Here is a 56,341-nt window from a genome sequence, read left to right on the forward strand (position 1 = left end):
CCAGACTGTGGTCGGCCTCAGGTCGACCTCCAGGAATACTTCGTGTTCCGGTTCTCTGGCGCTGGCAATTTGCTGCAATACGAAGCATCTTGCTTTCCAGTCAGGCAGGGTGCCGCTCCAGCAATGCTGTTCGGGATGCATATTCCATATGCGAAACGATGAGCCTAAAGGCAGGCTATCGCGCTCTGGCCAGCGCTGATCGGGCTCGGCTGCATTGAACAGCCGAGGGTCCATATCGTGGAAGAATGCGTTCATGTCGGTTTGCATCCATTCCTGGCTGAACGTACCTACCTGCGAGTAACGACGCGGGCGAGTCAAAAGGACCGGACCGAAAGAGGCAGGAAGTATTGCCTGGTCCGGCCGCTGCATGGTGCTGGTGGGCACTTCCACATTGGGCAGGCGGCGCACCCAGCTGCCATTGATCCACTCGCGATCGCGCCCCTTGCCGCCCGGGTTTTCGGCAAAATCCGCACCCCCATATGCATGGTTCCAGCTAACAGGCATTTCATCGAATGTCTGCGGTGCGGTCATGGTACCGTCCAGCCAGTAGCGCTCGCCGGAAACCAGCAAACTTTTTTCCAGCTTGTCTACCTGTACCCGTACCGCGCAGCGCGTTTTGTCCTGCTGATGTGCGGTGTAGGCCTTGCCGCTGACCAGAAATTCCGGTACAGGTTTTGGCAGGACGAGATCCAGAATACCTTCGCAATCCATATCATGCAAAAGGTGGGTGGTCAGTTCGGCATCGGGCACGAGTTTCGGAGATTCGCCGTTGAAATCCACCAGCGCATACACGACCACACCCAGGTAGCTTTTTTCTTGCAACCCGAATGGGCGGGTCAAGACACCCAGTCGCAGAGGTTTGACTGTTTTCATTATTGCTTATCGAACCACGTACATGGGGATCAACTCATGTGAATCTGATCGCCGTTGATTTTCATGACTTCCTGTGCGGTCAGGGTGGTATAGCCACCATGTACCCGGGTCAGTTTCTCTGCTTCGTAATCGATGGTTTGTGCCCTTACGTGATCGACTTCCTTGACATGTCGGAAACAAAGGCGTGCCACGCTTTTGAAGCTGTCCGACATCAGTCCGATCACATTCGAGAAAAAGTCTGTGCTACCGACGACGGCGTCGAGTTTCTTTCCCAGATAGCTCATCTGGCCGATCTTCATGATGGCCGAATCGTTTTCCTGCTCATGGCTTGGGGCTGTCAGCTTGACCGCCTGATTGCTGTGGATATGGGTCAGCCTGGCTGAATGCACGCTCACGGCGCCCGCTTCGCTGCGGATCGCCATATCTCCGGTGACCGAGAGCGTGACGGTCGTGTTTTCAGGGCGAGCGATGATGGCGAGCAGAAAAACGCGATCGCGATCCGGGCCGCTGATCAGGACTTCATCTCCGATTTGCGGCTCTACCAGACAACTCAGCGCCCGGGCGCAATGCCAGTTGGCACCGTCGCACTGTACCGTACAAATGCCGTTATCAATACTGAGGACCTGGCCCACGAGCTGTATCGGATCATAGGCCGGTAGTTGGGGGCGGGTCACCAGCATTAATTGACTCCTGTTCGGGTAAATGGGTAATGCCGTCTATTGTCGCAAAGCATTACGACACCGATATGACAATTTGATTTCAACCTGCTTGTTGTTGTTCTTCACGAATGAATCGGGATAAAAAGCCCCAGTCCTGTTGCGAGGACTGCGGATCCAGTCCCAGTCGTAATTCGCGTCCGTCGTCCAGAAATAGCACCGGCACCGCCTTGCCCTCCTGCAGGTGACGCAATTGGACCGCGGAAACGGGTTCGGTGATTTTGTATTGTCGATGCGGCGCTTGCGGGTCGGAAAAGATCAGGCGCAATACCGGCTTGCTGTTAATGACATGATGCGTGTCCTGTATGCTGACCAGCAGCAAGTTGCGCATTTCGCTATTTTTCAGTATCCGAGTGTTGCGCGCATTGTTCAGCTGCAGGGCGCGTTGCGATGCGCGCAATCCCAGACAAAACAAAAGCGCGGCCAGGACAAGCGGCGCGCACAGGAGCAGAATGGCCGCGTAAACGGATTCCCCCGGCTTGACAAGGACCGGATACATGCTTAACAGGGAAAAAGGGATCGCTGCGATACCCAGCCAGATCATCCTGCTGGCGCGGTGCTGTAAATATTCGATATGCGATTTTTCGTCTGTCATATTCATTTGCGGGTCAGCCGATCCTCGGGTGAGGTCTCTTGCGTATGTAACGGCGCTGTTTTTCAGTGTAGAAATAACCCGCCAAAATGACATCATGAAGACAATACCGATTTTTTACATTTTGCAAAATCTCAGGAGTCAGCTGGTCGGGGGACGACGTGTCCATGCATGACTCACGCCGGGTTATGACACCTGTACCACGGCATGCCGGACGCTATGACGTATTTTACCCCGGAACTTGACGTATCAACCTATACCGAATCCCGCGGTTTTTGTTCATACTATGCACGTAGACAGGCCGAGTCGGTCGATCACACTTTTACGGAGATTACACATGAAATATGTCGATGGTTTTGTGGCGGCGGTGCCGACTGCCAATCGTGAAGCGTACATCAAGCATGCGTCCGAGGCAGCGGTTATTTTCAAGGAACTGGGCGCACTCAGTGTGGTCGAGTGCTGGGGGGATGAAGTGCCGGAGGGTAAAGTGACCTCTTTTCCGATGGCCGTGCAGTGCAAGCCGGATGAGACGGTGGTGTTTGCCTGGATTACCTGGCCGTCCAAAGAAGTACATGATGAAGGCATGAAGAAAATGATGGAGGATCCGCGCATGCAGCCCGACGTCAATCCCATGCCCTTCGATGGAAAACGCATGATCTATGGCGGCTTTGTGCCGGTCGTCAACGAGTGATATCTGTATCGATCATTTGTATCATTCATTTCGCGGGTCGTTGTCTCTCGGGCAGGCCCGCGTGATTTTTCTGCCTGCTGGCGGGCCCGTTATGTGACACGACAGTCGTCAGCCGATAAAATACCAGATACTTAATCCTTGCTCGCGCCTCCCGCAATGCTGTCACACGGCAGACATTGCAAAGCTTTCGGGCAATCTGTCTGGATATTGCATCATGAGAAAATTACTGTTTATGCTGGTCGGTACAGGTGCGCTGCTGGCCGCTTGCGCGAAACCGCCAGTTGCGCCACCGCTCACCGAATCGCAATTGCAGGCCTTGAACTGCAAGCAGATCGGTCGTGAAACCGATAAATTGAATTTGCAGGTCAACCAATTGCGCGGCAACGATGCGTTGTTCGGGCCCGATGAGCGCGATAAGCAGGCCGCCATTTCTGCAGCGGAGTTCCGCCTGCAGCAATTACGAACACAAAGCGTCAGAAAGCTTTGCGTGTTTGGCTGAAATAAGGACCAGGATGATATATAAAACAGCAGGATATATGGTGTCGGCAGCGGCGCTTGTTTTGATGACGGCATGTTCCACCGGCACCGATCATTCAAAAAGCGCCGAATGTGGTCGTATCAATTCACGCGTCATGATGGCCCCGGCGCCCGGTGCAAACGATAATTTCCTGTCCCGTAACAGCGCCGATCAGCGCGCTGATGCGCAACGCGAACGGGCGCGTCGCATGGGGTGTGACTGACCCTAGACGGGTACCTTGTTCTTCCTGACCAGCTCGACGCCCTGATTGGCCAGCTGGTCTGCGCGCTCGTTACCCGGATCGCCTGAATGGCCCTTGACCCATTTCCAGTCGACATCGTGGCGGCCGATTTCTTCGTTCAGCAATAACCATAGGTCAACGTTTTTGACCGGTTTTTTATCGGCGGTCTTCCAGTTGCGTGCCTGCCATCCCCGCATCCATTCGCAGATGCCTTTCTGAACGTATTGTGAGTCTACATGCAGGGTTACCCGACAGCTGCGTTTGAGTGCGCGCAGTCCTTCAATGACGGCTGTCATTTCCATGCGATTGTTGGTGGTTTCGGGTTCGCCGCCGAAAAGCGTTTTTTCGTGCGGGCCCTGGCGCAGCAAAACACCCCAGCCACCGGGGCCGGGGTTGCCCTTGCAGGCGCCATCTGTCCAAATATTGACTTGCGGTTTATCCATGAGGTTCTTTAAAAAGCTGACGTATATCGCGGCGGGAGACGGCTGCTTCGCCGCGAGCGAATTTTTTCTTCTTCTTGCCTTTCCACGATGGCCCGATCAGCGTCATGCCATGGGTGCGCTTGACTGCGGCAAGCAGATAGGCCGCCCCGGCAACGGGCCACCAGCGGTCGCCCGCGCGGTTCATGAAATCCCATCGTTTCAGCCATCGTTCTGTGCGGCAGGCGGGAGTGTAGCAGCCAAAGTATCCCCGGTCCACCTCGAATGACAGCAGTTTCATCCAGTCTTTCAGGCGGGTGACCGATACCTGACGCGTGGCGGCTACCGGCATCCACGAATGACCCCAGGGCATACGGGTGCGTAAGCCCCACAGACTCCACGGGTTGAACCCGGAGATAATCAGGCGGCCCTCGTGAACCAGCACACGCTCGGCCTCACGCAAAACCACATGCGGGTTATCGGCGCATTCCAGGATATGGGGCAGGATCAGCAGATCAACCGAATTGGAGGCCAGGGGCAGGGCGTCAAATTGCGCCTGAACAAAATGGGTATTGGGGTAGTCCGTGCATTTTTTGAAGCTGTCATCGGTCAGAATGATTTTGGTACGCATTCTGTTATGATGCAAAAAATTCCAGTCGGGCAAACCTACTTGGACGGCGTTAAAGCCAAACGAGTCGGCCACGATCTGATCAAATTTTGACGATTCCCATTGTATGACGCGCTGGCCCGGGTCCGTATGGAACCAATCTGCCAGATTGATGATTCGCGAATGTATTTGTTTCACTGATTCCTCGGTATAAATGCGGCGCCCAAGTAGAGAGACTATCTGATGACAATTAAAATCTGGCCGATCAGCGCGTTCAGCGATAATTATATCTGGGCAATTGTACAGTCTGAGCAGGCAGTTGTCGTGGACCCCGGTGACGCAAAACCGGTCCTGGCGTATTTACAAGAATACGGGTTAACCCTTAAAACAATCCTTCTGACCCATCACCACGCGGACCATGTTGGCGGCGTGGCTGAACTGGTGGAAAAAACCGGTGCCACTGTCTATGGGCCTGCTGGTCCGGCGATTCCCTGTCGCAATGTGACCCTTAAGGAAGGTGATCACGTCAATCTGAATTCCCTTGGGCAGTTCTCTGTTCTGGAAGTGCCTGGCCACACACTCGATCATATTGCCTATTTCGGGCAGGTCGATGGCCGTAATGTGCTGTTCTGTGGCGATACGCTGTTTGCCACCGGCTGCGGCAGATTATTTGAAGGAAATTCTAGACAAATGCAACAAAGCCTTGATAAATTTAAAAAAATGCCCCACAATACGTCCGTCTATTGTGCTCACGAATACACCTTGAGCAATATCCGCTGGGCACGTACCGTCGATCCGCACAACCCTGACCTTGAGCAATGGCAGCGCGAAGCAGAAACATTGCGCAACAACAATCAGGCGACTGTTCCAACATCGCTGGAACACGAACTCAAAACCAATCCGTTCATGCGAACGGATGAACCGGTTGTCATTACCGCAGCCGAACAAAACGCCGGTCGTTCTCTGGCCCACCCCGAGAACGTACTTGAAGTATTACGTGAGTGGAAAAACCATTTCTGAGACAGACTATATGAAATTAGTACGATTTTTTCTACTGGGTTGTGTCGTCGCGCTGACCGGCTGCGCCTCTTCCGGCGGGGGCAAATATAGTGATAAGGTCAGTTACCACGGCCCCAACCGGGATGTCTGGGATCGCGTGCGCAAGGGCTTTGACATGCCGACCCTGCAGGATGAAAAAGTCGCCTATTGGACCAATTACTATGCCGCAAGGCCAAGTTCGGTCCAAACGATGGCCGCCCGCTCAGGCAAATACATCTATCACATTACCAAAGAGCTCGAAAAGCGCAATATGCCCACCGAACTGGCACTGCTGCCGTTCGTGGAAAGTGCATACAACGCCCAGGCGCTGTCGCGTTCCCGTGCCGCCGGGCTATGGCAGTTCATTCCCAGTACCGGTACCCATTACAAGCTGAAGCAGGACTGGTGGAAAGATGACCGCCGTGATCCGGTTGAATCAACCCGCGCCGCGCTCGATTACCTGTCTTATCTGTACACATTCCAGGGTAACGATTGGCATCTGGCGCTGGCCTCCTATAACTGGGGCGAAGGCGCCGTGCAGCGCGCCCGTGCGCGTGCAGGCGGTGGTGGTTATCTGGACTTGAGAATGCCGTCCGAGACACGTAACTACGTGCCCAAGCTGATGGCCATTCGCAATATCGTGTCCAATCCCCAGAAATATGGCATTACCCTGCCTGCCATCCCGGACAAGCCTTATTTTGAGCAGATCAAGCGTAGCAAGGATATTGACGTCGCCGTCATGGCACGCCTGGCGGGCATTTCCGTGGCCGATTTCAAGGAGCTGAATCCTTCGTATAACCGGCCGACCCTGCTGGCCTCGCAGGACCCGAATATTCTGCTGCCGGTGTCAGCGGTAAAGACGTACAAAAAGAATCTGGCCAATTACAACGGGCCCCTGGCGACTTACAAAGGCTATGAGCCGTCCCCAGGCGAATCGCTGGCCGCGATTGCCCAGGCGCATGGCATCTCGCTTGCCAAGCTCAAATCCCTGAACGGATACTCATCACGTCAAAGCGTCGCCTTGTCTTCGCGTGCACTCATGATTCCGGTACAGCGCGATTTCAATCCTGATTCCATCGTTCCTCGCGGCCTGCCGCCAACAGCACCGGATGGCAATCTGCGCGAATCCGACAGCATGCTGGCTGACAATACACCGCCTGCCGTGGCACCTGCCGCACCGACGCCTGTTGTCGAGCCGCGTGCTTATGCCGTCAACGCACCTACTTCCTCGTTACGTCAGACCTCCGGTCCCTCAGGTGGTGTCGTTCGTCAGGTCGCCAGCAACACACCTGCGCCGAGCAATACCGTACGACATGCCGTGGTCTGGGATACGGGCGGCAATCAGCCTGCACCACGTAGCGCTCCGCCGGCCAACGATGATCCACTTGCCGCCCTGGTGGCGGAAAACGAGATCCGCAATCCGCCGGTTAACCGTGGATCTGCACAATATGTTGCGCAGTCTGCCGGTTCTGCCAGCCAGGGGGCAGTCCGTCCGGCCAGCGTAACGGCACGAACCGCTGCTCTGGTTCCACCGGCTGCGCCGGCGGTGCGGGCGGCTGCTTACAGCCCGCGTAGCGGCACGGCAGGACGTCCACCCGAGCATTTTGTGTCACAGGGCGAAACCCTGTATTCACTGGCCAAACGCTATGGCACGACAGTGGAGGATCTGAAGGCGTTGAACAACATTGGTGCCGAAGGACTCAAGGCGGGACTGCGCCTGCGCCTGCCTGGAACGGGGTTGCGCGGCTGACACATGGCGGCCGCCGCCTAATTATTCCCGAAACCCTGCGCAATGCCTTTGCATTGCGCATTTTTTTTATAATGTGCCACATTGAATAATAAATAGGACTGCAAATGGGCTTTCTTGCAAATAAACGAATTCTGGTTACCGGCGTTATTTCGAACCGTTCTATTGCTTACGGTATTGCTGCTGCATGCCGGTCGCAGGGTGCAGAACTGGCTTTTACCTACGTGGGCGACCGTTTCAAGGACCGTGTGACTGAATTTGCCGCCGATTTCGGCAGTTCCATTGTGATTCCCTGTGATGTGGCCGAAGATGCACAAATCGATGCCGCGTTCGAGACGTTGGGCCAGCACTGGGACGGGCTGGACGGGCTGGTGCATTCCATCGGCTTTGCGCCACGCGAAGCGATTGCCGGCAATTTCCTGGATGGCCTGTCGCGCGAAGGGTTTCGCATCGCCCACGATATTTCCGTCTACAGCTTTCCGGCCATGACCAAAGCCGCCTTGCCTTTGCTGAAGGCGCGCCAGGGTTCGGTGCTGACACTGACATATCTGGGTGCAGAAAAAGTCGTTCCCAACTACAACACCATGGGACTGGCCAAGGCATCGCTTGAGGCCAGTGTCCGTTATTTGGCGACGGCACTGGGTGCCGAAGGCCTGCGCGCCAACGGTATTTCGGCAGGCCCCATCAAAACGCTGGCGGCCAGCGGAATCAAGGATTTTTCTGCAATCCTCAATTTCGTCTCGGCTCATGCGCCGCTCAAGCGCAATGTCACGATTGAAGACGTAGGCAATACAGCTGCGTTCCTGCTGTCGGACCTGGCGGCGGGTATCACGGGTGAAATCGTCCACGTTGATGCCGGTTTCTCCACCGTTGTACCAGGTATGTCTTAAGTCATCAGGGTTGAATTCATATGCGACAGATTATTCTTGATACCGAAACCACGGGCTTTGACCCGGCCGAGGGTGACCGGATTGTTGAACTGGGTTGCGTCGAGCTGATCGATCGCCAGTTCACCGGCAATAATCTGCATATTTATTTCAATCCCGATCGTGACAGTTCGCCCGGCGCGCTGGAAGTTCACGGGCTGACCACCGAGTTTCTGTCACAGTTCAATCGTTTTGAAGACGAAGCGGCGCGCATTTTCGAGTATCTGAAAGGCACTGAAATTTATATTCACAATGCCGCGTTTGACGTGAAGTTTTTGAATGCGGAATTCGGGCGCCTCGGCATGCCGCAGATCGAGACTGTTGCTGCCATTCATGACACACTGGCGATGGCGCGCGAGCAGTATCCGGGCAAGCGCAATAGTCTGGATATGTTGTGCGAACGCCTGGGTGTGTCCAACGCTCATCGCACATTGCACGGCGCCTTGCTGGATGCCGAATTGCTGGCTGAGGTATGGCTGGCCATGACCCGTGGTCAGTTTGGCCTGGTCATGGAGCACCGCGATCAGCCGAGCCAGCGGGAAGGGCAGACCGAAGTCATCCGTTTTGACGCGTCTGTCTTGCGGGTTGAGGTGGCGAGCGAAACTGAGCTGGCCGAGCACGCAGCCTATCTGGAGGCGCTGGACCAGGCAGCCGGCGGAGTCAGTCTGTGGCGAAAATTGACAGAGCCGGCGCCAGCCGCCTGATCTGATCGGGCATACGCCTGCTGTACATTCTGAGCCGATTTGCCGCGATTGTGCTCATGACACGAAGCATAGCCACGCGCTTTTCCCTGCGGTCTGGGCTGCTCGCCGATTTCACGCAAATTCCACACCCACCGTCGTATATTCTGGTTTTCATTTATATGATCAGACAGGCATGACGACTGTGCACCTTAGTCCCGTAGCCGGGCCTCTCCATTCGCGTAATACTCATATTGACGATGCGTTTGCCGGCGGCGTCCTGGCTGCATCCGGGGCGCTTGCGGGGACCCGGCGCGACGCCCGTACTGCTTCGGTCAGTTGCGTGGTGCCGGCGCTGAATGAAGCGCGCAGTCTGCGCATTCTGCTGCCCATGCTGATTGTATTGCTGCGCGACGTATTCGCCCGTTGGGAGATCATTGTCGTCGATGACGGGAGTACAGACGATACGCCGGTTTTCATGAGCGAGTTCTGCCAGCGTGAAGAGCGCGTCCGCTATCTGCAACTGTCGCGCAATTTCGGCAAGGAGTCGGCCCTGACTGCCGGACTGGAATTGGCGCAGGGAGACGTCGTCATCACGCTGGACGCAGATCTGCAGCATCCGCCGGCACTGATTCCCCGTCTGATTGCACAATGGGAGCAGGGGGCGGATATGGTTTATGCCGTGCGCGAAGCACGCGATGATGAACGTCTGGTCAAGCGCATCGGCGCCCAGCTTTTTTATTTCATGATGAAAGGCACCGGCAAAGTCCGGATCGAGCCTGATGCCTGCGATTTTCGCCTGATGGATAGAAAAGTGGTGGATGCATTGTGTCAACTGCCCGAACGGACGCGTTTTATGAAGGGGCTGTATGCCTGGGTCGGTTTTCGCACAGAAGCGGTCCACTACCAGCCTCACGAACGGCGTTTCGGCAAGTCCAGCTTCAGTCTGTTGCGGCTGGTGACGCATGGTCTGGAAGGGCTGACTTCATTTACCACCTGGCCATTGCGTGTGGCGATGTTTGGCGGCGTGCTGCTGGCCAGCTTGGCGATCCTGTATGGCTTGTATGTCATCTTTGAATATATGATGATCGGCAATCCTGTGCGCGGCTATTCCACCCTGATTGTGGCGCAGGTTTTTCTTGCCGGCATTATTCTGATTGCGCTGGGCATGATTGGCGAGTATGTGGCGCATATTTATGAAGAAGTAAAGCAGCGACCGCTTTTTATTGTGAATCAGACCTATGGAAACGGCCTCGCTCAGGCGGCATCGCCCGCTGATCAGGGGCATCCAGCCGACCTCTCACCCCGGGCCGTCCACGCCGCCCGGCATGTCGGAATGGGTAAATAGTTTTGATGATCGCCGCACTGTCTGTTACGATGCGCCTGTGGGCATGAACCTGTGGGATATGACCCTGGGCAACAGGACGCATTGATGGGACGCAGAAAAAAACATATCGTCATGTGCGCCGATGATTTCGGCATGAATGAGCACGTCAATCGCGCTGTACTGGAACTGGCCACGGTGCGCCGGCTCAGCGCAACCAGTTGCCTGACCCAGGGCGCCGCCTGGCCGTCCGGGGCAGGCCGTTTGCGCGCGCTTGATATCGACGTGGGCCTGCATATCAACTTCACCGAAGCGCTCGATTCGGACAATCATTTTCACCGCCCCCTTTCGCGTCTTATGCTCAAGGCATGGTTGCGCCAGCTTGATGTCGCCATGCTTGTGCGCGAAATCGAACGACAGTGCGATGCGTTCGAGCAGCATATGTTGCGTGAACCTGATTTTTTCGATGGCCATCAGCATGTGCATCAGTTCCCGCAAATTCGCGATGCATTGATCGAGGTGCTGGTGCGTCGCTATGACTGTGATGATGTCTGGGTTCGATCGACGGCCATGCGGCACGCGTCTTTGAAAGGCGGTCTGCAATTGAAGGGACATCTGATCGCGTTGCTGGGCAGCGCTGCCCTGTGCAGACGGTTACGGCGCGAAGGAGTTCCCTTCAATGCGGATTTTGCGGGCGTCTACGATTTCACGGGAGGCGCTGCGCGTTTTGCCCGGAATATGGATGGATGGCTCGCTGCCGTGGAAGATGGTGCGCTCATCATGTGCCATCCCGCACAAACCGGCGACCCGAATGACACACTCGGGGAACAGCGCGTGGCCGAATACGGCTTTCTGAAAGGCGAGGCATTCGGTGCGCTGCTGCAGCGCCATGATTGTCGCGTGACCCGCATGCAAACCTGAGCCAGAGCAAAGGCAATCAGTGTGCGTCGGCGCCGATTGGCTCGACGGAATCGGGCGGGGTGAGGCTGCCGCTGGATAAGGCACGCTGCATCAGGACGGTATCGACCCATTGACCATGCTTGAAACCGGTAGCAGGCAGCGTGCCGATCATATCAAAGCCGGCCTTGCGGTGCACCCCGATAGAGGCCAGATTGCCGCTATTGCCGATCACGGCAATCATCTGCCGCCAGGGCCCCGCCTCGCACAGGCGGATCAGCTCGGCGAGCAGCAGCGACCCGGTTCCCCTGCGCCCCAGATCCTGGCGCAGATAAATGGCATTTTCCACGGTATAGCGATAGGCGACGCGAGGGCGATAGGCAGATACATACGCGTACCCCAGTATCTCGCCTTGTTGTTCAGCGACAATATAGGGATAACCCTGTGTCGTGATGTCATGAAACCGTGCGTGCATCTGTGCACAGTCGGGTACGGTTTCTTCAAAGGTTGCGATGCCATGCAACACATGCCAGGCATAGATTTGCTGGATGGCGTCAATATCCCGCTCAGTGGCAGGCCGAATATGGCAGGGTTCAGTCATTTACTGTTTTAAATCAGATCGTGGTGGAATTACTGATGCTATTTTATAGAGAGTAGGGTAAATTTGTGGCAGATACCGCGTTAAACTGGCATAAAATAATTTTGGGCCATCACGCTGCGGCCCGTCTGGCCGTTTCATATATAAAGTAACGGTGACAGCAGGCGGACGGCGGTGCTGGCAATCATCAATCATGGTGCCCCGGGCATCGAACGGTCGCAGCAGTTTTTCGTTTGCCGTGCGTGAGCACGGACTGCTGGACGGCCTTCAGAGAGGATCTATGTCAACACCCATTACTCCGTTAAGCGATACCCTGGCGGTTGCGCCCCAACTGGGGCCTGAAGACATGGCCGCGCTCAAGGCGGCCGGTTATCGGAGTGTTATTATCAACCGTCCCGACTACGAAGGCGGTGAGTCGCAGCCAACGTCGGCCGACGTCATCAAGGCGGGCGAACAGCTTGGTCTGACTGTTGTCTATCAGCCCGTCGTCAGCGGTGCAATGACACCTGAAGACGTCCGGACCTTTCGTGAACATCTAGACACACTGCCTTCGCCGGTTCTGGCTTATTGCCGCTCCGGCACTCGTTGCACGCATCTGTACAATGCGGCCAAACAGGAATCATCCAAGTCTTAAGGAGTCCCACCATGTTCAATAAAATTCTTCTTCCAATCGACGGTTCGGACATTTCTGCACGTGCGGCCAATTCGGGTATTTGCTTTGCACGCCAGAACAGCGCCGAAGTGATTGCGATCAACGTCACGCAGCCATTTTCCACGCTGATCGGATTTGATGGCATGGCCGCGTCCTACGCGATCTCTGACGGGGATTATGAGGATGCCGCGCGCAAGGAAGCCGAATCTTATCTGAAACCGGTGCTGGATCGTGCCCAGACGGCCAATGTGAAAGCCACCTCGCTGGTTATCTCCAACTACAGCGTGGCGGATGGCATCGTCGAGGCCGCCAAGGAAAACGGCTGCGACCTGATTTACATTGCCAGCCATGGCCGTAGCGGTTTGTCCCGGCTGCTGCTGGGCAGCGTGACAACCAAAGTGCTGTCTCTGGCGTCCACGTCGGTGCTGGTGTATCGTCTGAAAGATCAGACCGCCACTTAAAATCGCGTTCGACAACTGGTCGGGAATTGTTCGGGCGCGGCTGGAAACTGCAGCGCAAATATATCGCCGGCGCTGCAGATGCGTCGGCGCAGTGCCGTCAGGCCACCTGCAGGATGAACCGTGTCATTGATGCGCCAGGCTGGGTGGATGACTCGACCTCTATGCGCCAGTGCTCCAGTTCGCAAATGTGCTTAACAATCGCCAGACCCAGCCCGCGCCTTTTCAATGGCACGTTCGACGGTAGCTGCATAGACCCCTGTGTATCCCGTGTATGGCTGCTGTAATAGCGTTCGAAAATCCGCGGCAGGTCGGCCTGCGGAATCCCTTTGCCATTATCTTCGAAATATAGCCGTTGCCCCGACGAGTAGACCGTCAGGATGGTGGCGCCCGCATGCTCCATGGTATTGCGGATCAGATTACGCATAATCATTTGCATGGCATAACGATTGACAACCAGCACCTCGCCGGGCAATAACTGGTTGACCAGTTGCAGGCTCATGCCTGCGTCGTCGTTGGTGCTGGTCTCCCAGGCATTTTCCAGACACTCCCGCAAATTCACCGGCTCCGGTTCCTGGCGTGCTTCTGTTTTCAGATGCACTGTGCTTTCCAGGGTGTCGGTAATCAGGTCGACATTGCTGATGGTGCGTTTAAGCCGCATGGTGGTGTCGGGGTGCAATGAGGCGTCCTCCAGTGCCAGTTCGGCGTCGGTGCGAATCGTGGTCAGTGGCGTGCGGATTTCATGGTTCAGATTGGCGGAAAATTCCTTTTCCTGGGCAATGGATTTTTCCACCTGGCTCTGCATTCGGTTGAACGCTTCAATCAGTCGGCCGACCTCGTCATTGCGGCTGGCAGACAAATTGGATGCACCTGGCGCCCAGCTCGAGAGCGTCTGGGTCAGGCTTTGTACAGGGTCGGTAATGCGCCGGGATACACTGCGCGCCAGCAGCCAGGACAGACCGATGCACAACAGGCCGGCCATGATGACGATCAGGGCAAAGTCGTGTACGCGCTGTTCATTGACTGTGGCGTCGTACAGCAGGATGGTTTTGGTCGCACCGCGTTCAAAGACCAGAATATGCCAGGTTTCATTGCCGGGGTGCATGAAATAGGCACCTTCACTCAGATTGCGCAATTGCCGGGGCAACATGTTTTCGTCGGCGGGGCTGGCAACGTTCCAGCGCCTGATCGGCTGATTCAGACTCTCCTGGATGTCTACGCCGGTGCGATTTGCGGCGCGGGTATCCAGCGCGATAATGCGGTCTTTTTCAGCCAGCAGGGTGGTGTCCACCAGATTGTCTTCCATGCTGTCGAAGGCCCACAGCGACAGCACGCACAGCACGATCACAAACAGGGTGACTGCGCCTGTCAGCGCCAGTGACATCCGTTGGGCCAGTGACAGGTAGCCACTGTTATTCATGATTGTTCGTCCGTCCTGCCCAGTCGCCATCCGGTGCCATGCACCGTTTCGATGACATCGCATTGATGCTCCGAAAGCGCCTTGCGCAGCAGATGGATCTGGCTGCGCAGCGCATCCGATGATTTGGGGTCATCGGCCCATAACAGGCTTTCAAAACGCTCCTTGGAAATGACTTCGCCGGGATATTGCATGAACGTGCTCAGAATGTCATAGGACTTGCGTGTCAGGTGAACAGGCACGCCCTTGATCGACACAATATGTGAGCGCGTATTGATTTCGATATCGCCCCAGCGCCTGACCGGGTTGGCGACACTGCCGGTGGCGCGCTTGATCAGAGCGTTCAGCCGGGCGTCCAGTTCGCTCAGAGAAAACGGTTTGGTCAGATAATCATCGGTGCCCAGGGAAAAACCCGTGAGCTTGTCCTGCAGGCCGTCGCGGGCGGTCAGGATGACAACAGGGGTGCTGAGCATGGCTACATCACGGATGTGTTGCAGGACATCGAAGCCGCTTTTGCCGGGCAGGCCCAGGTCCAGAATGATTGCATCGAAAGCGTACTGATCAAGCAGGGAAATCGCAGCGTGGCCATCGTAGGCGACATCGACCATAAAGGATTTTTTTTCCAGATAGCTGCAAATGTTGGCGGCAATGCTGATTTCGTCTTCGACAACAAGAAGTCGCTGATGGGTGCTCATGAAGGATCCTTGAACAGGGGCGGGCCGTAAGCGGGAGCGGAAAGATGCACCCATTATAAAAAAACGCTGCGTGAAGCAGCGTTTTTTGCCGGTTGAAACAATATTTCCCGGCAATCGCGCGCTGCACGGTTATGCAGCGGCGTTCCAGGCGGGCCGCAGCGAAGGGTTATTTGAAAAGGGCGGCGGCCGTAATGATGGTATTGGATACGCCCCAGATGAGCGGGATGCCGACCAGAAGCCAGAAAGCGACGACCAGTCCGACCGGTGTTTTATTTTGAGAAGGTGTTTGCATATGTGATCTCCCTGTTATTTGGCTGCAGCCGGAACCGGTTCGCCTGCCGTGTTTTCCACGTCCATATGATGCTCTGCGCTGACCGGGCGAATCATCATATTGCAGATGAAACCAATCACCAGAAGACCTGCCATCACGTACATGGTGTAGATGTACACATCAGATTTCGGAATACCCATCTTCAACTGGTAATCACGAATGTAATTGACCAGAACCGGGCCGAAAATACCGGCAGCAGACCAGGCGGTCAGCAGGCGTCCATGAATGCCGCCCACATAGCGGGTGCCGAACAGATCAGCCAGATAGGCAGGGACGGTAGAGAAGCCACCGCCGTACATGGACAGAATGATCAGATAGAACAGCACGAATAGCGCAACGTGTCCTGCCGTGCCCATGCCCGGCACCAGCAAATACAGAATGGTGCCCAGCACGAAAAACGTACCGTAAGTCATTTTTCTGCCGATATAGTCCGAGACTGTGGACCACAGAAAGCGTCCGCTCATATTGGCCAGTGAAAGCAGACCCACAAAGCCGGCTGCTGCCGCTGCGGTGATCATACCCTGGAAGCTTTCCTGGATCATCAGTGAAGCCTGGCCGAGCACGCCGATGCCCGCTGTGACGTTCAGGCACAGCGCCCACCACAGCAACCAGAACTGCGGTGTTTTGATGGCCCGGTCAATGTGCACGTGATTGCGGGAAATCATGGCATTGTTCTGCACCGGTGGCGTCCAGCCCTCCGGCTTCCAGTCTGCGGCGGGAATACGCACGGCCAGTGCACCGATGCACATATAGATGAAGTAGACCACGCCCAGCACGATGAACGTTTCAGTGACGCCCATGGAGGTATCGGATTTGAACGCGTTCATCAGTTTGAGCGACAAGGGGGAGGCAATCATCGCGCCCCCGCCAAAGCCCATGATGGCCATGCCGGTTGCCATGCCGCGCCGGTCAGGGAACCATTTGATAAGTGTGGAGACCGGCGACACATAACCAATGCCCAGACCGATGCCGCCCAATACGCCGTAGCCGAAGTAGACCAGCCATAACTGATGCAAATGCAAACCCGCTGCCGCTACCAGAAAACCTCCGCCAAAGCAGCAGGCGGCGGCGAACATGGCCTTGCGCGGACCGACTTCTTCCAGCCATTTGCCGGCAAAAGCGGCCGACAGACCGAGAAACACAATGGCGATACTGAAAATCCAGCCCAGTTGGGGAATGGTCCAGTCCCCCGGGGCCGACTCGGAAATGCCCAGCAATTGGGTCATGGGTTTGTTGAATACGGAAAATGCATAGGCCTGACCAATACATAAATGAATGGCCAGTGCGGCAGGCGGCACCATCCATCGGTTGAAACCGGGACCGGCTGTAATCCGCTCCTTGCTGAAGAATCCGCCACGGGTAACGGCTTGATTCATGAATGTCTCCTTGGATTATGAATTATGTATATCGGTTCGTGATCCCTCAGGAGGTCACGGATGTTGCGGGTGTTGCAGGTGCAGCGGCGGGCCTGAGATCCGCCTTGTGGTTATTGATGGCTTCCAGTGCGAATGCAGACAGGCCGGTTTCGCCGTCCTGTCCGTCGGGGTGCTGTTCCAGAAAATCGAGCAGGGCGGCACGCATGCGCGGCTCCCAGAACTTGCGGATATGCTCGTAGACACTGCGCAGGCCTTCTTCACGATCCGGCAGGGCTTCAAAGAAGCCGGCGATCTGATTGGCCATTTTGATGAGCATTGCGGTGGTGTTGACCAGGTGTGGCGTTGTCATGATGTCCTGCCTTTGTTCGATAATTGAAAGCGGTGTGGATGAGCGTACAGGGTCGCGTGTTGTGCGCGGGTAAAACCAAGCAGGGTGACGCCGGTTTCCCGGGCCAGTGCGACCGCAGCGGTGGTGGGCGCAGATACGGCGGCCAGAATGGGGCAGCCGGCCATTGCTGTTTTCTGTACCATTTCAAAGCTGGCGCGACTCGACACCAGCAGGGCGCCCTTGTCCGGGTGCTGATCATGGCGCATCAAGGCGCCGATGGTTTTATCCAAAGCGTTATGGCGGCCTACGTCTTCGCGAATAAATGCGGGGACCTCGCTGTTGGCCGGTAACCAGGCCGCAGCATGGGTTGCGCCGGTTGCCAGATGTAATGTCTGCCGCTCGCGCAGCGCTGCCATGCCATCGAGCAATTGTGGCAGCGTCAGGCTTGCAGGAATATGGGATAAGTCGTAGCGGTTGTCCGCAGCAGAAGCGACGCTGTTGTTGAGTGTTGCAGTACTGGCGGGCGCCACGAGCGGCAGTCGCCGTACGGCATCCAGGGTTTCCACGCCGCACAGGCCGCAGGCCGTTCGCCCTGCCATCTGGCGTCGTCTTTCCTTTAGAAACTGCATGCAGGCGGGGCTGATCTGCACATGCAGAATAATGCCCTGTTCGGTGTGTTCCTGCTCGATATCACGGATGTCATCGGCTGAGCGCACAATGCCTTCGGTCAGGCAAAATCCCCAGGCAAAATCTTCCAGATCATTTGGTGTGGCCAGCATTACGGCATGATTAATGCCGTTAAATTCCATGGCGATCGGTGTTTCAACAGCAATGGCGTCGTTCTCTGTGTGTTCAAGCGCGACGCCATTGCGCACGCGTGTCACTTGCCGCAAGACGCTGCCTTGCGCGTCCTCGGGCGGGGCTAGCGGTTCCGGCCTATCGGGCCGGTTGCGCACGCCCGTCTCATTATGTTCGGCCGCAGGTCCAGGGGTCGGCCCGGTACCTTGCATGCGGGCCGTAGCTGCGGATATGACGACCTTATCCATCACAAGAAAGTCCTGGTGTTAATCTGTCACCGTTGTTTCGTCCATTGTGACACGATTGTGCAGCAACGCGCGTTGCTTGCGGTTGAACTCCGACCAGTTGTTCTGCCAGGAGGATGGTTGTGTGACACGTGTCACCTGCACCGCCGTCACTTTATACTCGGGACAATTGGTGGCCCAGTCGGAGTTGTCAGTCGTCACCACGTTCGCGCCGGATTCAGGAAAGTGGAATGTGGTGTAGACGACGCCTGGCTGTACCCGGGTCGTGACGTTGGCACGCAATACCGTTTCGCCGGCCCGGCTCTGAATGCCGACCCAGTCGCCCTGGCTGATGCCACGGTCTTCTGCGTCGACCGGGTGGATTTCCAGTACGTCTTCGGAATGCCAGGCCACGTTGGGCGTGCGGCGGGTCTGTGCGCCCACGTTGTATTGGGACAGGATTCGTCCTGTGGTAAAGAGCAGCGGGTATTTGCGTGTGCTTCTTTCGTCCGTCGGAATATATTTGGTGATCATGAATTTGCCTTTGCCGCGTACAAATTCGTCAATGTGCATGATCGGCGTGCCTTCGGGCGCTTCATCGTTGCAAGGCCATTGGATACTGCCCATTTCAGTGATGCGATCGAAGGTAACCCCTTTGAAGGTCGGTGTCAGGGCTGCAATTTCATCCATGATTTCCGATGGATGTGTGTAGTTCATGGGATAGCCCAGCGCGTTCGAGAGCGCGCAGGTGATTTCCCAGTCGGCCATGCCGCTGGCCGGCTCCATAACCTTGCGTACCCGTGAAATACGCCGTTCTGCATTGGTGAACGTGCCGTCTTTTTCCAGAAAGGTCGAACCCGGCAGAAATACATGCGCGTATTTGGCTGTTTCATTCAGGAAAATATCCTGGATGACGACGCATTCCATGGCAGCCAGCGAGGCGGCCACGTGTTGCGTATTGGGATCCGACTGCACGATATCTTCGCCCTGGCAATACAGGCCCTTGAAAGTGCCTTCCTGCGCGGCATCGAACATATTCGGAATGCGCAGTCCGGGTTCCGGTTGCAGCGTGACATTCCAGGCTTTTTCGAATTCGTGCCGGACCACGTCATCGGAGATATGACGATAGCCGGGCAGTTCATGCGGGAACGAGCCCATGTCGCACGAGCCCTGCACGTTGTTCTGCCCGCGCAATGGATTGACGCCGACGCCTTCGCGGCCGATATTGCCGGTGGCCATGGCCAGGTTGGCGATGGCCATGACAGTGGTCGAACCCTGGCTGTGTTCTGTTACGCCCAGACCATAATAAATGGAGCCATTGCCGCCGGTGGCAAAGAGGCGGGCTGCGCCGCGGACTTGATCGGCAGGTACGCCGGTTTCCGCTTCTACGGCTTCCGGCGCATTTTCGGGCAGGCAGACAAAATCAAACCATTCGCGGAATGCCTTGTCTTCACAGCGCGTGCGTACAAAGTCCATATCGATCAGATTTTCCGTGGCGATCACATGTGACATGGCTGCCAGCAGCGCCACGTTGGTGCCGGGACGCACTTGCAGATGGTAGTCGGCGCGAATGTGAGGAGAGCTGACCAGTTCCGTCTGCCGTGGATCAATGACGATCAGGCGAGCGCCTTGCCGCAGCCGTTTTTTCAGTCGGGACGCGAACACCGGATGGGCCGCGCTCGGGTTGGCGCCCATGACAATCACGACATCGGTAAACATGACCGAATCAAACGTTTGCGTACCGGCCGATTCGCCCAGCGTGGATTTCAGACCATAGCCGGTGGGTGAGTGGCACACGCGTGCGCAGGTGTCTACATTATTGGTGTTGAACGCTGCGCGGACCAGCTTCTGGACCAGCCAGGTTTCTTCATTGGTGCAGCGGGAAGAGGTAATGCCTCCTACTGAATCGCGCCCATATTTGCCCTGCAGGCGCTTGAATTCGCTGGCAGCGTAACCAATCGCCTCGTCCCAGGACACTTCTTGCCACGGATCGGAAATGCTCTTGCGGATCATGGGCTTGGTGATGCGCTCTTTGTGCGTGGTATAGCCCCAGGCAAACCGGCCTTTGACGCAGGAGTGGCCGCGATTGGCCTTGCCGTCTTTCCATGGCGTCATGCGTACCACGGTTTCCCCTTTCATTTCGGCCTTGAAGCCGCAACCCACGCCACAATAGGCGCAAGTCGTAATCACTGCGTGGTCTGCCTGGCCCAGCTCGATCACACTATTGTCTTCCAGCGTGGCGGTTGGACAGGCCTGGACGCAGGCGCCACATGAGACGCACTCGCTGTCCATGAACGGTTGATCCTGGCCGGGCGAGACGCGCGAGGCAAAGCCTTTTCCGGAAATCGTCAGGGCAAACGTACCCTGTGTTTCTTCGCAGGCGCGCACGCAGCGGTTGCAAACAATACACTTGCTTGGATCATAAGTGAAATAGGGATTGGAGGTGTCTTTCTGGTCTTTCAGGTGGTTGGCACCCTCGTAGCCATAACGCACGTTGCGCAATCCCACGACGCCCGCCATATCCTGCAGTTCGCAATCGCCATTGGAAGGGCAGGTCAGGCAATCGAGCGGGTGATCGGAAATATACAATTCCATGACGCCGCGGCGCAATTGATGCAGCTTCGGTGTCTCGGTGTGAATGACCATGCCTTCTTCCACCGGTGTGGTACAGGAGGCCGGATAACCGCGCCGTCCTTCGATTTCCACCAGGCACAAGCGGCAGGAGCCAAAAGCCTCGATGCTGTCGGTGGCGCACAGTTTGGGAATATTGACGCCGTTGAGCGCAGCAGCGCGCATGACTGACGTGCCTTCGGGGACGGACATCTCGTAACCGTCAATGGTGACGGAAACCCATTTGTCGGAGATGATTTCAGGCGTACCCAGATCGGTATCACGTTTGACGACGGTTTCTAACATGAGAAGCTCCTTGCCTGCTTTGGGCAGCGGATAATAATGGTGTTCAGGACGAATGGCTTTCGGCAGACTGCTCAATGCCGAAATCGGCCGGGAAATGCTGCAGTGCCGACAGAACCGGGTAGGGCGTCATGCCGCCCAGGGCGCACAGCGACCCGCCCAGCATGGTGTTGCACAAATCGCGCAACAACTCAACATTCTCTTCGCGGTTTTCATTCGCACTGATGCGATCAATGACTTCGGTGCCGCGCGTCGATCCAATACGACAGGGCGTGCACTTGCCACAGGACTCGACGGCACAGAACTCCATGGCGTAGCGCGCCAGATCATTCATTTTTGCAGTGTCATCGAACGCCACGATGCCGCCGTGACCGATCATGGCCGACACCTTCATATAGGCTTCATAATCCATGGGGACATCCCATTGCGATTCAGGCAGATAGGCGCCCAGCGGGCCGCCGACCTGCACGGCCTTGATGGGACGACCACTGGCACTGCCGCCGCCGTAATCGAACAGCAGTTCGCGCAGCGTCAGTCCAAAGGCCTTTTCTACCAGCCCGCCCTGGCGGATATTGCCCGCCAGCTGGAAGGGCAATGTTCCTTTTGAACGACCCATGCCGTAGTTGGCATATGCCTGGCCGCCGTGGGCCAGGACATATGGCACCGTGGCCAGCGAAATCACATTGTTGATAACCGTCGGTTTGCCGAACAGGCCTTTGATGGCCGGCAGCGGTGGCTTGGCGCGCACCAGGCCGCGCTTGCCTTCAAGCGAATCGAGCAGTGAGGTTTCTTCCCCGCAGATATACGCACCCGCTCCCTTGCGCACTTCAAGCGCGAAGGCCTTGCCGCTGCCGCGGATATTGTCGCCGAGCCAGCCGGCTGTGGTGGCCGCATCAATGGCGCGGTTCAGCGCCAGGATGGCATGCGGATATTCCGAGCGCACATAGATGTAGCCTTTGGTCGCACCTGTTGCCAGTCCGGCAATCGTCATGCCTTCGATCAGGCAGAGCGGATCGCCCTCCATGAGCATGCGATCGGAAAACGTGCCCGAGTCGCCTTCATCGGCATTGCACACAATGTATTTCTGGTCGGCTGGTGTGCCCAATACGGTTTTCCATTTGATGCCGGTGGGAAAGGCTGCGCCGCCCCGACCGCGCAAACCGGACTCGGTCACTTCCTGCACAATATCAGCAGAAGCCAGCGTCAATGCCTTGCTGAGACCGGCAAAGCCACCGTGTTCAATATAATCGGGAACCGATAGCGGGTCGGTAATGCCGACGCGTGCAAAGGTCAGGCGTTCCTGTTTTTTCAGGTACGGGATGTCTTCGGTCAGGCCGTGTGCCAGTGGATGATCACTTCCTTGCAGAAAGTCGGCCTCAAAGAGCGAAGCAACGTCTTTGGCCTTAACGGGACCGTAGGCGAGGCGACCGCGTTCGGTCTCGACTTCAATCAGGGGCTCAAGCCACAACAGACCACGCGAGCCATTGCGCACGATCGTCACGTCCTGATTGCGCTGCGCCGCCTCTTTTTGCACGGCGGCCACGACACGCTCGGCGCCGCAGGCAATGGCGGCGGCATCAGCGGGAATATAGATGCGAATAGTCATGCGGACAGGGCCTCCGTGTGCTCACGATACAGCTCGTCAAATTCCTGCGGCGTGACATGCGCATGGGGTTCGCCATTGAGCATGATATTGGGCGACTGGGCGCATAGTCCCAGGCAATAAACCGCATCGACCGACACCTGGCCATCGGCACGCGTGGCGTTCAGGTCACAGCCGGTGGTCTGGCGGATATGGGCTTCGAGCGTTGCCGAGCCCATGGCCTGACAGGACTCGGCCCGACAGACTTCGATATGGATCGGGCCTTTGGCGCTGGTATGAAAGTGAGGGTAGAAAGTGATGACACCGTGCACTTCCGCACGCGACAGATTCAGCGCCTGCGCGATCTGGTCAACGCATTCTCCGGGAATCAATCCCAGCGTGTCCTGAATGTCGTGCAACAAAGGCAGCAAAACGCCGGGTGCATTGCCGAGTTTGGCCAGACTGGCCGAGACGGCACGCGAGTGCGGTGTCTCGGGTGTGAGCGGAATCATCTTTCTGATTTTGTTATCGACAGACTGGATGAAGGGCGAGGATATGCCTGATTTGGGCATGACTGTCTCCGGATTCGGGTTGCCAGGTTTCTTTGTTATAGCGTTTAATAGGTTTTTAAAAACCTATTAAAATGCTGCAGTACCGCATAAATGCCTGGCGAAAATATCTATTTGACAAACGTGGATATAACCACAATAGTAGCTAATTCACATATAAAATCAATATGAAATTAATAACACATATTTCGGCCTGCAAATACCAAAGGAGAATTGCGTATGTACCCTTTTTCCATCAGGATTAACCCCGAGTGGACGATTGACACACAAGAGGGTAAAACGCTGTCATTGTCCATGTTGCTCGGCTTGCTTGCCGAAATTGACGTCAGTGGCAATATCGTGGCAGCCAGCGAGACCTGTGGCCACTCGTATCGTCATGCCTGGGGGGTATTGCGGCAATTCGAAGATATTTTCGGGGTTCCGTTGCTGATCACCAAACGGCGCAAGGGAACCGAATTGTCAGAGTTTGCCAAAAGGCTGGTGTGGGCCAATCGCCGTATTCAGGCCAGGCTCTCGCCAACTCTGGAAAGTCTGGCGTCCGAATCGCAGGAAGAACTGGAAAAGCTGATTCCCGAGCATACCCCGAACATCCGGCTGCATGCCAGTCACGGTTTTGCCGTTGAGGGACTGACACAACGCATGAACTCACCGCTGCCGATATTGGAATTGCGATACCGCACGGCGATCGAAGCGCTGGCGGCACTGGAGCAGAATGAGTGCGATGTGGCCGGTTTCCAGGTGCCAATCGGCAAATTTGAAAAACCCATTCTGGCGCGCTATTCGCCCTGGCTCAATAGTGAGACACACCTGTTGATTCATCTGGCCGTGCGCAATACAGGACTGTTCGTCAAGCCGGGAAATCCAAAAAGTATTCAGTCTGTTCGCGATCTGGCGCGTGGGGATGTGCGTTTCGTCAACCGCCAGCCCGGTTCCAGCACGCGTTTTTTGGTCGGCCTGATGCTGCAGGAGGAAAATATCGCCACCTCGGCCGTCAGCGGCTTCGAGGACAGCGAGTTTACTCATATGGCCATTGCCGCCCATATTGCAAGTGGCATGGCCGATGTGGGTATCGGCGTGCAGACTGCAGCGCATCGTTTCGGACTGGAATTCATTCCTTTGGTGCGTGAGCGCTATTTCTTTGCCCTGAATCGCAGCAGCCTGCAACAGGTCAATGTAGAAAAATTCATTCATTTCATGCGCAGCCAGGACTATCTGGAATTCCTAGGCCATTTGGTAGGGTATGATGCAAGTGAGGCAGGCAAAATTCAGACCATAGACGAAGCCTTCAATGACTAAAATTATTCCGATAGCCGATATTCGCAGAATCACCCCAGCGCCATTGCCACGCGTGGACTATACGCCGGGCAGGCCCGTGGTAGATGCATTCGGACGTGCCTTGCGCGATCTGCGTATTTCCATTACCGATCGCTGCAATTTTCGCTGTTCCTACTGTATGCCGCGCGACCAGTTCGGCAGCGACCATGCGTTTCTGCCGCACGATCAGATTCTTTCGTTCGAAGAAATCACACGGCTGGCGCGCCTGTTTGCGCAACTGGGCGTCAATAAACTGCGCATTACAGGCGGGGAGCCGCTGCTGCGCAAGGAAATGACGCGGTTGATCGGCATGCTGGCGCAGATCAGGGATCTGGATGACAAGCCGCTGGATATTGCACTGACCACCAATGGCACGCTGTTGCAGCGCATGGCGGGCCCCCTGCGGGATGCCGGGCTGCAGCGCATAACAGTGAGCCTGGATGCCCTGGATCCGCAACTGTTTGCGAGCATGAGCGACAGCAAGGTTCATGTCGATCAGGTGCTGGCAGGCATTGAGGCCGCACGAAGTGCCGGCATTGAACCGGTCAAGGTGAATATGGTGGTCAAGCGCGGAGTCAATGAACACCAGATTCTGCCCATGGCCGACTATTTCCGGCATAGCGGTCACATTTTGCGATTTATCGAGTTCATGGATGTGGGCGCGACCAATCACTGGGATATGACTGATGTGGTCAGTGGCCGGGAAATTCTTGAAATATTGCAATCGAAATTCGAACTGGAACCGGTACACGCCAATTATCCGGGGGAAGTGGCAAGGCGCTGGCGCTACAAGGACCGGGCTGGCGAAGTGGGTCTGATCACGAGTGTGACGCATGCCTTCTGTGGGGACTGTACCCGGCTGCGTCTGTCGCCGGAAGGCAAGCTGTTCACCTGTCTGTTTGCCGAAACCGGCAGCGATCTGCGCCAAATGCTGCGTTCATCTGCCAGCGACCACGAGATTGCCAGTGTGCTTGCCGGCATCTGGAACGTCAGGAATGACCGGTATTCAGAGCAGCGAGACCAATTGCATGACCGGCGGGAAAAAATAGAGATGAGCTATATCGGAGGCTAGGCATGACGGTTGTTCCTTCACCGGATCGGCTGTTGCCGCGTGATCTGACGGCGCTGATTCTGGCGGGTGGCCAGGGCAGGCGAATGGGTGGCCAGGACAAGGGGCTCATCAGACTGCATGAACGGCCGCTGATCGAATTCGTCCTGCGGGTGCTCTCGCCTTGCGTGGACCGCGTGCTGATCAGTGCCAATCAGCACGAAGACGTTTATGGCCGGTATGGCCAGGTCGTGGCCGATCCTGCCGGCTTCGAGGGCAGCCAGGGGCCCCTGGCGGGATTGCTGGCGGCAGCGCCTTATCTGCAAACACCGTGGCTGGTGGTGGCCGGGTGCGATATGCCGGCGCTGCCGGGCGATTATGTCGCGCGATTGTATGGTGCGCTGATGGCGCAGGGCGGGCACATTGCCTTTGCGCACGCGGGTGCGCGCGATCACTCCATTTGTCTGCTGCTGCACGTCGGTGCGCTGGCGACCTTGCGCGACTACCTGCTCAGCGGACGACGAGCCGTTCTTCCATGGCTCGAAGCACAGCATGCATTACGCGTGGTGTTTGATGATGCCGACGCTTTTCTGAATGTCAATACACCGGAAGAGCTGGCGCGGGCCGTCACCGTCGTCCCTGTCGGGCGCTAGCCGGATGTCGGCGGGTACGCTCATTCAACGGATCCAGTCTTCCTTGGGATAGACCCAGACCCGATCGCCGCCCGTGTACTTCTGCACGGCAGGTACGCGTGCAAAGCCGTTGGCCCAGGGGAGTGATGAACTCATGCCCGATCCTTGCCTGTCATAGGGCTCGACCATCAATTGGCCGGTCTCTTCATCCTGGGACATGCGTACACGCAGAAACTCATCCCGGGTTTCGTTGAAAATTTTGTCGGTTTTCAAAATGGCCTGTATGCGCGGCGGCACGCACTTCCTGCGACCCTGCAACTTGCGAATCAGCGGCGAGACCAGGACAGCCAGCACCGTATAGGCAGACACGGGGTTGCCGGGCAGGCAGATCACAGGTGTATTATTGACGCTGGCCAGGGCCACCGGTTTGCCCGGTTTCATGCGGACCTTCCAGAAATCCAGGCTGGCGCCCAATGCCTCCAGTGCCGGCTTGACCAGGTCTTTTTCTCCGACCGAGACGCCGCCCACGCTGATGACCAGATCGCATTCACTAAAAAGTGTGTTCAACGCTTCATGTGTGGCGTTCAAATCGTCCCGGGCATGCAGCACCTGGCTGACTTGTGCCCCCAGCGTGTGAAACAGGGCAGTCAGCATAGGCGCATTGGAATTGAAAATTTGCGACCCAAGCCGTGGCTGACCGGGCGGCACCAGCTCGTCTCCGGTAGTCAGGATGCCCACCTTCAGTTGCCGGTATACTGCCAGCGAATCAATACCTTGCGTAGCGATCAGCCCGATTTCGGCCGCGCCCAGTATCGTGCCCCGTTCCAGCAGGACGGAGCCCAGGCGTGTATCTTCGCCCTGGCGGCGAATGTTCTGGCCGGCGACGGGGACCTCGTTGATGGTGACCTGTTCGTCGGCTTCAGTGCACACTTCCTGTATAACGACGGTATCTGCGCCTTCGGGGATGAGACTGCCGGTGAAAATGCGAGAGATTTTACCTGCCTCCTGTGCGGCAGGCGCTTCTCCGGCGAAAATGCGTTGCTGTATCGGCAGTGCGTTGCCGGCAGTGTAATCCTGCACGCGCAGCGCATAGCCGTCCATGGAGCTGTTATCTGCGGGTGGCATATCCAGCGTTGCCACGACATCCTGGGCCAGGACCCGGCCTTGGGCCTGCTCCAGGCTGACGGTTTCGACCGGAATGTCGGCAATGGGCAGATCCAGCAGGCGCTGCTGGGCTGTATCGAAATCAAGCATGGTATAAATTCCTGTAGGCAGTATGTGCTTGCCGGCTGTTAATCACGTTTGGCATAGGCCGACGCGAAATTGCAGGGTTGGTGGTGGCTGTCGAGTTGCTCGCGCAGAATTTTTTCCCAGCCCAGCCGGCAGGCGCCGGTGGACCCGGGCAGGCAGAAAATCAGCGTATTATTTGCCTTGCCTCCCACAGCATTGGACTGCAGGCCCGAGGAGCCGATGTCGGCAAAGGAATAGGCACGAAACAGTTCGCCGAAGCCCGCAATATCGGTATCGAACAACGGGGTCACGGCTGCGAGCGTTGAGTTTTTATCACGCATGCCCGTGCCGCCGTTGGTGACAATGATGTGTACATCATCGCGCAGGATCCAGTCAGACAGATACTTGCGAATGGCATAACGGTTGTCGGGACAGATGGCCCTGTCGGCAATCACGTGGCCGCTCGCTTCGATCGCCCCGGCCAGATAGTGGGCTGATGTATCTGTCTCCGGCTTGCGGGTGTCGTGTATGGTCAGCAGCGCGATGCGAAGCGCAACCTTGCTGTCATTGTCGGTAAGCGATTTCATTTGTGATCTTCCAGTTGCTTTATCACGGGGTCGGATATCTGGTCCGTTTTCGTCCATTTCTCAATGCGTTGGGTGTCGCTCTCGCGTGCCTGCACCCAGAACGCCTTGCCGTCGGCCAGTGTCTCGCGCTTCCAGAAGGGCGCGCGGGTTTTCAGGGCATCCATGATGAATTCACAGGCATGAAAGGCATCGCCCCGATGGGCGCTGGCGACACCGACAAAAACAATTTGCTGCTGTCGCGTCAGGGCGCCGACACGATGCACAATGGTGCTGTCAATGACGTTCCAGCGTTGTGCGGCCTGCGCTTGAATATCGTTCAGCTCCTGTTCGCACATGCCGGGGTAATGTTCCAGAAACAGTTCCTGCGTCGGTTGCGCGGGTGAATAGTCACGTACGTAGCCGATGAAAGAGGCCACGGCGCCTGCGTGGCCCTGGCTGCGCTCATGCAGTTGCCGGATCAATTGGCCGGCATCGAAATCAGCTTCTTGTATGGTGATCATGTCAGCCTCCGGTGACCGGCTCAAAAAGTGCGACTTCATCGCGATCATGAATGAGTGCGTCGGGCAGGGCGTGTTTTTTGTTCACTGCCACTTTCAGTACCCGAATGTCCTGGAGCGCCGGATACGTTGTATTCAGCTGCGTCAGCCATTGGGCGACAGACACGGGGGCCGGCAAAGGCATTTGCTCGGTGCGTTTGCCGGTGAGTTCCGCCACTCGTGCGAAATATAAGATATCAATCACAGCGCCATTCTCCACTTTTACCGCCGGCTTTGTATTCCAGCCGGGTATCTTCAATGATAATGCCTTTGTCGGCCGCCTTGCACATATCGTAAATGGTGAGTGCCGCAATGGAGCAGGCTGTCAGCGCTTCCATTTCCACGCCGGTTTTATAGTCGCTGCGACAGGTGGCGCGCACGGTGACGCAGAGCGTGTCCGGGTCCAGCGTGAAGTCAATGCCGGCAAACGTCAAAGGCAGGCTATGGCACATGGGAATAAGCTCGGCACACCGCTTGGCTGCGAGCACGCCCGCGACGCGGGCGGTATTGAGCACTTCACCCTTGCTGTTTTCGGCGGCGTTCAGCGCTGCGAAGGAACGCTGCGTCATGCGTACGACACTTCGTGCAATCGCGGTGCGGGCTGTGGTCGATTTGTTCAGAACGTCTACCATGCGTACCTGGCCAGCCTCGTCCAGATGGCTCAGTGTGGGCGCCGGGGCGTTGTCGGCAGTATCGGAGCCGGTAACGGCAGAGATGTTTTTCATGCGTTATAAGCGGCCAGGGGCCGCGGGAAAAAGGGTAAGGGCAGTGCCCGGAGCGGCAACGGGAATGTAAATGCCCGGGCGGCGACGGCAAAGAATACTATACCTGTATTTGCCGGGGTTGTGAAAAGGTCGGCAGCGGCTGGCCGCATTTGTGTCATATCGCAATGGTATGGTGGACACGCAGGCAAGCGCAAGTGCCCCCAAACGCGGCGCTGGAATGATGTGCGCCCGACGAGCCTGGTGTTACACTACACAGGAACGCATTTTATCAATCAGTCAGGAGTCAATATGACAATCAGCATCGGAGATCAGGTGCCCGAGGGCACACTTACAGAATTCATCGAAAAAGGCACGGATGGCCAGGATGCAGGTCCTCAGGCGTTCAAGGTGTCTGAACTGGTGAAAGACAAAAAAATTGTTCTGTTTGCCGTGCCCGGTGCGTTTACGCCCACGTGCACGAACAAACATGTGGTGGATTTCATACGTGATGCAGAGAAAATCAAGTCAAAGGGCGTGGATGAAATCTGGTGCGTGGCCGTCAATGATGCGTTCGTGATGGGCGCCTGGGGCCGCGATACCGGCGCGACAGGTACGATCCGCATGCTGGCCGATGGCTCTGCCACCTGGACGAAGGCTATGGGCCTGGAGCTGGATATGATTGCCCGGGGTCTGGGCGTGCGTTCACGACGTTATTCGGCCATCCTGGACAATGGCGTAGTCAGCCAACTGAATGTTGAAGAGGGCGGCGAATACAAAATCAGCGGTACCGAAACCATTCTTTCACAGTTGTAATTAAATAAATAGCGGACACAGACTGGCGCTGTGTCCGGCACTCCCGAAGCTGCTCTTTTGCATATGTCATCCGCCCGTTTCGCTTGCGGCCCATGTGCAACAGGCAGTTTCATTGCATTGAATTTACCGAATTTTTATTGTTCGTCTTTTTTCGTCAGACCAGAATGATCAATCTTTTCCTGTCGTTTTTCTCACTGTATTTTGCCACCTTGCTGATGTCGGTGGGTACGGGGCTGTATAACACCTTTATTGCGTTGCATCTGACGCAGGAGGGGGTCAGTCAGGTCTGGATCGGTTTGCTGATTGCTGCGTTTTATACGGGTCAGGTACTGGGCGCGCGCTTTGGCCATAAGCTGGTGCAACAGGTAGGGCATATCCGGGCGTACGCGATTTCCGCCGCCATGGTGACGGTGCTGGTTCTGGCCCAGACGATCACTCCCTTGCTGCCGGTGTGGGTATTCTTGCGATTCCTGACTGGCGCGACGATGGTCACGCAGTACATGGTGCTGGAAAGCTGGCTCAATGACCAGGCGGATCAGAAGCAGCGCGGCAGTGTTTTTGCTTTCTATATGGTCATGTCCGGACTGGGTCTGGTGGTCGGGCAGATGACCGTGTCCTTTTTCTCGCCGGAAGATCTGACTACGCTCAATGTCGTGGCCATGTCCATGGCGCTGTGCCTGATCCCGGTGGCCATTACCCGGCGCAGTCACCCGACCCTGCAGGCGCATACACCGATCAAGCTCAAAGTGTTCATTCGTCTGGTACCCATGTCCATGTTTGTGCTCTTTGTGGCGGGCAGTATAACCGGTTCGTTTTATGGTCTGGGGCCGGTCTATGCAAGCAAAGAGGGGATGGATACGGATCAGGTCGCCTTGTTCCTGTCAGTCTCGGTGATGGCGGGTCTGCTCTCGCAATGGCCGATGGGCTGGCTGTCCGACCGGATCTACCGCCTTAACATGATCCGCTTCAATGCGCTGTTACTGGGCCTGTTGACGATTCCGCTATATGGTTACTGGCATTTGCCTTATCCGCTTATGCTGGTATTGGTGGCGATATTCGGCGTGCTGCAATTTACCATTTATCCGCTGGCGACCGCGTTTGCCAACGAGCACGTGGATCCGTCGTTGCGGGTCGGCTTAAGCGGTGTGCTGCTCATGACCTATGGAGTCGGTGCCAGTCTGGGTCCGTTGCTGGTCGGTAAGCTGATGGACATCGGTGGCCCGCATATGTTTTATATCTATACTTCACTTGCCGCCTTTTCACTTGTCATCTTCGTACGCAAAGAGAAAGTCAAGGGAACCTACAAGGTCGACCCCGAGCCGTTTGTACCCATGTCGGTCAGTGTTCCGGCTTCGCCGGTGGTGACGGTCATGGACCCGCGCGTGGACGAATCCATCGATATTTCCGCTGATGCCGAAGCCATGGACAAGGTGCTCGATATCATTCAGGCAGGCGATCCGATCAGCGAACTGAATCTTCCGCATAAAACCGATGCGGATCATACTGTTGCTGACGAGGATCTGGCGTTGGCCGGTGAGGAAGCGGCAGATGCGGCAAAGGATGCGCCGCCGGCAGACGATCCGACTGGCGAGCCGACACCGGTTGAACCGACACCGGTTGAACCGACACCGGTTGAACCGACACCGGTTGAACCGACACCGGATACGCCCAAACGGTAGCGGGTTGGGCGCCGGATCGCCTGTCGATTGCGGCAGGCGGATGGGAGGCCGGAAATTTTGCAAAGTGAGCCTCTTAACAGGAAAAGTTATCAGATAACCTGATATATTTACGCCATGCAAATGACAAACCTGACTTTGACCGACCGTGTGGCGCAAGCGCTGATGCAGCGTATTGCTGACGGTACATACCCGGTGGGAACGAAGCTGCCATCGGGCAAACTGCTGGCCGGCGAGTTCTCGGTCAGCGCTGCCGTGATCCGCGAGGCCACCGAGCGTCTGCGGACAAAAGGGCTGGTGCGTACCCGGCAGGGAGCCGGCTGCATGGTGCTGACACGGGATCTGCACGACGGATTTCAACTGCCCGTGCCCGAGACCGTAGATCGGGACGCGTTGCGTCATATTTATGAATTGCGCTTCGAAATAGAAGGCGGTGCGGCGGCGCTGGCAGCCATCCGGGCCACTAAAGAAGATGTAAGTGGCATGCGCCATATCCTCGCATCGCTGGAAAAAAGCCTGCACGATCCGGAGCAGGCGCTCGAATGGGATGTAGGGTTTCACCGGGCGATCGCCGATGCAACGCATAACCCGCATTATCGGGAGTTGCTGTCCTATCTCACGCGGCAATGGCGCGAAAGTGTCCGGGTTGCACGTTCGCACACCTTGCTGGCGGAACAGGCGGCCCGGCTGGGCATGGCACAAGAGGGCGATGCTGCGCTAAAGGCTGGCGCCACGCTGTCGCGTCAGGTGCATGCCGAGCATGAGCAGGTGCTGGACGCCATCGAGCAGGGGGACGCGTCGCTTGCGCGGGCGTGCGCCCAGGCGCATTTGCGGCAGGCAAGCGAGAGGCTGGGGCTGGACACCCGGGCCTTTGGTCCGCATAAGGACACAGTGAACAAAGCATAAATCGCTGAAATCGTATTTTGATCATGACACGTGACTGCTGCATATATAGGGGGTGGCAGTCGGATTCAATAAACTTTGGGATAAAACAATGCAGGAATTTCTTGATAGCTTGCTGGCGGCACTGGGGCCGGATGTGGTGCAGACAAACGCTGCCGATATTGAACCGTGGCTGACCGACTGGCGCGGTGTATATAAAGGCGCCGCCCAGGCCGTGGTGCGTCCGGTGTCGACCGCCCAGGTATCTGATTGTCTGCGTCTGTGCAGTCAATTTGCGGTGCCGGTTGTCACCCGCGGTGGCAATACGGGTTTATGCGGCGCCGCTACTCCGGATGCATCGCCGAATAATATTATCCTGTCGCTGGACCGGATGAATCATGTGCGTTCGATTGATACGATCGCCAACACACTGGTGGCCGATGCCGGATGTATCCTGGGTAATTTGCGTCGTGCTGCACAGGAACAGGACCGATTGCTGCCGCTGAGCCTGGCCGCGGAAGACTCCTCGCAGATCGGTGGCAACGTGGCGACCAACGCAGGCGGCGTCAATGTCGTGCGCTACGGCATGGCACGCGAACTTGTGCTGGGGATTGAGGCCGTGTTGCCCGATGGGGAAATCTTCAATGGTTTGCAAACGCTGCGCAAAGACAATACCGGCTATGACCTCAAGCAGCTTTTTATCGGCTCCGAAGGCACGCTGGGCGTGATCACCGGTGTCGCCCTGCGTTTGCACGCGCCGACCCATGTGCGCAGCGTGGTGCTGGCGGCGGTGGACAGCGAACAGCAGGCGCTGGAGCTGTTCCGCCTGGTTTTTGGTGCTTGCGGGCCGCGCCTTCAGGCGTTTGAGTTCTTCACGGACGCCTGCCTGGATCTGGTGCTGACGCATGTCGAAGGCGTACAAGTGCCATTCGCAGACCGACATCCGGCTTATGTGCTGATCGAGCTGGCCGACACGGCTGACGAAGAAGCGTTGGGGCAATTGCTGGAAAATGTGATTGGCCAGGCGCTGGAGCAGGAGCTGTGTGTCGATGCCGCGGTCTCTTCTTCACTCGCGCAATTGCAGGCCCTCTGGCGCCTGCGCGAAGAAATTTCCGAAGCGCAGCGTGCGGATGGTCCGCACTTGAAGCACGATATTTCACTGCCGATCGAACGGATACCCGAGTTTGTGAAAACCGCTGAAGTGCAATTGCGCAAAGTCAGTCCCGATTGCCGTCTGTTCATTTTCGGTCATTTTGGCGACGGCAATCTGCACTATAACGTATCGCGCCCTGCGGGCGCCGACAAGACATGGGCGGCGGAATGGGAAACCCGGGTGGCCGACACCATCTTTGAAGAAGTCATGGCCTATGGGGGCAGCATCAGCGCCGAACATGGCATCGGGCAGCTCAAGCGCCATGCTTTCCTGCATCACAAGGACCCATTGCAATTGAAATTAATGCGGCAGATCAAGCAGGTGTTTGATCCGCAGGGCCTTATGAATCCTGGCAAAGTGCTGTAATTTCGCCAACCGGATTGAGCAAGAAAGCATGGGGGCTGCCGGTTGCCGGGCAGCCTGCCGTACGATCAGCCGCTAATGACCGTCCAATAGTAAAGCGTGAGCACGGCGATAATGGCAAGCGCAATACCCAGCAGGTTGATGCGGCTGATTCTTTCCCGGAATGCCACGGCTCCGACGATGGTGCCCAGGCTGATGACGCCGATATTCATGACCGTGAATACCAGAGTGGGGTTCTCATGAAAAGTCTGATGGGCGCGTATATAAAACAGGATGTTGCAGAAATTGAGCAAGCCCAGCAGCAGGCCGCCCAGCACACTGCGGCCATTCCACTGCGTGCGACGCAACAGCAAATAAGCAAACATAATGACACCGGCCAGGGCAAAAGACAAAAACAGCCCGCTGGAAAAGGCCGTGCCGGTTTTGGCGATCTGCTTGAACAGCATGTCCACGACGCCATAACCGAGCCAGATCAGAAACAGATAAAGCGCGCCCTGACGGATATTGTTATTTGCAGTCGCGTCCGCCGGCTTCCACAGCAGGCAGAACAGGGCAGCAAACGCCAGCACAAGACTCAGGCCGCGATTGACCGACAGGGCTTCGCCAAACAGAACAAAAGAGGCCAGCACAGTCAGAAACAGCGACAGTCGCTGAGCCGCATCTGCCCGTACAATACCGGCGTATTCGACGCCACGTGACATGATCATGAACAACACGGGCAAAATCACGCCCAGTACCGCGAAAAGAAACCATGGAAAGTCATGACCCGCTTTGGGTTGCAGATCGGGCGAGAGCACGAACCAGGTCAGGCCGCAGGCCATCACATAATTGAAGGCGATGGCCTGGCGGATGTCGATCCCCTGACGGCGGGCGACTTTCAGCAGCACCGAAACCGCCACACTGCACAGAATACTGAGAATGAGGTATGTCATATTGCAACCATTAAAAAGAATAAATCAGGGGATGGGCGACGCGCCTTGATCAGGCCATGCTTTGGGTGCGGCAGCTGCAACCGCACCCGCCACCAGGATTGTCAGTGGTGGGCTGTGGGGTATGCATGCTGGCAGCCGGCTCGCCCAGCGGTTTCAGATCCAGCCTTGAAAAAAGCGCTTGGTCCGCGGCCAGTTGGGGGTTGTCGGTCGTAAGCAGTTTTTCTCCGTAGAACATGGAGTTGGCGCCCGCCATGAAGCATAGCGCCTGCAGGCTGTCATCCATGGTTTCTCGCCCCGCAGACAGGCGCACGAACGTTTTCGGCATAGTAATGCGTGCCACGGCGATGGTGCGAACAAATTCAAACGGATCGATCTCTTCGTTATCGGCCAGCGGCGTGCCTTGTACCCTGACCAGATTATTGATGGGAACCGACTCGGGGTAGGGTGACAGATTGGCCAGCTGGGCGATCAGTCCGGCGCGTTCACGGCGTGATTCTCCCAGGCCGACGATGCCCCCGCAGCATACATTAATGCCCGCATCGCGAACGCGTTCCAGCGTATCCAGCCGGTCCTGATAAGTGCGGGTGGTAATAATTTGGCCGTAGAATTCGGGCGACGTATCAAGATTATGATTGTAATAATCCAGCCCTGCGCTTTTGAGCTGTTGCGCCTGGCCTTCGCGCAGCATGCCCAGGGTCACACAGGTTTCCAGTCCGAGATCCTTGACCGCCCGGATCATATCGGCAACGGCATCGATCTGATGCGGCTTGGGGTTGCGCCACGCGGCGCCCATGCAAAAACGCTGGGCACCCGCTGCTTTGGCCTGTTGCGCCGCTTCGATCACTTCGTCCAGTGGCAGCAGTTTTTCTCGTTCTACCGAAGTGTCATAGCGCGACGATTGGGGGCAGTACGAGCAGTCCTCGGGGCAGCCGCCGGTCTTGATGGACAACAGGCTGGACAGTTGCACGGCATTGGGTTCGTGGTGCGCGCGGTGAACTTGCTGGGCCCGGAATATGAGGTCCATGAAGGGCATTTCGTATAGGGCGAGAATGGACGGGATGGTCCATGTGACTGTTGTTTCTGGCGTGAGGTGGGTTGAGAGCGTATCCATGGAAATCTTCCTTTTCGTTGCGATGGCGTCTGGTTGATGGCAACAGATGGCAATTGATCTATGACGATCCGGGATATGCTACGGAAGGGCGCAAGGCTGTGCAATTTAAATTATTATGAAAATAGGCGTGATTTGACAGACGTTGGGTGATTTTAAGTCAATTAATGATTTTGCGCCCAATCTGAATACATTTCCGATATCTGCATCACTTTTCGATGTGACTTGTTCTGTTATGCGGGTGCCCGCCGTATCCACGAAGCCAGTTGCATTTGATACGGCGGATCTGGGTGCTCAACCCGCCAGGTGCTTCAGGACTTCTGGTGCCGACTGCACGGCAACCAGCCGGTGGTAAAAGCGCAAGGCGCGCAGGCCGCCGAGCTCTTCGCCGCCGCCGGCGCGTCCAGGTCCGCCATGATTGGATTGGGGCATGACATTACCGTGCCCTGTGTGTATCCTGGAGACGGCATCGGTGACCAGATGCACCCGTCCATGACTGTCACCCAGCGCAAACGCCGCCTGTGCCAGCAGCGCCGTGTCTTCGCTATAAACCGACGCGACCAGCGAGCCCATGCCGCGCCGTGCAAGCTGCCATGCGTGGTCGATGTCGCGATAAGGAATGAGGGTCGCAACGGGTCCGAATACTTCGACATCATGTACCAGGGGGTGCTCATCCGGCTGGCGCACGCCGAATAATACGGGTGGGAAGCAAGCGCTGTCGGCGGGGGCGTCGATGGTCAGTTGCCGGCGGCCATCGAACAGAATATCAGCATGTTTTTCCAGTGTTGCAACGCCGGCCCTGACGGCCTTCTGTTGCGCCAGATTCACCAGGCTGCCCATGCGTATGCCGTCCTTGCGGGGATCGCCGACGGTCACCTTGGCCAGGCTCAGGGCGAGTGACTGCGCAATGGTGTCGTAAGTACTTTCTGGCACGAAAATGCGACGAATAGCAGTACATTTTTGCCCGGACTTGATGGTCAGTTCGCGAACGACCTCACGAACCAGCAACTGGATGCTGGCCGGATCGGCATCGGGGCCGAGGATGGCGCTATTGATGCTGTCTGTTTCGGCATTCAGCTTTGCCCCGTCGTGCATAATGCGCGGGTGGCTGCGCAATGTCGCAGCGGTGTCTGCTGATCCTGTGAACGAAACAATATCCAGCCCATTGAGTGCATCGAGCAATCCTTCAGGGCGTCCACATATCAGGCTGATGGCGCCCGGCGGCAGGATCTTTGCCTCTACGACGTCGCGGATCATTTCATAGGTGAGCAAGGCGGTGGACGTTGCCGGCTTCACGACAATGGGCACGCCCGACAGCAAGGCTGGAGCGGCTTTTTCCCAAAGCCCCCAGGACGGAAAGTTAAACGCATTGATCAATAATGCGAGACCCTGAATCGGGACCTGGATATGCTGCGTCGCAAAGGCGTTATCGCGCGCAAGCGGCACGGCCTCGCCATCAGTCAGGAACGCCTGGCTGTTTAACTTTGCGCCCGCTTTTGCATACCATGAAAGTGTGTAAATACCACCATCAATGTCAATGGCGCTGTCCGATTTCACCGTACCGCTATTGCTGAGCGCGATATCGTAATACTTCTCTTTATTGACCTGCAGGACGTCGACAATCCTGCCCAGCATGGCCGCGCGTGCACTGTATCCCATACTGCGCAAGGCGGGCCCCCCGGTTTGCCGCGCCCAGCCATAGGCCGCATTCAGGTCCAGTCCGGTGGCGTCAGCGCTGGCCAGGGCGGTACCCTGGATTGGGTCATAAAGGACGATGCCTGTGCCGGTACCTTCTATCCATTGATCATGAACGTAATTACTGATTTTTTTCACTGTTACCTCTGCTTTGTGTGTCACTCCATCGCAAAACACAACGGAGTATGTGTTGTCCGGGGTCGCATCAAAGGGCTGGTCTGATGCCTGGCTCTTTGTTGTCCCTTTCTATGCCGGTCGGGCTGGGATGGCGAAGTGCTTTTGAAAACGTTAATGATTGTATGCATTATTTTGCATGTAAATAAGAAGATAGGCAGGCGATGTGTATCGGTCAAGTATTTTGCGAAATGTTTAGGGTAAACACCAGTTTTAATGTGTCCAAAATGGCACGTCCTGGGTGAGTATGAATCAGACTCCTGCGGCTATTGTTGTCTTGATGAGTGTTGTGCTGGCCGGTTTTGTCTGGATCAAATTGTCGTCTGCTGCGACGGTGTGAGCTGACTGACAACCGGCGGGCCGCATCTGTGGGTGTATAGAGTCGTCTTAAATAGAACAGGGTTAACCCCTATTCGAAATAAATTGACGATTGATGATTGATGAAATATAGTGCTTTTAACGAAATTAAAATGCATTGAATTGCATAATTTAAATGGAGCCCTGCCATGAGCGAGCTGAAAGTCAATTACCAGACCGATCCTTCGCAGTACAAACACATTCAATTGAAAACCGAAGGCGCCATTGCACGCCTGACCATTGATATAGATGAAGACAGCGGGATCCGTCCCGGCTATAAACTGAAGCTCAATTCGTACGATCTGGGCGTGGATATCGAATTGCATGACGCGCTCAATCGCATCCGGTTCGAGCATCCGGAAGTGCGCAGCGTGATCGTCTCCAGCGGGAAAGACCGCATTTTCTGTTCGGGTGCCAACATCTTCATGCTGGGGCTGTCAACGCATGCGTGGAAGGTGAACTTCTGCAAATTCACCAATGAAACCCGCAACGGTATCGAAGACACCAGCGAACATTCGGGCGTTAAATTTATTGCTGCTGTCAACGGCGCGTGTGCCGGAGGTGGTTACGAGCTGGCGCTGGCATGTGATGAAATCTATCTGGTTGACGATCGTTCCTCTTCCGTTTCCCTGCCGGAAGTGCCGTTGCTGGGTGTGCTGCCCGGTACGGGCGGTTTGACACGGGTGACCGACAAGCGCAAGGTGCGCCACGATCACGCCGACATTTTCTGCACACTGGTCGAAGGCATTCGCGGACAGCGCGCCAAAGACTGGAAACTGGTCGACGAAGTAGTGAAAACAGCCAGGTTCGAAGACACGATCAACGCTCGTGCCCAGGAGCTGGCTGAGCAAAGCGGTATCGCCGTGGGCGCGACAGGTATTTCTCTGACATCGCTTGAAAAACACGAAGCGGCCGATAGCCTGAACTATAAATATGTCAGCGTCGATATTGACCGAAACAACAAACACGCCACCTTCACTATTCGTGGCCCCGAGGGCGATCAGCCCGACACGATCGATGCAATCGTGCAGGCAGGCATGAACTGGTGGCCGCTGCAAATGGCGCGTGAACTGGATGACGCTATTCTTTCGATGCGTACCAACGAACTCGATAGCGGCCTGTGGCTGATCAAGACAGTGGGCAATGCGCAGGATGTTCTGAAAAGCGATGACGTTCTGCTGGCCAATAAGGATCACTGGTTCGTGCGCGAAACCCTGGGGCTGATGCGCCGTACGTTTGCGCGCCTGGATGTGTCTTCACGCTCTATGTTTGCATTGATTGAAGAGGGTTCGTGCTTTGCAGGCTCTCTGCTTGAGCCGGCGCTGGCCTGCGATCGTATTTACATGCTGACGCTGCCCGACGATGAAGAGCGGTCGCCGCGCATTGCCGTGGGCGCCATGAATTTTGGTTTTCTGCCCATGGTGACCCGGCAGTCGCGGCTGGCCCGGCGTTTCTATGACGATGCCACTATTCTGGAAGATACCAAAGCTCTGGCAGGAACCATGCTCGATGGCGATGAGGCGGAAAAAGCCGGTTTGGTCACATATGCCCTGGATGACATTGACTGGGCTGACGAAGTGCGGCTCGCCATCGAAGAGCGGCTGTCCATGTCGCCCGATGCGCTCACCGGCATGGAAGCCAATCTGCGTTTCAATGGTCCGGAAAACATGTGGACCCGCATATTCGGTCGCCTGACTGCCTGGCAGAACTGGATTTTTATCCGGCCCAATGCGGTGGGTGAGAAGGGCGCGCTGAAACTGTACGGCAAGGGTGAAAAACCCAATTTCGACTGGAACCGCGTCTGATTGTCGGCTCGCGCTCTATTTATCAAGATTACGGAGTGGGTTCACAACTGAAATACCCGCTCTATGACCCCGGAGAAATCTATGTCAAGCATCAATTACACCGATAAGATTCCCAATAATGTGAATCTGTCGCAGGACAAGACGCTGCAGCGCGCGCTGGAGCACTGGCAACCCAATTACCGCAAGTGGTGGAATGATATGGGTCCCGATGGTTCGCAGGACTTCGACGTATATTTGCGCACCGCCACCAGCGTTGATCCGAAAGGCTGGGCCTCATTTGGCTATGTGAAAATGCCCGACTATCGCTGGGGTATTTTCCTGAACCCGCGAGACGCCGATCGCCAGGTCAATTTCGGCGAGCACAAGGGAGAAAAAGCCTGGCAGGATGTACCGGGTGAGCACCGGGCCAACCTGCGCCGCATTATCGTGACCCAGGGTGATACCGAACCTGCATCGGTCGAACAACAGCGGCATCTGGGATTGACAGCACCGTCCATGTACGACCTGCGCAACCTGTTCCAGGTGAACGTGGAAGAGGGGCGTCACCTGTGGGCCATGGTGTATTTGCTGCACAAACATTTCGGTCGTGATGGGCGCGAAGAAGCCGAGGCGCTCCTGGAGCGCAACAGCGGCGACGAGGACAATCCCCGCATTCTGGCGGCGTTTAACGAGAAAACGCCGGACTGGCTGGCCTTTTACATGTTCACTTATTTCACCGATCGCGATGGCAAGTTCCAATTGTGTGCCCTGGCCGAATCCGGTTTCGACCCGCTGGCCCGCACCACCAAATTCATGCTTACCGAAGAAGCGCATCACATGTTCGTAGGCGAATCGGGCGTGTCACGTGTGATTCAGCGCACCTGCGAGGTGATGAACCAGTTGAAAACCGATGATCCGGCACGTCTTCGCGAAGCCGGTGTGATTGATCTGGAAACGCTCCAGCGCTATTTGAATTTCCATTTCAGCGTGACCATCGATCTGTTTGGTGCAGACGAGTCAAGCAACGCGGCCACGTTCTATAACACGGGTCTGAAAGGACGTTACGAAGAAACCAAACGCGACGACGATCATAAACTCTATGATCGCACCTATAACGTACTGGTCGTGCAGGACGGTCGACTGGTAGAGCGTTCGGTACCCATGCTTAATGCGCTGAACGAAGTGCTGCGGGACGACTATATCAAGGACTCCGTCGGCGGGATCAATCGCTGGAACAAAGTGATCGAGAAAGCGGGTATCCCTTTCCGTCTGAAAGTGCCGCACAAGGCATTCAATCGTCGTATCGGCACGCTGTCTGTTGTGAGCGTTTCTCCCGAAGGGCAAGTGATGCCTGAGGCAGAATGGGTCAGACATGAACGCGAATGGCTGCCTACTGCAGAAGATCGCGCATTTGTGGCGTCGCTGATGGGCCGAGTCGTAGAACCCGGCAAATTCGCCAACTGGATTGCCCCCCCAGCGATGGGTATCAACCGTCAACCGGTCGATTACGAGTACGTGCGTTTCAACTGATGGGTACCGCCCGAAAGGGCGGGCAATGAAAGAAATTGGATTCACGATGGAAACAGTGATAGCGATGAGCCAACCCGGCCAGGCAACGAAACAGCACCTGATCGATCCGGAAATCTGCATACGTTGCAATACGTGTGAAGAGACCTGCCCGATCGATGCAATCACGCATGACGGAAACAATTACGTAGTCAGGCCGGATATTTGCAATCACTGCATGGCCTGCGTGGCGCCATGCCCCACGGGTGCGATCGATAATTGGCAGCCGGTGCTGGCAGATCAAATGTATACGCTCGACGAGCAATATACTTGGGATGAATTGCCGGCCCTGCAGGCGCTTGAGGTTCCGGCGGACGACACGCCGGTTGCCGCCGGCACGGACAGCGACGCCGAGGTTACCATTCAGGGCAGCAATTATGTCGCCGGATCGCAGATTCCGCCGTGGTCCGCCTCACACAGCTATACCAATCTGTATGGCACTCGTAATTTCATTACCGCGACGGTGTCGGGCAATTACAGGCTGACGGACGAATCATCCGAAAGCGATATCCGCCACGTCGTTTTGGATTTTGGTGAAACGCCGTTTCCGGTGCTGGAAGGGCAATCCATCGGCATCATACCGCCGGGAACCGACGCCAGCGATCGTTTGCATCACGCGCGCCAGTACTCGCTGGCCAGTCCGCGTGATGGGGAGCGCCCGCGTTACAACAACGTCTCGATCACGGTCAAGCGCGTGGTGCAGGATTATGATGGCAACCCGGTCCAGGGAGTCTGCTCCAATTACGTTTGTGATTTGAAGAAGGGCGACAAGGTTCAGGTCATCGGTCCTTTTGGGCATACATTCCTGATGCCGAATCACCCGGGTTCCAATCTCATTATGATCTGCACGGGCACCGGTAGCGCACCCATGCGGGCCATGACAGAAAGGCGACGACGCAAGCGGCAGGATCCGTCCATGGACGAGCGCGGCAAGCTTATGCTGTTTTTCGGTGCGCGCTGCCCGGAAGAGCTGCCGTATTTCGGGCCGCTTAATAAGCTGCCCAAAGATTTCATTGATGTTAACTTCGCTTTCTCCCGCAAGCCGGGGCAGCCCAAACGGTATGTACAGGATGTCATGCGCGAGCGGCTGACGGACCTGCTGGACTTATTGAAAAACGAGAATACTTACATTTATGTTTGCGGACTGAAGGGCATGGAAACTGGTGTGCTGGAAGTATTGCAAGAGGCCGCCGCAGCGGGCGGCCTGGACTGGAGCGAATTGCATACGACGCTAAGGCAGAAGGGCCGGCTGCACCTGGAAACGTATTGATGCGGGTCCCAGGAAGGTGATGTTCACACCGTCCCGACCACAAAAAAATAGCTCCAAAGCGGTCGTCTTTAGTCCGCTTTGGAGCGGGCGCGAACTTGCATTTATCGCTTGTCGCCGCTATTGGCCAATACTGACCACTGCTTACCCACCATAAATATCATATTTGAAATATTTATCGGCAATTTTCTGATAGGTGCCGTCCTTGCGGATTTCATCAAATGCCTTGTTCAGCGCATCTTTCAGCTCGGTGTCGTTCTTGCGTACGGCAAACCCGGTGCCTTTGCCAAAAATTTCCTCGTCGGCAGAAGCCAGAATCGGGTCACCGACCAGCTGGAAGTCTTTGCCTGCAGGGCTTTCCACAAAATCGGTGGTGACGCCGCCATCGGCAAACACAACAGCGATGCGGCCGGTGGTCAGGTCGTTATAGGCATCTTCCAGTGTTTTGTATCGCTTGATATTGGTGTCTTTAAAATATTTGGTGGCGTATTTGTCCTGAATCGTGCCCTGCTGAACGCCCAGGTCCACGCCTTTGAGTCCTTCGGCTGTCGATTGATAGGTAGACCCTTTCTTGGCGATAAACATATTGGGCGTGGTCCAGATCTTTTGCGTGAACAGCACCGCTTTTTCACGTTCCGGCGTGATACTCATGGACGAGGCGATCACATCGAATTTCTTGGCGCGCAAGGCGGGGATAATGCCATCCCAGCCTTGATTCTGGAAGGTGCACTTGGCCTGCATTTTTTCACACATGGCCTTGGCCAGATCAATATCGAATCCGACAATTTCACCGGATGGGCTGGTGGATTCGAAGGGGGGGTATGTGGCGTCCGAGCCGAAGCGGATGGTTTTGCCGGCCGCAACAGCCGAAGCGGATACAGCCAGCGCGATTGCGCACAGGCCGATACCGAAAACTTTTTTTTTCAGGTTCATGGATGTTTCCTAAATGACGTAAGCCTATGTTGCAGCCTGAAACCAGTCGGACCGGGCATCCTTGATTCGCTAACTGCATGAAAGGGCGTGCAGCGACCCATTTCCTGCTGCAACGTGTAGCACCGCTGCGGGCGGTGGCCGATTGGGGATTATGACAGCATTTGCCGAAAAAGGTACAGGGAATTTCCCGCAGACCGGTACTGGCTAAGGGAAAACCGGCGGTTTATTTCGTCTGCGGGAACGATATAATGGCGGCACCTGCCCTCGGGATGGCTAAAATCACGCAGACCTGCCGCCGTTACAGGCGATCGCGGGCCTTGCATGGCGACAAACCGTGATGTCTGCTATCAGACCGCTTTTTGGCTACGCGGGGTGGGTAGTGTTATAAAACGAGGCTGTGCCATGCCAGAGAGGTCGGGCCGGGCCACGTAACAGGATGGAAGAATTAAATCTGATTGGTCAGTATTTGCCCCGTATATTGCAGGGGGCCGTACTGACGCTCGAAATCGCAGTGTTGTCGCTGGTTATTTCGATACTTATCGGGCTCGTCGGAGCCAATATGCGCCTGTCGCGCAACCGGCTGCTTGCCCGGCTTGGGCAGCTCTATTCCAGTGTCGTGCGCGGAGTGCCAGACCTGATCTGGATGCTGATGGTGTACTACAGTGCACAAATCGGACTCAATGCCCTGACCGAAGCCTGGGATCTGGATTATTTCGAAATCAGCCCTTTTGCTGCAGGTGTGCTCACCTTGTCGTTTATTTTCGGTGCTTATTTCACTGAAACATTTCGCGGGGCCATTATGGCTATCCCCTATGGCCAGATCGAAGCCGGGCAGGCGTATGGCATGCGCGGGCTGCAGGTCATGAGACGCATTACCTTTCCGCTTATGATGCGCTATGCCTTGCCCAGTGTCCGTAACAACTGGCTGGTGCTGACCAAGGCGACGGCGCTGGTGTCCATTATCGGCCTGGATGACATGACACGCATTGCCCAGCAAGCGGGCAGTGCAACGCATTTGCCGTTTGTTTTCAATACCATATCTGCGCTGCTGTTCCTGTTGCTGACCACCGTTTCACTGTACGTATTTCGCTTTCTGGATCGGCATTATCAGCGTGGTTTTGTAAGAGAGGATGCCCATGTCTGAAACCCTCTCACTCTTTCTGGATGCCATTGTGACTTGCCTGCGCGCCGCGCCGCTCACACTGGTTCTGACTGCGCTGTCGGTCTCCATTGGCCTGTGTATGGCCATTCCTCTGTCGGTTATTCATCAACGGCAGAAGACGGTAGCCGCCAGGCTTGTTCACGCATTTACGTATTTCTTTACCGGCACACCGCTGCTGGTGCAAATCTATATTATTTATTACGGTATTCCCAGTTTCGGTTTTATCGGACACCTGATGATGCAACCCGGTTTTGGTTTTCTCAAGGAAGGCTTTATCTGGGTGCTGGCTGCGCTGACCCTGAACACGGCGGCCTATTCAACTGTGATTTTTTCCGGTTCCATCAGGAATACGGATCGCGGCGAAATCGATGCGGCGCGGGCGTTCGGCATGAATCGCCGTAATGCGATGCGCCGTATTATTCTTCCTTCAAGTCTGCGTCGTGCGCTTCCCGCCTACAGCAATGAAGTGATTATGACCCTGCATTCCACGGCGCTGGCCTCAACGGTGGCCATGATGGAAATTACCGGCGCAGCCAGCCTGTTTGTCACCAATACCTATCAGCCGTTTATTGCCTATTCGGCCGCGGCGTGTATTTATCTGGTGCTCAATTTTGTACTGGTGTATGCGTTCCGGAAAATAGAGCAACGGTACCTGGTCCATCTTAATTTTCGACATCTGGCAGAAGCATAATGCGGCAGGAAAAACACGTTCTGACACTCAGTGCGCCGGGCACATCCCATGAAATCAATGCGTTTCATTTCGGGCCTGCCGACAGCGGACGCAAGGTCTATATGCAGGGCAGCCTGCATGCCGACGAATTGCCGGGTTCGCTTGCGCTTTTTTATTTGAATCGCCGGCTGCAGGTACTCGAAGCGCAGGGTGCGCTGAACTGCGAAGTCGTTCTGGTACCGTTTTGCAATCCGTTAGGATTGACCCAAACCGTTTTCTATGACCACATCGGCCGGTTTCAGCTGTCAACGGGGCAAAATTTCAATCGTCTTACCGGCATTGCTTTATATGAGAATTTACTGACTGCCCTGCAAAAAAGTGCAGAGCAGCCGGGAGCAGATGCCCAGGCCAACCGTAAGCTGATCCGCAGAGCGTTGCGCAATGTCCTGGACGCTTTCGAGCCGTCGCGCCTGATTGATGAGCTGCATGTGACCTTGCTGCGCATGGCGTGCGATGCCGATATCGTACTGGATCTGCACTGCGATATCCGGGCCGTGATGCATGTTTATTCCCTGCCGCAGGTGTGGGATCGCTGCGAACCGCTGGCCCGCTATCTGCAAAGCGAATGTCAACTGCTGGCTGAAGACTCGCTGTCCTGTTCTTTCGATGAAATGGTGTCCACGCCCTGGCTGAAACTACGGAATGTATATCCCGAGGCGGATATTCCGTTAGCGTGTTTTGCTGCGACGATCGAACTTCGCGGTGACCGCGATCTGACGCACGCAAATGCAGAGCGGGATGCCGAAGCGTTCATCCAGTATTTGAACGAACAGGGCTATCTGCAGTTGCCCCAGTCAGAGGTTTTGCCCATGCCGCCGTTGCGCTGTGAGCCCCATCCGCTGGGGGGCCTGGCGTATGTCGGTTCGCCATGCACCGGCATCGCCGTGTATCACGTAGCGGCCGGGCAGTGGGTAGAGCAGAACCAGTTGCTGGTTGAAATTGTGGATCCGGTCAGGCTGGCAGTGACGCCGGTGCTCGCACCTGTTCGTGGTTTTATTTTTGCCACTGCAGGCGTGCGTCTGGCGCAAAAGGAATCCAAGCTGTTGAGCTTGTCCAGCCCCGATGATATTGGCAGCGTGGGGTTGTCGCCCTGACTTTTTTCGGGGGAGCAAGTAATGCAGGCGTTATTGTTCCAGTAGCCAGGATTGCAACGCCACCAGCGTTTTGGCGTCACAGATCTGCTGGCTCGCAATGGCTTGGCGCACCTCGTCCCGGCTCATCAGCACCGTTTGCACAAATTCGTCGTCATCGGCATGAAGGCTGCTGTCCTTGCGAACGCCTTCGGCTCTGAATACATGCATCAGCTCGTCGCAAAAGCCCGGTGCGGTATAAAAGCTGTGGATGAGTGTCATACCACCCGCTGTATATGGCGTCTCTTCCGCCAGTTCACGGTACGCGCATTGCTCTGGCGGCTCATTTTCCACGTCCAGCTTGCCGGCGGGAATCTCCAGCAACGGGCCGCCGGTGGGGTGGCGAAACTGCTTCACCAGAATCACTTTGTCCTCGGGCGTGATGGCCAATACTGCGACGGCGCCGCAGTGACGCACCACTTCGCGGGTCGCGGTCTTGCCATTGGGCAGGATGACCGTATCAACGGTGACTTTAATGATTTTTCCTTCGAAAATGAAGGTGCTGTCCTGTAGGGTTTCGGTCAAGTCTTCGTCGGACAGATTGTCAGCGACAGACGGATCGGAGGAAGTTGTTGACATAATATGACCATCTCATGCATGGAAAGGGACAGTATAGGTTACCACGGTGACGGCAGGCTTACAGCGCCTTGCCTGCCTGGCAGCCATTTCCGAATGTATTTACAGGTGCCGACGCAGAGATGCCGGCGCGGTCAGAGCAAAGGGGAAAACAGTCGCGCAACGGCCTTGCTTAATCGCGAAAAGAAACACTGGTGCTCCAGCTGGACTTCCTGCGCGTACTGCATCGAGGCATTGAACTCTTCCAGCAACGCTTGATTCGCTTCGCGCTCATAACACAGGACGCTAACCTCGAAATTCAGGTAGAAACTGCGGTTGTCGAAATTGGCCGAACCGATAAACGAAATATCATCGTCCACGATCAGGGTTTTGGTATGTAGCATGCGGGGGCCGTATTCGAATACCCGGATGCCTGCGGCGACCAGATCGTCAAACCACGACTGGGCAGCCTTGGTGACGACATAATTGTCTGTTCGTTTGGGTAGCAGAATGCGTACATCGACACCACGCAGGGCCGCGGAGGTCAGGGCCTGTGCTGATGTCGCGTCGGGTACGAAGTAGGGTGTGGTCAGATAGACGCGATGGCGGGCGCGTAGAATGGCTTCCACGGAAACGCGAAGAATGGACGCGTAATCGAAGTCCGGGCCCGACGGGATGATCTGGGTGCGTATCCAGCGCGGGCCGTCCTGGCCCGAAACCGTTTCTTGAGGCTTCTCGTCATTGGCCAGACGGTCCGTGGCCGGCTGGGTGCGGGCATCTTCCTCCGCCTGCGCCTGCAGGCGCTCCAGGCGTTCGCGATAATGCTCACGCAGCATGTGGCGTACCGACAGGTCATGAGTGGAGTAATGCCAGTCTTCGACAAAAATCGTCTCCAGCCACGACACGACGGGACCCGTCAATTCCAGGTGAACGTCATGAAAAGCGCGTTTGTTGCGGCGGCGATCCTGTTGATCGCTGATGTTGATGCCGCCGGTGAATGCAACAGTGCCATCACAAATGACAATCTTTCGGTGATTGCGCAGATTCATGAACGAGAGCAGGTGCCTCAGGTTGATGTCATGAAAGAAGGCGAGTCTGGCACCTGCCTCGATCAGGGGCCGCATGAAGCGCCGGTTCAACCGCAGTGACCCGATGGCATCTGCAATCAGATAAATTTTTACACCGTTCTTGGCACGTTCAGTCAGCAAATCACGCAAGGTGGTGCCGGTCTGATCCTGCTCGAAAATGTAGTACTCAAGAAAAATGTAATATTTGGCCTCACGCACCGCCTCGAAAATACGGTCATAGGTTTTCTCGCCACCCGAGAGCACTTTATAACTGGTTGCATAACTCAGGGGGTAGTGGGTGATCTGCACAGCCAGATCGTGAATCGCTGCCTGATGCTCAGTCAGATCTGAGGGCTGGATGCGCACGTTCCACAGCGTATCGTCCCGTTCGATCAGGTGTTTGCTGATGCTGCGGTTGATTTTGTTTCGGGTGATTTTTTTTGGCCCGAAAAAGTAATAAATCACAAAGCCCAGAACCGGCACGAAGCTCAGAAACAGGATCCAGCTGAGCGTGGAGATGGGCGGGCGCTTTTGCATGACCACCCAGGTGCCGATAATGACAATATAAATGGCCCACAGGGCGTTCCAGAATGCATCGCTGCCCAGCCAGTCCAGGTTCATGAGCGATGCGCCTGTTCAGACAGAGTGAAGAAGGGCAGGGCGGAGAGTGGCCTATGCATGAAGGCTCTCGAATTCAAGAAGCCAGCGCTTGCGTGGCAAGCCTCCGCCATAACCGGTCAATGAACCATCAGCGCCGATGACCCGATGGCATGGAATGACGATGCTGATACGGTTGCGGTGATTGGCCGAACCGACGATGCGTGCGTGGGCACCATTGCCGATGTCTCTGGCCAGATCGCCGTAGCTGCAGGTCCTGCCGTAAGGGATGCGCTGCAAGTGCGCCCATACCGTTTCGTCGAAGGCTGTGCCGGGCGCATCCAGGGGCAGATCAAATTGCTGACGCCGGCCTGCGAAATAATCGTCCATCTGCGCTTGCACCGCCGTCAGGTGCGAGTGATCCTGGCCGCTCAAATGAAACCCGTAACGCGTACGCAGATCGGTGATTTCTTTGTCGATGGTACTGAAGGTGTCCAGAAACTCCAGCAGTATCACGCCTTTCTCTGAGGCCATGGCGATCATGGGTCCAACCGGGCTGTCCAGATAACGGTAATAAAGCGCTTTGCCTTGCACAAGCCGGTCAGGCGCATCTTCGCAAAGCGACTGAATGCTGTGCTGTATTTCCGCCTGCCTTTCGGGGGCCAGCGTAAATTCGTTGTGTGGGAACAATTCGTTATTGAGCATGAACCAGGGCAATAGAAAAGGGATCGACAAAAATCGGAACGGGCTCAGACACGGCTCATCTTAATGTGAACGGATGTCAGTACTGCGAATTTTACAGAAATTACGTGTGCAATTTCTGTAATGAGGCTGAAACCACTTGTCTGACATGAACAAATGAAATAAGATGTCATACAACATAGACGATTACAAGGTTGTCATGCGGGCTTGCGGCACATGCGCTGCGTTTTTCATTCATTCTCAACGACAGGGTATCCATGAATCCACAGGAATTAAAAGAAATTGTCAGTGAGGGGCTGTTGTCCTTTCCCGTCACCGATTTTGATGAACAGGGCGATTTCAACGCCGAGCGCTACGCGAGACGGCTTGAATGGCTGGCGCCCTATGGTGCGAGCGCTCTGTTCGCGGCGGGGGGCACCGGAGAGTTCTTTTCTCTGGAACCACAAGAATATTCTGATGTCGTGCGTACAGCGGTCGAAACCTGCAGGGGCAAAGTACCGATCATTGCGGGCGCAGGTGGCGGCACCCGGCTGGCGATCAATTATGCGCAACGGGCGGAAAAAGCCGGCGCGCAAGGCCTGTTGCTGATGCCCCATTACCTGACCGAGGCTGATCAAAATGGCGTTGCGCAGCACGTTGAGCAGGTATGTCAGGCCGTCGGACTGGGCGTGATTGTCTATAACCGGTCGCTGTGCCGGCTGAATGCCGATCAGCTGGAACGACTGGCTGAGCGTTGTCCCAACCTGGTAGGGTACAAGGACGGGGTGGGCGATATTGAGCTGATGGTGACAATACGGCAACGCCTGGGCGATCGCTTGTCGTACCTGGGCGGCTTGCCGACTGCCGAATTCTATGCTGCGGCTTATCGTGCACTTGGGGTACCCGTTTATTCGTCGGCGGTGTTCAATTTCATTCCGAAAACCGCCATGGAATTTTATCGTGCTATCGTAGCAGGTGATCGGCCGACGGTTGACCGGTTGATCACCGAGTTTTTCATCCCCTATTCGGCGATTCGTAATCGTCGTAAGGGGTATGCCGTCAGTATTGTCAAAGAGGGCGCGAGAATCGCCGGATATGATGCCGGGCCCGTACGTTCGCCCTTGACCAATCTGACCGGTGAAGAAAGCGATGCGCTGGCCGCTCTGATTTCTAAGTTGGGTCCGCAGTAGTTGGTTCTATCACGTCCTGAGCGTAATGCGGTGTAGCGGACGATGCATTGTCATGCAGATCTCATCGCTCGGGGTCGTCTGTTTATCAGGTGAAAACCATGTTGGAAGAAGAAACGCATACGCCGTTATATATACGAATCAGCCCCAAGGATAATGTCGCGATTGTAGTCAATGACGGCGGCCTGCCTGCCGGTGCGTGCTTCCCCTGTGGCCTGACGCTGCAGACAGCGGTTCCGCAGGGGCATAAGGTTGCTTTGCAGGATCTCGCGCGCGATGAGGCTGTCGTGCGTTATGGTGTGGTGATTGGTTATGCGCTTTGTGATATTGCGGCAGGAACCTGGATTAATGAATCCATGCTGCGCATGCCGCAAGCGCCTTCTCTGGATGCTCTGCCCGTGGCGACTCAGGTCTCTTCGATGGGTACACCGCTGACGAATCTGACCTTTGATGGTTATCGCAATGACGATGGCACGGTCGGCACACGCAACATTCTGGCCATCAGCGCGACCGTGCAGTGTGTCACCGGAGTGGTCGAGTTTGCAGTGCGGCAGATTCGCGAGCAGTTATTGCCTCGCTACCCGAATGTGGACGATGTCGTCTATCTGGAACACGGTTATGGTTGTGGGGTGGCCATTGATGCGCCCAACGCCGAGATTCCGATTCGCACCCTGCGCAACCTGAGTCTGAATCCCAATTTTGGCGGCAAGGTATTGCTGGTGAGCCTGGGGTGTGAAAAGCTGCAGCCGGCAAAAATGTTTCCCGCAGGCAGCATTCCGATTGCCCAGGACGATCCTTATCTGGTCACGCTGCAGGACGAAGACAATGTCGGTTTTGCGAGCATGATTGATTCCATCCTGGAAAAGGCCGAAAGGCGGCTGGTGCAGTTGAATGCGCGAAAACGCGAACCCTGTCCGTTGTCGGCGCTGGTTGTGGGGGTGCAGTGCGGCGGCAGCGATGCCTTTTCAGGCGTGACCGCCAATCCGGCAGTCGGCTATGCCACCGACCTGCTGGTACGCGCGGGCGCAACGGTCATGTTCTCGGAAGTGACCGAGGTGCGTGACGGCATCGCCCAACTGACCGTCCGCGCCGCGACGTCCGAAGTCGGTCAGGCGCTGTTGCGTGAAATGCAATGGTATGACAACTATCTGAAGCAGGGCGGGGCAGACCGCAGCGCCAACACCAGCCCGGGCAACAAGCGCGGCGGCTTGTCCAATATCGTGGAAAAAGCCATGGGCTCGATTGTCAAATCAGGTACGACGCCGATTCAGGGCGTGGTGGCGCCAGGCGAAAGGGTCATACACAAGGGGCTTAACTTTCTGGCCACGCCGGCCAGTGATTTCATTTGTGGCACACTGCAACTGGCCGCCGGCATGACGCTGCACGTCTTTACGACGGGACGCGGTACCCCATATGGACTGGCTGCAGTGCCTGTGATAAAAGTGGCTACCCGTAACAGTCTTGCACGCCGCTGGTACGATTTGATGGATATCAATGCGGGCAGGATTGCCACCGGCGAGGCCAGTATCGAAGAAGTCGGCCAGGAAATGTTTGAGCAGATGATCGCGATTGCCAGTGGTCGCCAGAAGTCTTGCGCTGAGCAGCTGCGACTGCACAATTCGCTGGTCCTGTTCAACCCCGCACCCGTCACTTGAAGATGGGGTGGCTGATGCGATAAGACAGAATTGACTCTGTTGATTCCGGCTGCCAGGGAACATTACCGGGAACTGGGGCCGTTCCTGACGATTTAGGGAAAAAACGTTTTAAAATCAAACTTTTCGTCTTTATACACATAAAGTATTCCGGTGACCACAGAACCTATGCCAACCCGCCTATTGATTAACACCGGCCCGATCAAAAAAAGAGGCAGAACCCTGTCCGACGAAGTCGTCGAGCAGCTGACCGAAAAGATTCAATCGGGCAATCTGGAAGTGGGGAAAAAACTTCCGACAGAATCCGAGTTTGTCGAGGCCTTTGGTGTCAGCAGAAGCGTGATCCGCGAAGCCATCTCTCAATTGCAGGCGCGCGGACTGGTTGAGACGCGGCACGGTGTAGGCACCTTCGTACGCGAGCCAACAGTCAAAGACGTCATTTTCGATCGCAGTACGATGCCGCCCGGCACGGCCGAAGACCTTGCTTCTGTGCTTGAAGTTCGCGCGTGTCTTGAGTCAGAAGCGGCCGGGCTGGCCGCGCAGCGGCGCACCGATGAGCAACTGGCCGAACTGGAGCGGATTTTGCGCGCCCTGGTCAAGGAAGATATTTCACGTGACATCTCGGTCGACGTTGATTTTCAATTCCATGAACAGATTGCCAAAGCCACACATAACACCCATTTTCTGGATCTGCTCAGGCAATTTGGCAAACACGCCATTCCGCGCAGCCGCCTGGCTATTTTCGATCAGGAAAAAGCCATGTACCAGCAACGCCTGAATATGGAGCATGAAGCCATCTTCAATGCGATCGCCGCACAGGATGCCGATGGTGCACGGGCTGCCATGCGCATGCATATTATCAACAGTCGCCAGCGCATGAGATCGGCCGGCAAATAGTCCTCGCGCTCACGGCGCGAGCATGCTTAGCTGTCCTGACATCCGGTTTTACTGAAATGAAAAAGGAGCACGATGACAGTCGAATATGCACAACGACATTTCCCGGCGCTATGCCGTCCCCGTCTCGTTGAGAGTCACAAGGGCAGCTTTGGTACCCTGGGGGTCATTGGCGGCGCGCCAGGGATGACGGGAGCGGCCTTGCTGGCCGCCCGGGCTGCGCTGGTTCAGGGGGCTGGTAAAGTCAAAGTCGGATTTGTGCAGGACTTGCCCTTTGCTGTCGATACGCTGCACCCTGAACTGATGCTGATGCGCGCCGACCAATTATTGCGCAGTAGCGACATGACGGTGTGCGTGGCAGGCATGGGGATGGGCCTGGATGAAAAATCACTTGGCTTGCTGTTTCAGGTTTTCAGGGCGACCATCGATATCCCCCTGGTGCTGGATGCCGATGGGTTGACGTTGCTGGCGCAAGGCCAGATTGGTGCCGGCAGGCGCAACCGGGCACTCGTATTGACACCCCATCCGCAAGAGGCCGCCAGACTGCTTGATTGTGACGTCGGAGAAGTGCAGGGCGCCCGCGCCCGTGCTGCCGTGGCCATCAGCAGAAAATATGATGCGTGGACTGTTCTTAAGGGGCACAAGACCGTTATTTGTTCACCGCAGGGTGACACGCAAACCAATTGCACGGGAAACCCGGGGCTGGCCTCTGGTGGCACCGGCGATGTGCTGGCCGGCATGCTGGGCGCGTGTTTGGCGCAGGGCATTGAAGCTGCCCAGGCTGTGCCTGGTGCGGTCTGGCTTCACGGCGCGGCCGCCGATTTATTGGTTGATGAGGGCGTGGGTCCGATTGGCCTGACTGCGTCGGAAGTGTCGCTCGCTGCCCGTCGTGTACGAAATTCACTGGTGATGACAGAAGGGTAACGGTCTGGATTGGTTCAAATCGATCGTAGAAGACGTTTGAAAAGTGTTGGGACATTTTCGTCAATATTGTTGTATTTTTATTACGTTGCCGAAAAAGCTTGCGCAGTGCCGTAAAAACAGTCATAATTCCGCTTCTTCGCTAGACAACATTAGTTGAGACATGTGGGGGTATAGCTCAGCTGGGAGAGCGCTTGCATGGCATGCAAGAGGTCAGCGGTTCGATCCCGCTTATCTCCACCAAAAATTTTCAATGAAAGTTGTTGGCAAGAAACCAGAAAGTGTGTTAGAATCTTGGATTCTTAAATTGGCTGGTTGGTAGTTCAGGCGAAGCTCACATGCCAACGTGTGCGAAGTTTGAGAAATGTTTTATGTCCTGTCCCCTTCGTCTAGAGGCCTAGGACACCACCCTTTCACGGTGGGTACAGGGGTTCGAATCCCCTAGGGGACGCCAGGCGCTCTGCTTATATGTATAAGCCCGATTGCTTGAAAAATTTATCGCTGCGGAGCGGTAGTTCAGTTGGTTAGAATACCGGCCTGTCACGCCGGGGGTCGCGGGTTCGAGTCCCGTCCGCTCCGCCAAAGAATTCAAAAGGCTAGCTCAATTTGAGGCTAGCCTTTTTTGTTTTTTTGCGCCCGTATCCCCAAAATCTTTGATTCCCGACCTGTGGCAGAAAAGTCAGTCGAGTCGATCTGCATATCTCTATGAGTTACTATGGACGCTACAAAGATCGTTGCTCCTTGCGTAGGCATCACTGCGTCGCGGTGACCATGTCGCTCATGAAGAGAACATGAAATAGAGGAAGAAGGGGAATTATGATTGGCTATACGATGGTTGGAACCAGCGACCTGGACAGATCGATTCGGTTTTATGACCCTTTATTCAACGAATTGGGGTTAGAGGTGTGTTGGCGGGACACGCTTTCAGTGTCGTGGGGGAAAGCCGAGGACACGACATATCCCCGGTTCTTCACCGGTTATCCGTTCAACGGGCAGGAAGCCAACGCAGGAAACGGATGCATGACCGCATTCTGCGTGGATGATCCTCGGAAGATCGAACGCCTGTACGAGCTTGCGATGCAGCATGGCGGAAAGGACGAGGGCAAGCCTGGCCCGAGGCCGCAGTATGGCGAGAGCTTCTATGGGGCATATGTTCGCGATCCTGACGGAAACAAAATTGCGTTCGTTCACTACTAGAGATTGATCCGGTTCTGGGCACATCCAATCAGATAACTGCGCCGCTTGTCGTATAGGCGCGCTAATCTTCCTCCAGAACATCAAAACGCTGTACGAGATAATCAATCAGTGCGCGGACAGAAGGTATCTGTCCCCGACGCGATGAAAAAACGGCATGAATAATTTCGCGTCTGGGGGCCCAGTCTGGCAACGGCCTGATCAGCGAACCTTCGGCAAGCTGATCACATACCATCAACGTCGGTAATTGGACAATGCCCACGCCTGCCATGGCGGCAATACGTAATGCAATCATATCGGTGGTGAGCAGTCGCGGGCTGTGGTGGACGATAGCCTGGGCAGCATCCGGCCCGAACAATGTCCACTTGTATTGCTGTTGCGGCGAGCCCAATCCCAGGCTGGGCCAGTCAGCCAGATCGGCCGGTGCTGCCGGGGTGCCCAGGCGGGCAAGTAAATCAGGACTTGCAACCAGGCACTGACTACGATCCGACAAGATCCGCATCACGAGATCGCTATCCTGGATGGGAGGTGGGCGCACACGGATGGCAATATCAATGGCTTCAGCGACAGGATCAACGCGTCGATTGGTTGCATCCAGATGGACCATC

The 56,341-nt window shown here is 56.0% G+C and carries 57 protein-coding genes and 3 tRNA genes (2 of these 60 cut by a window edge); 32 read left to right on the top strand and 28 right to left on the bottom strand.

Translation table 11 applies throughout. From position 1 onward, the window contains the following. From W822_RS40550 to W822_RS40560, 3 genes are all read right to left on the bottom strand, one after another. Positions 1–873, bottom strand: partial view of a DUF2169 family type VI secretion system accessory protein gene (locus W822_RS40550; protein WP_024006480.1) — the start only. 1,887 nt of this gene lie to the left of the window's left edge; 873 of the gene's 2,760 nt are visible here — the first part of the coding sequence; it begins with the start codon at positions 871–873; its stop codon lies off the left edge, out of view. Between the two features lie 29 nt (positions 874–902). Next, entirely contained in the window at positions 903–1,553 is a 651-nt protein-coding gene (locus tag W822_RS40555; RefSeq protein ID WP_024006481.1) for a DUF3540 domain-containing protein, read from the bottom strand. 79 nt (positions 1,554–1,632) lie between these two features. After that, entirely contained in the window at positions 1,633–2,184 is a 552-nt protein-coding gene (locus W822_RS40560) for a hypothetical protein (RefSeq protein ID WP_155848191.1), read from the bottom strand. Between the two features lie 334 nt (positions 2,185–2,518). Here W822_RS40560 and W822_RS40565 point away from each other — a divergent pair, with 334 nt between their 5' ends. The 3 genes from W822_RS40565 to W822_RS40575 all read left to right on the top strand — a co-directional run bounded on the left by W822_RS40565 (position 2,519) and on the right by W822_RS40575 (position 3,612). Further along, the gene (locus W822_RS40565) at positions 2,519–2,872 is read left to right on the top strand and encodes a DUF1428 domain-containing protein (protein ID WP_024006483.1); all 354 of its coding nucleotides are present in this window, start codon (positions 2,519–2,521) and stop codon (positions 2,870–2,872) included. Between the two features lie 214 nt (positions 2,873–3,086). Beyond that, the gene (locus W822_RS40570; protein WP_024006484.1) at positions 3,087–3,371 is read left to right on the top strand and encodes a hypothetical protein; all 285 of its coding nucleotides are present in this window, start codon (positions 3,087–3,089) and stop codon (positions 3,369–3,371) included. A 13-nt stretch (positions 3,372–3,384) separates the two neighbouring features. Beyond that, the gene (locus tag W822_RS40575; RefSeq protein WP_031243282.1) at positions 3,385–3,612 is read left to right on the top strand and encodes a hypothetical protein; all 228 of its coding nucleotides are present in this window, start codon (positions 3,385–3,387) and stop codon (positions 3,610–3,612) included. A 2-nt stretch (positions 3,613–3,614) separates the two neighbouring features. Here W822_RS40575 and rnhA read toward each other — a convergent pair whose 3' ends face one another. Beyond that, positions 3,615–4,073, bottom strand: coding sequence for a ribonuclease HI (gene rnhA, locus W822_RS40580; RefSeq protein WP_024006486.1), 459 nt, complete (start codon positions 4,071–4,073; stop codon positions 3,615–3,617). Beyond that, positions 4,066–4,854 carry a class I SAM-dependent methyltransferase gene (locus W822_RS40585; RefSeq protein WP_024006487.1) on the bottom strand — a complete coding sequence of 263 codons (789 nt, stop codon included), beginning with the start codon at positions 4,852–4,854 and terminating at the stop codon, positions 4,066–4,068. Before W822_RS40585 ends, rnhA begins: the two co-directional genes overlap by 8 nt. A gap of 45 nt (positions 4,855–4,899) precedes the next feature. Here W822_RS40585 and gloB point away from each other — a divergent pair, with 45 nt between their 5' ends. The 6 genes from gloB (at position 4,900) to W822_RS40615 (ending at position 11,292) form a co-directional block, all read left to right on the top strand. Next, positions 4,900–5,676 carry a hydroxyacylglutathione hydrolase gene (gene gloB, locus W822_RS40590; RefSeq protein WP_031243284.1) on the top strand — a complete coding sequence of 259 codons (777 nt, stop codon included), beginning with the start codon at positions 4,900–4,902 and terminating at the stop codon, positions 5,674–5,676. Positions 5,677–5,686: 10 nt separating this feature from the next. Continuing rightward, positions 5,687–7,444: a lytic transglycosylase gene (locus W822_RS40595; RefSeq protein ID WP_024006489.1), complete on the top strand. Its 1,758-nt coding sequence runs from the start codon at positions 5,687–5,689 to the stop codon at positions 7,442–7,444. Positions 7,445–7,548: 104 nt separating this feature from the next. Continuing rightward, positions 7,549–8,331 carry an enoyl-ACP reductase FabI gene (gene fabI, locus W822_RS40600; protein WP_024006490.1) on the top strand — a complete coding sequence of 261 codons (783 nt, stop codon included), beginning with the start codon at positions 7,549–7,551 and terminating at the stop codon, positions 8,329–8,331. A gap of 20 nt (positions 8,332–8,351) precedes the next feature. Further along, positions 8,352–9,071 (top strand): DNA polymerase III subunit epsilon, encoded by a 720-nt coding sequence (gene dnaQ, locus W822_RS40605; protein ID WP_024006491.1) that lies wholly within the window; start codon positions 8,352–8,354, stop codon positions 9,069–9,071. Between the two features lie 172 nt (positions 9,072–9,243). After that, positions 9,244–10,395 carry a glycosyltransferase family 2 protein gene (locus W822_RS40610; RefSeq protein ID WP_024006492.1) on the top strand — a complete coding sequence of 384 codons (1,152 nt, stop codon included), beginning with the start codon at positions 9,244–9,246 and terminating at the stop codon, positions 10,393–10,395. Positions 10,396–10,479: 84 nt separating this feature from the next. Beyond that, positions 10,480–11,292 carry a ChbG/HpnK family deacetylase gene (locus tag W822_RS40615; protein WP_024006493.1) on the top strand — a complete coding sequence of 271 codons (813 nt, stop codon included), beginning with the start codon at positions 10,480–10,482 and terminating at the stop codon, positions 11,290–11,292. Positions 11,293–11,308: 16 nt separating this feature from the next. Here the strand turns inward: W822_RS40615 and W822_RS40620 are convergent, their stop codons facing one another. Continuing rightward, on the bottom strand, positions 11,309–11,869 hold the full coding sequence (locus W822_RS40620) for a GNAT family N-acetyltransferase (RefSeq protein ID WP_031243292.1): 561 nt from the start codon (positions 11,867–11,869) through the stop codon (positions 11,309–11,311). Between the two features lie 277 nt (positions 11,870–12,146). Between W822_RS40620 and W822_RS40625 the strand changes: the two genes are divergently transcribed. After that, positions 12,147–12,500 (top strand): protein tyrosine phosphatase family protein, encoded by a 354-nt coding sequence (locus W822_RS40625; RefSeq protein WP_024006495.1) that lies wholly within the window; start codon positions 12,147–12,149, stop codon positions 12,498–12,500. Positions 12,501–12,511: 11 nt separating this feature from the next. Continuing rightward, a complete protein-coding gene (locus tag W822_RS40630) occupies positions 12,512–12,979 on the top strand; it encodes a universal stress protein (protein ID WP_024006496.1) in 468 nt (155 codons plus the stop codon). 97 nt (positions 12,980–13,076) lie between these two features. Here W822_RS40630 and W822_RS40635 read toward each other — a convergent pair whose 3' ends face one another. The 9 genes from W822_RS40635 to W822_RS40670 form a co-directional block, all read right to left on the bottom strand. Then, complete coding sequence (locus tag W822_RS40635; RefSeq protein ID WP_024006497.1) at positions 13,077–14,396, bottom strand: sensor histidine kinase; 1,320 nt, start codon at positions 14,394–14,396, stop codon at positions 13,077–13,079. Then, the gene (locus W822_RS40640) at positions 14,393–15,088 is read right to left on the bottom strand and encodes a response regulator transcription factor (RefSeq protein WP_024006498.1); all 696 of its coding nucleotides are present in this window, start codon (positions 15,086–15,088) and stop codon (positions 14,393–14,395) included. Before W822_RS40640 ends, W822_RS40635 begins: the two co-directional genes overlap by 4 nt. A 166-nt stretch (positions 15,089–15,254) precedes the next feature. Then, on the bottom strand, positions 15,255–15,380 hold the full coding sequence (locus tag W822_RS46395) for an MFS transporter small subunit (RefSeq protein ID WP_024006499.1): 126 nt from the start codon (positions 15,378–15,380) through the stop codon (positions 15,255–15,257). Positions 15,381–15,394: 14 nt separating this feature from the next. Next, positions 15,395–16,795 (bottom strand): L-lactate MFS transporter, encoded by a 1,401-nt coding sequence (locus W822_RS40645; protein WP_024006500.1) that lies wholly within the window; start codon positions 16,793–16,795, stop codon positions 15,395–15,397. A 46-nt stretch (positions 16,796–16,841) separates the two neighbouring features. Beyond that, positions 16,842–17,144, bottom strand: a complete 303-nt coding sequence (locus tag W822_RS40650) for a formate dehydrogenase subunit delta (protein WP_024006501.1) — start codon at positions 17,142–17,144, stop codon at positions 16,842–16,844. Beyond that, complete coding sequence (gene fdhD / locus W822_RS40655; protein WP_155848192.1) at positions 17,141–18,169, bottom strand: formate dehydrogenase accessory sulfurtransferase FdhD; 1,029 nt, start codon at positions 18,167–18,169, stop codon at positions 17,141–17,143. The genes W822_RS40650 and fdhD overlap by 4 nt, the downstream gene beginning before the upstream one ends. 18 nt (positions 18,170–18,187) lie before the next feature. Beyond that, positions 18,188–21,061, bottom strand: a complete 2,874-nt coding sequence (gene fdhF / locus W822_RS40660; protein ID WP_024006503.1) for a formate dehydrogenase subunit alpha — start codon at positions 21,059–21,061, stop codon at positions 18,188–18,190. Between the two features lie 43 nt (positions 21,062–21,104). Beyond that, complete coding sequence (locus W822_RS40665) at positions 21,105–22,664, bottom strand: formate dehydrogenase beta subunit (protein WP_024006504.1); 1,560 nt, start codon at positions 22,662–22,664, stop codon at positions 21,105–21,107. After that, positions 22,661–23,212, bottom strand: a complete 552-nt coding sequence (locus tag W822_RS40670; RefSeq protein WP_024006505.1) for an NAD(P)H-dependent oxidoreductase subunit E — start codon at positions 23,210–23,212, stop codon at positions 22,661–22,663. The genes W822_RS40665 and W822_RS40670 overlap by 4 nt, the downstream gene beginning before the upstream one ends. Before the next feature lie 216 nt (positions 23,213–23,428). Between W822_RS40670 and W822_RS40675 the strand changes: the two genes are divergently transcribed. From W822_RS40675 to mobA, 3 genes are read left to right on the top strand one after another with little or no spacing between them, the layout of a single operon-like run. Continuing rightward, the gene (locus W822_RS40675; RefSeq protein ID WP_031243296.1) at positions 23,429–24,505 is read left to right on the top strand and encodes a substrate-binding domain-containing protein; all 1,077 of its coding nucleotides are present in this window, start codon (positions 23,429–23,431) and stop codon (positions 24,503–24,505) included. Next, positions 24,498–25,595 carry a GTP 3',8-cyclase MoaA gene (moaA, locus tag W822_RS40680; protein ID WP_024006507.1) on the top strand — a complete coding sequence of 366 codons (1,098 nt, stop codon included), beginning with the start codon at positions 24,498–24,500 and terminating at the stop codon, positions 25,593–25,595. Before W822_RS40675 ends, moaA begins: the two co-directional genes overlap by 8 nt. 2 nt (positions 25,596–25,597) lie before the next feature. Beyond that, positions 25,598–26,224, top strand: a complete 627-nt coding sequence (gene mobA, locus W822_RS40685) for a molybdenum cofactor guanylyltransferase MobA (RefSeq protein WP_024006508.1) — start codon at positions 25,598–25,600, stop codon at positions 26,222–26,224. A 24-nt stretch (positions 26,225–26,248) separates the two neighbouring features. Here mobA and W822_RS40690 read toward each other — a convergent pair whose 3' ends face one another. The 5 genes from W822_RS40690 to moaC are packed head-to-tail and all read right to left on the bottom strand — an operon-like array spanning position 26,249 to position 29,281. Then, complete coding sequence (locus W822_RS40690) at positions 26,249–27,457, bottom strand: molybdopterin molybdotransferase MoeA (RefSeq protein ID WP_024006509.1); 1,209 nt, start codon at positions 27,455–27,457, stop codon at positions 26,249–26,251. Positions 27,458–27,495: 38 nt separating this feature from the next. Beyond that, positions 27,496–28,020, bottom strand: coding sequence for a molybdenum cofactor synthesis domain-containing protein (locus tag W822_RS40695; protein ID WP_024006510.1), 525 nt, complete (start codon positions 28,018–28,020; stop codon positions 27,496–27,498). After that, positions 28,017–28,520 carry a molybdenum cofactor biosynthesis protein MoaE gene (locus W822_RS40700; protein WP_024006511.1) on the bottom strand — a complete coding sequence of 168 codons (504 nt, stop codon included), beginning with the start codon at positions 28,518–28,520 and terminating at the stop codon, positions 28,017–28,019. Before W822_RS40700 ends, W822_RS40695 begins: the two co-directional genes overlap by 4 nt. A 1-nt stretch (position 28,521) precedes the next feature. Next, positions 28,522–28,761, bottom strand: a complete 240-nt coding sequence (locus W822_RS40705; RefSeq protein WP_155848193.1) for a MoaD/ThiS family protein — start codon at positions 28,759–28,761, stop codon at positions 28,522–28,524. Then, positions 28,754–29,281 carry a cyclic pyranopterin monophosphate synthase MoaC gene (gene moaC, locus W822_RS40710; RefSeq protein ID WP_051401812.1) on the bottom strand — a complete coding sequence of 176 codons (528 nt, stop codon included), beginning with the start codon at positions 29,279–29,281 and terminating at the stop codon, positions 28,754–28,756. Before moaC ends, W822_RS40705 begins: the two co-directional genes overlap by 8 nt. Positions 29,282–29,569: 288 nt before the next feature. On the opposite strand from moaC, the gene W822_RS40715 reads away from it, so the two are divergent. The 4 genes from W822_RS40715 (at position 29,570) to W822_RS40730 (ending at position 34,150) form a co-directional block, all read left to right on the top strand. Continuing rightward, positions 29,570–30,073: a peroxiredoxin gene (locus W822_RS40715; protein ID WP_024006514.1), complete on the top strand. Its 504-nt coding sequence runs from the start codon at positions 29,570–29,572 to the stop codon at positions 30,071–30,073. Positions 30,074–30,237: 164 nt separating this feature from the next. Next, entirely contained in the window at positions 30,238–31,752 is a 1,515-nt protein-coding gene (locus W822_RS40720; RefSeq protein WP_024006515.1) for an MFS transporter, read from the top strand. 120 nt (positions 31,753–31,872) lie between these two features. Next, entirely contained in the window at positions 31,873–32,655 is a 783-nt protein-coding gene (locus tag W822_RS40725) for a FadR/GntR family transcriptional regulator (protein WP_051401831.1), read from the top strand. 88 nt (positions 32,656–32,743) lie between these two features. Continuing rightward, entirely contained in the window at positions 32,744–34,150 is a 1,407-nt protein-coding gene (locus W822_RS40730) for an FAD-binding oxidoreductase (protein ID WP_024006517.1), read from the top strand. A 65-nt stretch (positions 34,151–34,215) separates the two neighbouring features. On the opposite strand, the gene W822_RS40735 is transcribed toward W822_RS40730, so the two are convergent. The 3 genes from W822_RS40735 to W822_RS40745 form a co-directional block, all read right to left on the bottom strand. Beyond that, positions 34,216–35,079, bottom strand: a complete 864-nt coding sequence (locus W822_RS40735) for an EamA family transporter (protein ID WP_024006518.1) — start codon at positions 35,077–35,079, stop codon at positions 34,216–34,218. Between the two features lie 49 nt (positions 35,080–35,128). Further along, positions 35,129–36,190, bottom strand: coding sequence for a biotin synthase BioB (bioB, locus tag W822_RS40740; RefSeq protein WP_024006519.1), 1,062 nt, complete (start codon positions 36,188–36,190; stop codon positions 35,129–35,131). Between the two features lie 291 nt (positions 36,191–36,481). After that, positions 36,482–38,020: a 3,4-dehydroadipyl-CoA semialdehyde dehydrogenase gene (locus W822_RS40745; protein ID WP_031243306.1), complete on the bottom strand. Its 1,539-nt coding sequence runs from the start codon at positions 38,018–38,020 to the stop codon at positions 36,482–36,484. A 542-nt stretch (positions 38,021–38,562) separates the two neighbouring features. Here W822_RS40745 and boxC point away from each other — a divergent pair. The 3 genes from boxC to boxA all read left to right on the top strand — a co-directional run bounded on the left by boxC (position 38,563) and on the right by boxA (position 43,033). Continuing rightward, on the top strand, positions 38,563–40,218 hold the full coding sequence (gene boxC, locus W822_RS40750) for a 2,3-epoxybenzoyl-CoA dihydrolase (protein WP_024006521.1): 1,656 nt from the start codon (positions 38,563–38,565) through the stop codon (positions 40,216–40,218). Between the two features lie 81 nt (positions 40,219–40,299). Then, the gene (gene boxB, locus W822_RS40755; RefSeq protein WP_024006522.1) at positions 40,300–41,727 is read left to right on the top strand and encodes a benzoyl-CoA 2,3-epoxidase subunit BoxB; all 1,428 of its coding nucleotides are present in this window, start codon (positions 40,300–40,302) and stop codon (positions 41,725–41,727) included. A gap of 46 nt (positions 41,728–41,773) precedes the next feature. Then, positions 41,774–43,033, top strand: coding sequence for a benzoyl-CoA 2,3-epoxidase subunit BoxA (gene boxA / locus W822_RS40760; protein WP_253272325.1), 1,260 nt, complete (start codon positions 41,774–41,776; stop codon positions 43,031–43,033). Positions 43,034–43,174: 141 nt separating this feature from the next. On the opposite strand, the gene W822_RS40765 is transcribed toward boxA, so the two are convergent. Further along, positions 43,175–43,963 carry a lysine/arginine/ornithine ABC transporter substrate-binding protein gene (locus W822_RS40765; RefSeq protein WP_031243308.1) on the bottom strand — a complete coding sequence of 263 codons (789 nt, stop codon included), beginning with the start codon at positions 43,961–43,963 and terminating at the stop codon, positions 43,175–43,177. Positions 43,964–44,399: 436 nt separating this feature from the next. On the opposite strand from W822_RS40765, the gene W822_RS40770 reads away from it, so the two are divergent. From W822_RS40770 to W822_RS40780, 3 genes are read left to right on the top strand one after another with little or no spacing between them, the layout of a single operon-like run. Then, positions 44,400–45,107, top strand: coding sequence for an ABC transporter permease (locus W822_RS40770; RefSeq protein WP_024006525.1), 708 nt, complete (start codon positions 44,400–44,402; stop codon positions 45,105–45,107). Then, on the top strand, positions 45,100–45,816 hold the full coding sequence (locus W822_RS40775; RefSeq protein WP_031243310.1) for an ABC transporter permease: 717 nt from the start codon (positions 45,100–45,102) through the stop codon (positions 45,814–45,816). Before W822_RS40770 ends, W822_RS40775 begins: the two co-directional genes overlap by 8 nt. Then, positions 45,816–46,949 (top strand): succinylglutamate desuccinylase/aspartoacylase family protein, encoded by a 1,134-nt coding sequence (locus W822_RS40780; RefSeq protein WP_024006527.1) that lies wholly within the window; start codon positions 45,816–45,818, stop codon positions 46,947–46,949. The genes W822_RS40775 and W822_RS40780 overlap by 1 nt, the downstream gene beginning before the upstream one ends. A gap of 30 nt (positions 46,950–46,979) precedes the next feature. On the opposite strand, the gene W822_RS40785 is transcribed toward W822_RS40780, so the two are convergent. From W822_RS40785 to W822_RS40795, 3 genes are all read right to left on the bottom strand, one after another. Continuing rightward, positions 46,980–47,564, bottom strand: a complete 585-nt coding sequence (locus W822_RS40785; protein WP_024006528.1) for an NUDIX hydrolase — start codon at positions 47,562–47,564, stop codon at positions 46,980–46,982. A 131-nt stretch (positions 47,565–47,695) separates the two neighbouring features. Beyond that, positions 47,696–49,228, bottom strand: coding sequence for a phospholipase D-like domain-containing protein (locus tag W822_RS40790; RefSeq protein WP_024006529.1), 1,533 nt, complete (start codon positions 49,226–49,228; stop codon positions 47,696–47,698). A gap of 51 nt (positions 49,229–49,279) precedes the next feature. Further along, positions 49,280–49,939 carry a methylated-DNA--[protein]-cysteine S-methyltransferase gene (locus tag W822_RS40795; RefSeq protein WP_172642813.1) on the bottom strand — a complete coding sequence of 220 codons (660 nt, stop codon included), beginning with the start codon at positions 49,937–49,939 and terminating at the stop codon, positions 49,280–49,282. A 224-nt stretch (positions 49,940–50,163) separates the two neighbouring features. Here W822_RS40795 and kdgD point away from each other — a divergent pair, with 224 nt between their 5' ends. The 8 genes from kdgD (at position 50,164) to W822_RS40830 (ending at position 55,736) form a co-directional block, all read left to right on the top strand. Continuing rightward, positions 50,164–51,075 (top strand): 5-dehydro-4-deoxyglucarate dehydratase, encoded by a 912-nt coding sequence (gene kdgD, locus W822_RS40800; RefSeq protein ID WP_024006531.1) that lies wholly within the window; start codon positions 50,164–50,166, stop codon positions 51,073–51,075. Between the two features lie 98 nt (positions 51,076–51,173). Next, positions 51,174–52,727, top strand: coding sequence for a galactarate dehydratase (gene garD, locus W822_RS40805; protein ID WP_024006532.1), 1,554 nt, complete (start codon positions 51,174–51,176; stop codon positions 52,725–52,727). A gap of 165 nt (positions 52,728–52,892) precedes the next feature. Continuing rightward, the gene (locus W822_RS0123955) at positions 52,893–53,621 is read left to right on the top strand and encodes a FadR/GntR family transcriptional regulator (RefSeq protein ID WP_031243316.1); all 729 of its coding nucleotides are present in this window, start codon (positions 52,893–52,895) and stop codon (positions 53,619–53,621) included. Between the two features lie 72 nt (positions 53,622–53,693). Beyond that, positions 53,694–54,542, top strand: coding sequence for an NAD(P)H-hydrate dehydratase (locus tag W822_RS40810; RefSeq protein ID WP_024006533.1), 849 nt, complete (start codon positions 53,694–53,696; stop codon positions 54,540–54,542). Between the two features lie 164 nt (positions 54,543–54,706). Next, positions 54,707–54,782: transfer RNA gene (locus W822_RS40815), tRNA-Ala, on the top strand. A 135-nt stretch (positions 54,783–54,917) separates the two neighbouring features. Beyond that, a tRNA-Glu gene (locus W822_RS40820) sits at positions 54,918–54,993 on the top strand. 51 nt (positions 54,994–55,044) lie between these two features. Further along, positions 55,045–55,121: transfer RNA gene (locus W822_RS40825), tRNA-Asp, on the top strand. Positions 55,122–55,355: 234 nt separating this feature from the next. Further along, complete coding sequence (locus tag W822_RS40830) at positions 55,356–55,736, top strand: VOC family protein (protein WP_024006534.1); 381 nt, start codon at positions 55,356–55,358, stop codon at positions 55,734–55,736. Between the two features lie 61 nt (positions 55,737–55,797). On the opposite strand, the gene W822_RS40835 is transcribed toward W822_RS40830, so the two are convergent. Next, positions 55,798–56,341, bottom strand: partial view of a LysR family transcriptional regulator gene (locus W822_RS40835; RefSeq protein WP_024006535.1) — the 3' portion only. The gene runs 362 nt beyond the window's last position; the window shows 544 of its 906 coding nt (coding positions 363–906); its start codon lies beyond the right edge, outside the window; its stop codon occupies positions 55,798–55,800.

It is taken from the genome of Advenella kashmirensis W13003 (genome assembly GCF_000506985.1).
GTDB classification, from domain to species: Bacteria; Pseudomonadota; Gammaproteobacteria; order Burkholderiales; family Burkholderiaceae_B; genus Advenella; species Advenella kashmirensis_A.

What these genes read in the sequence shown, in the direction of transcription:
- bioB (WP_024006519.1), bottom strand. Translation starts at nt 36,190, where the DNA reads ATGGATACGCTCTCAACCCACCTCACGCCAGAAACAACAGTCACATGG.
- garD (WP_024006532.1), top strand. Translation starts at nt 51,174, where the DNA reads ATGTTGGAAGAAGAAACGCATACGCCGTTATATATACGAATCAGCCCC.
- W822_RS40630 (WP_024006496.1), top strand. Translation starts at nt 12,512, where the DNA reads ATGTTCAATAAAATTCTTCTTCCAATCGACGGTTCGGACATTTCTGCA.
- fdhD (WP_155848192.1), bottom strand. Translation starts at nt 18,169, where the DNA reads ATGGATAAGGTCGTCATATCCGCAGCTACGGCCCGCATGCAAGGTACC.
- W822_RS40645 (WP_024006500.1), bottom strand. Translation starts at nt 16,795, where the DNA reads ATGAATCAAGCCGTTACCCGTGGCGGATTCTTCAGCAAGGAGCGGATT.
- dnaQ (WP_024006491.1), top strand. Translation starts at nt 8,352, where the DNA reads ATGCGACAGATTATTCTTGATACCGAAACCACGGGCTTTGACCCGGCC.
- W822_RS40765 (WP_031243308.1), bottom strand. Translation starts at nt 43,963, where the DNA reads ATGAACCTGAAAAAAAAAGTTTTCGGTATCGGCCTGTGCGCAATCGCG.
- W822_RS40775 (WP_031243310.1), top strand. Translation starts at nt 45,100, where the DNA reads ATGTCTGAAACCCTCTCACTCTTTCTGGATGCCATTGTGACTTGCCTG.
- W822_RS40720 (WP_024006515.1), top strand. Translation starts at nt 30,238, where the DNA reads ATGATCAATCTTTTCCTGTCGTTTTTCTCACTGTATTTTGCCACCTTG.
- boxA (WP_253272325.1), top strand. Translation starts at nt 41,774, where the DNA reads ATGGAAACAGTGATAGCGATGAGCCAACCCGGCCAGGCAACGAAACAG.
- W822_RS40675 (WP_031243296.1), top strand. Translation starts at nt 23,429, where the DNA reads ATGTACCCTTTTTCCATCAGGATTAACCCCGAGTGGACGATTGACACA.
- boxB (WP_024006522.1), top strand. Translation starts at nt 40,300, where the DNA reads ATGTCAAGCATCAATTACACCGATAAGATTCCCAATAATGTGAATCTG.
- boxC (WP_024006521.1), top strand. Translation starts at nt 38,563, where the DNA reads ATGAGCGAGCTGAAAGTCAATTACCAGACCGATCCTTCGCAGTACAAA.
- W822_RS40665 (WP_024006504.1), bottom strand. Translation starts at nt 22,664, where the DNA reads ATGACTATTCGCATCTATATTCCCGCTGATGCCGCCGCCATTGCCTGC.
- W822_RS40555 (WP_024006481.1), bottom strand. Translation starts at nt 1,553, where the DNA reads ATGCTGGTGACCCGCCCCCAACTACCGGCCTATGATCCGATACAGCTC.
- W822_RS40635 (WP_024006497.1), bottom strand. Translation starts at nt 14,396, where the DNA reads ATGAATAACAGTGGCTACCTGTCACTGGCCCAACGGATGTCACTGGCG.
- W822_RS40790 (WP_024006529.1), bottom strand. Translation starts at nt 49,228, where the DNA reads ATGAACCTGGACTGGCTGGGCAGCGATGCATTCTGGAACGCCCTGTGG.
- W822_RS40770 (WP_024006525.1), top strand. Translation starts at nt 44,400, where the DNA reads ATGGAAGAATTAAATCTGATTGGTCAGTATTTGCCCCGTATATTGCAG.
- W822_RS40560 (WP_155848191.1), bottom strand. Translation starts at nt 2,184, where the DNA reads ATGACAGACGAAAAATCGCATATCGAATATTTACAGCACCGCGCCAGC.
- W822_RS40690 (WP_024006509.1), bottom strand. Translation starts at nt 27,457, where the DNA reads ATGCTTGATTTCGATACAGCCCAGCAGCGCCTGCTGGATCTGCCCATT.
- W822_RS40830 (WP_024006534.1), top strand. Translation starts at nt 55,356, where the DNA reads ATGATTGGCTATACGATGGTTGGAACCAGCGACCTGGACAGATCGATT.
- moaA (WP_024006507.1), top strand. Translation starts at nt 24,498, where the DNA reads ATGACTAAAATTATTCCGATAGCCGATATTCGCAGAATCACCCCAGCG.
- W822_RS40695 (WP_024006510.1), bottom strand. Translation starts at nt 28,020, where the DNA reads ATGAAATCGCTTACCGACAATGACAGCAAGGTTGCGCTTCGCATCGCG.
- rnhA (WP_024006486.1), bottom strand. Translation starts at nt 4,073, where the DNA reads ATGGATAAACCGCAAGTCAATATTTGGACAGATGGCGCCTGCAAGGGC.
- W822_RS40570 (WP_024006484.1), top strand. Translation starts at nt 3,087, where the DNA reads ATGAGAAAATTACTGTTTATGCTGGTCGGTACAGGTGCGCTGCTGGCC.
- W822_RS40610 (WP_024006492.1), top strand. Translation starts at nt 9,244, where the DNA reads ATGACGACTGTGCACCTTAGTCCCGTAGCCGGGCCTCTCCATTCGCGT.
- kdgD (WP_024006531.1), top strand. Translation starts at nt 50,164, where the DNA reads ATGAATCCACAGGAATTAAAAGAAATTGTCAGTGAGGGGCTGTTGTCC.
- W822_RS40615 (WP_024006493.1), top strand. Translation starts at nt 10,480, where the DNA reads ATGGGACGCAGAAAAAAACATATCGTCATGTGCGCCGATGATTTCGGC.
- gloB (WP_031243284.1), top strand. Translation starts at nt 4,900, where the DNA reads ATGACAATTAAAATCTGGCCGATCAGCGCGTTCAGCGATAATTATATC.
- W822_RS0123955 (WP_031243316.1), top strand. Translation starts at nt 52,893, where the DNA reads ATGCCAACCCGCCTATTGATTAACACCGGCCCGATCAAAAAAAGAGGC.
- moaC (WP_051401812.1), bottom strand. Translation starts at nt 29,281, where the DNA reads ATGAAAAACATCTCTGCCGTTACCGGCTCCGATACTGCCGACAACGCC.
- W822_RS40670 (WP_024006505.1), bottom strand. Translation starts at nt 23,212, where the DNA reads ATGCCCAAATCAGGCATATCCTCGCCCTTCATCCAGTCTGTCGATAAC.
- W822_RS40730 (WP_024006517.1), top strand. Translation starts at nt 32,744, where the DNA reads ATGCAGGAATTTCTTGATAGCTTGCTGGCGGCACTGGGGCCGGATGTG.
- fdhF (WP_024006503.1), bottom strand. Translation starts at nt 21,061, where the DNA reads ATGTTAGAAACCGTCGTCAAACGTGATACCGATCTGGGTACGCCTGAA.
- W822_RS40620 (WP_031243292.1), bottom strand. Translation starts at nt 11,869, where the DNA reads ATGACTGAACCCTGCCATATTCGGCCTGCCACTGAGCGGGATATTGAC.
- W822_RS40810 (WP_024006533.1), top strand. Translation starts at nt 53,694, where the DNA reads ATGACAGTCGAATATGCACAACGACATTTCCCGGCGCTATGCCGTCCC.
- W822_RS40575 (WP_031243282.1), top strand. Translation starts at nt 3,385, where the DNA reads ATGATATATAAAACAGCAGGATATATGGTGTCGGCAGCGGCGCTTGTT.
- W822_RS40735 (WP_024006518.1), bottom strand. Translation starts at nt 35,079, where the DNA reads ATGACATACCTCATTCTCAGTATTCTGTGCAGTGTGGCGGTTTCGGTG.
- W822_RS40715 (WP_024006514.1), top strand. Translation starts at nt 29,570, where the DNA reads ATGACAATCAGCATCGGAGATCAGGTGCCCGAGGGCACACTTACAGAA.
- W822_RS40650 (WP_024006501.1), bottom strand. Translation starts at nt 17,144, where the DNA reads ATGACAACGCCACACCTGGTCAACACCACCGCAATGCTCATCAAAATG.
- W822_RS40640 (WP_024006498.1), bottom strand. Translation starts at nt 15,088, where the DNA reads ATGAGCACCCATCAGCGACTTCTTGTTGTCGAAGACGAAATCAGCATT.
- W822_RS40780 (WP_024006527.1), top strand. Translation starts at nt 45,816, where the DNA reads ATGCGGCAGGAAAAACACGTTCTGACACTCAGTGCGCCGGGCACATCC.
- fabI (WP_024006490.1), top strand. Translation starts at nt 7,549, where the DNA reads ATGGGCTTTCTTGCAAATAAACGAATTCTGGTTACCGGCGTTATTTCG.
- W822_RS40725 (WP_051401831.1), top strand. Translation starts at nt 31,873, where the DNA reads ATGACAAACCTGACTTTGACCGACCGTGTGGCGCAAGCGCTGATGCAG.
- W822_RS40595 (WP_024006489.1), top strand. Translation starts at nt 5,687, where the DNA reads ATGAAATTAGTACGATTTTTTCTACTGGGTTGTGTCGTCGCGCTGACC.
- mobA (WP_024006508.1), top strand. Translation starts at nt 25,598, where the DNA reads ATGACGGTTGTTCCTTCACCGGATCGGCTGTTGCCGCGTGATCTGACG.
- W822_RS46395 (WP_024006499.1), bottom strand. Translation starts at nt 15,380, where the DNA reads ATGCAAACACCTTCTCAAAATAAAACACCGGTCGGACTGGTCGTCGCT.
- W822_RS40785 (WP_024006528.1), bottom strand. Translation starts at nt 47,564, where the DNA reads ATGTCAACAACTTCCTCCGATCCGTCTGTCGCTGACAATCTGTCCGAC.
- W822_RS40565 (WP_024006483.1), top strand. Translation starts at nt 2,519, where the DNA reads ATGAAATATGTCGATGGTTTTGTGGCGGCGGTGCCGACTGCCAATCGT.
- W822_RS40700 (WP_024006511.1), bottom strand. Translation starts at nt 28,520, where the DNA reads ATGATCACCATACAAGAAGCTGATTTCGATGCCGGCCAATTGATCCGG.
- W822_RS40625 (WP_024006495.1), top strand. Translation starts at nt 12,147, where the DNA reads ATGTCAACACCCATTACTCCGTTAAGCGATACCCTGGCGGTTGCGCCC.